We start from the raw sequence: 54,867 nt of genomic DNA on the forward strand, positions 1-54,867 counted from the left end.
CGCCCGGTTACATTCCGAACCCGGAAGCTAAGCCTTTCAGCGCCGATGGTACTGCAGGGGGGACCCTGTGGGAGAGTAGGACGCCGCCGAACAATGTTTAGCCTCGGTCCTGGGTATCGAAAGATACCCAGGACCGAGGCATTTTTGCGTTGGGCTCAGTCTTCAACCCGTCAGGCTGAAACCAACGATGCGCGTGCGAACCGTATGGCGATGGACAGGCCGCCTTCTGGGCGTGCACTGGTGGTGAGGGTGGCGTGGTGAGCTTGGGTGACGGCGTTGACGATGGCGAGGCCGAGACCGTAGCCGTCGCGGCGGCCGTTACGGTCGGGCGCTAGCTTCTGGAAGGGCTGAAAGAGGCGCTGGACCTGGTCGTTGGGGATGGCCGGTCCGCTGTTGGTGATCGTAAGGGTCACCTGCGTGCCGGAGGTCTGAGTGGTGATCTTTACGTGCCCGTCCGGGTGGTTGTGGCGGATGGCGTTGTCGATGAGGTTGGCGACGAGGCTTTCGATCAGCCTCGGGTCCCCTGCCGTCACTGCGGGCGTCAGGTGTTCGGCGAGGTCAATGCCTCTCTCCGTTGCCTGGCCGCGGCGGGAGGCGAGCACTCCTTCGACGATATGGGCGAGGTCGAGGGTGTCCCGGCGGGAGATTCCGCGCTCGCTGGTGGCGAGGACGAGCAGTGCCTTGACGAGCCGTTCTTGGTGTCCGCCGAGGGCGAGGGCTTCTTGGCAGGCAGAGCGCAGCGTGTCGGCGTCGGCGTCGGGGTCGGCGAGGGCGACTTCGAGGAGGGTGCGCAGGCCGGCGAGGGGGGTGCGCAGCTCGTGGGAGGCGTTGGCGACGAAGTGGCGTTGGGCGTCGAAGGAGGCTTGAAGGCGGGCGAACAGGTCGTCGAGGGTGTGGCCGAGCTCGGTCAGCTCATCCGCGGGCTCGCCGAGGTCGAGGCGCCGGTGGAGGTCGCCGGCGGAGATGATTTTGGCGGTGGCGGTGATGGCGCGCAGCGGGTGCAGGAACCGGCCGGCGACGAACCAGCCGAGAGCCAGGGCGACGGGAATCAGAATGACCAGGGCGACGGCGGATCCCGTGAGGAGTTGGGGCAGGCTGATCCCGTTCCCGGTTCCGGTGATCGCACCCGATGACGGGTGGTCTTTGGGCTTGGTCGACTGGACGCCGGCGAGCGGGACGGCGACGCATACGAGCACGAAGACCCCAGCGGCGTACACGCCTGCCGCGTAGGCGAGCGCGAGCCGCGTCTGCAAGGGTCTCCTGGCGAGCTGCTGGGGGGAGGTCATGACGATCCGATTCGGTAGCCGCCTTCGCGGATGGTCTCGATCACGGGCGGTTCACCGAGCTTGGCCCGCAACCGGTGCATGGTGTGCTTGACGGCGCTGCTGAACGGGTCGGCGGCCTCGTCCCAGACGCGTTCCAGCAACTCCTCGGCGGAGATGACCAGGCCGGGCGTGGCGAGCAGGCATTCGAGGAGGGCGAACTCCTTGGGGCTCAGCTCAAGGCGCCGGCCGGCCCGGAACGCGGTACGGCGGGCCGGATCGAGAGCGATGTCCCCGCAGGTCAGGGTGGGTGGTAGCGGCGGGGTGGCGCGGCGGGCCAGTGCACGGACGCGGGCGACCAGTTCGGCGAACGCGAACGGCTTGGGCAGGTAGTCGTCGGCGCCGAGGCTGAGCCCGTCGACACGGTCCTCGATCGTGTCGGAGGCAGTGAGCATCAGTACGCGGGTCTCGCAGCGGCCGTGGGCGAGTTGTCGGCAGATCTCGTCCCCGTGGACGCCGGGCAGGTCGCGGTCGAGGATCACCACCTCGTAGCGGGTGACGGCCAGGTGGTCGAGGGCGGCGGTTCCGTCCAGGACGACGTCGACGGCCATGCCCTCGCGACGCAGTCCGGTTCCGATGGAGCGGGCGAGGATTTCGAAGTCCTCGGCGACGAGGACCCTCACCGCCACTCACCGCAGGTCATCGCGCGAACAGCGCGAACAGGGCGGGCAGGGCGGGCAGGGCGGGCAGGGCGGGCAGGGCGGGCAGGGCGGCCGAACCGGCCGCCGGGTCGAGATGCCATGCGTCGACGATGCCAGATCCCCGGTTGCAGCCAGGTCGCAGCCGCTGCGACCGGGCCGGAACCGGGTGCCGCGTACAACCGTCGGCATGAGTCCATTTCGAACCATGAGCTCGCCGCAATGAGCGCCCCAGGGATCGTCGTCGCCGGACTGCGCAAGCGGTACGGGGCGACCCTGGCCCTCGACGGCATGTCCTTTACCGTCCGACCGGGGCTGGTGACCGGCTTCTTGGGGCCGAACGGGGCCGGGAAGTCCACCACCATGCGGGTGATCCTCGGCCTGGACGCGGTTGAGGCGGGCACCGCGCTCATCGAGGGGAAGCCCTACCACAGCCTTCGGCACCCGCTGAACCATGTCGGTTCTCTGCTGGACGCGGCGGCACTGCACCCCAGCCGCAGCGGGCGTAACCACCTGCTGTGGCTGGCGCATTCGCAGGGCCTGGCCGCGCGGCGGGTGGACCAGGTGATCGAGCAGGTCGGCCTGGTCTCGGCGGCCCGGCGCAAGGCCGGCGGCTACTCGCTCGGCATGCGGCAGCGGCTCGGGATCGCCGCGGCCCTGCTGGGCGACCCGCCGATCGTCATGCTCGATGAGCCGTTCAACGGCATGGACCCCGACGGCATCATCTGGATGCGCGGCTTCCTGCGGTCGCTGGCCGCTCAGGGCCGCGCCGTGCTGGTCTCCAGCCACCTGATGGGCGAGGTGCAGGACACGGCCGATCATCTCGTCGTGGTCGGGCGCGGCAAGGCCATCGCCGACGCAGGCGTGGCCGAGCTGATCGCGGCCGCGTCCGGGAACCGGGTGGGCCTGCGGACCACGGCCGGGACACACGCGATGACGGTGCTCAGGCATGCCGGCGCGACCGTGGCGGCCACCGGCCGCGACACCATCACGGTCTCCGGCCTGCCGGCGGACCGGATCGTGACTCTGCTCGGCGAGAGCGCGGTGCCGTTCTCCGAGGTATCGGCACACCGCGCCACCCTTGAGGACGTCTACCTGGAACTCACCCGTGACGCGGTCGAGTTCCGCGCCGCGACGCCCACGGAGGTCTCGCGGTGACCCCCACCGTTACGCCGTACCGGTCCGGCCTGCGGGTCGGGCGGGACGGCTTCGTCCAGTTGCTGCACGCGGAGTGGACCAAGTTCCGGACGGTCCTGGGCTGGGTGACCGGCGTGGCGGTGGCAGCACTGATGGTGGTGCTGTTCGCGTTGCTCGCCGGGGTCAGCAGCGATCAGAAGGGCTCACCGCCCGTTCCGATCGGACCGGGCGGTGAGCCGGTCACCGACAGCTTCTACTTCGTGCACCAGCCGCTGACGGGAAACGGCAGCATCACTGTCTCCGTTTCCGCGCTCAGGAGCAGCATTCCCAAGCGCCCCGGTGACCTGCGGCCCGGCATCGTGCCGTGGGCGAAGGCCGGGCTCATCATCAAGGAGAGCACCCGCCAGGGATCGCCCTACGCGGCGATCATGGTTACCGGAAGCCACGGCGTACGGATGCAGGACAGCTACGTCAACGACACGGTCGGCCTCCCCGGCCCTGTCCCCGCCGGGTCTGTCCGCTGGCTGCGGCTGGACCGCTCGGGCGATGCGGTCACCGGCTATGCCTCCGCCGACGGCACGCACTGGACCAGGGTGGGCATCGTGCACGTCAGCGGGCTCGGACCGACCGCGCAAGGCGGGCTGTTCGTCGCATCTCCGCCTTCCGTGGACGGCATGGGCACGCGCGGCAGTGTGTCCACGGCCGCCTTCGGGGATCTTCGTATCCAGGGGCGCTGGGCCGGTGGCAACTGGACAGGCGACCAGGTGGGGCCCGAATCCCCCAGCTTCTCCGGCTACCCGCGGAACACCTCGGGTTCGTTCACGGGAGCGGGATCTGATGGCAGCTTCACGGTGACCGGCGCCGGCGACATAGCGCCCGCCGTTCGCGACACTCTGCCAACCGGCGGCACCCTCGGAGAAATCCTCACCGGCACGTTCGCCGCGCTGATCGTGGTGATCGTCGTGGGGGCGCTGTTCATCACCACGGAATACCGGAAGAACCTGATCCACGTCACCCTGGCCGCCGGCCCGAGACGCAGCCGGGTGCTGGTGGCCAAGGCGATGGTGCTGGGGGGCGTCACCTTCGTCGCCGGGTTGGCGGGAGCGGTCGTCGCGGTTCCGCTCGGCGAGCGGCTCGCCCGGGCCAACGGCGTGTACATCTTCCCGCTGGCGTCTTCAACCGAACTACGGGTGGAGCTCGGGACCGCGGCGCTGCTCGCGACCGCCTCGATCCTGGCCCTCTCCGTCGGCACGATATTCCGGCACAGTGCCGGCGCGGTCACCACCGTCATCGTGGCCATCGTGCTGCCCTACATCCTGATCGCCATCCCGTTCATACCCGCGAGCGTGTCGGACTGGCTGGCCCGGGTGACCCCGGGCGCGGCCTTCGCCGTCCAGCAGACGCTTGTGCAGTATGACCAGGTCGCCAGCAATTACACGCCCTACAACGGCTATTACCCGCTGGCGCCGTGGGCCGGGTTCGCCGTCCTGGCCGGCTACGCGGCGGCAAGCCTGGCCGCGGCCGCCCTCCTTCTCCGCAGGAGGGACGCATGAGACCGGCCCTGCGCGCGGAATGGACGAAGATACGGACCGTCACCAGCCCTCTCTGGTTGCTGCTCGGAATGATCGCGGCGACCGTGGCCCTGAGCGCCGCCGCGACCTCGGTGGTGACCTGCGCGTCCGCCGACTGCGGTGATATGACAAAGCTCAGCCTCATCGGCGTCCAGCTGGGCCAGGCGCCGGTCGTCATCCTGGCCGTACTGGTCATCGCAGGCGAGTACGGCACGGGCATGATCCGCACCACCCTGGCGGCGATGCCGCATCGGGCCACCGTCCTCGCGGCCAAAGCCGTCGCCCTCACCGGGATCGTGGCCGCGGCCGGGACCATCGCGGTTCTCGGGGCGCTGGTGGCTGGTCGGCTCGTCCTGCCCGGCCATGCCTTCACGACCACCCGCGGCCACCCGCCCCTGTCCCTGACCGACGGGCCCACACTGCGAGCGGCCCTCGGGTCGATCCTCTACCTGACCCTCATCGCCCTGCTCAGCCTCGGCGTCGCCACCGTCGTGCGGGACTCCGCGACCAGTATCGGGATCGTCCTCGGCCTGCTCTACCTGGTGCCCGTCCTCTCTCAGATGATCGGCAATCCGCACTGGCAGCGCCTGCTCCAGCGGATCGGGCCGATGAGTGCCGGGCTCGCCATCCAGGCCACCACCGACGTCCGCAGCCTGCCCATCGGCCCTTGGGCCGGTCTGGGCGTCACCGCAGGGTGGGCCGCCGCGGCGCTCTTGGCCGGCGGCCTGCTGCTGCGCATGCGCGACACGTAGCACGTCGTCGACGACGACATGGCCGCGTACGTCCTCAGCCCTCAGCCCTCAGCCCTCAGCCGGTCAGGGTACGGTGCGGCCAGCGTGCGCGGGCCTGCTCCTGGGAGCGCATCAGCGCCAGGGTGGGCAGGCCCTGTGCCGCGCCCTGGGTCAGCAGGTCCGGCAGCTGGGGCAGCGGGGCCACGGCCGCGACATCGTCCAGGACGAGGGTGAGTGGTGGGTCGAGCCGACCGGAGGATGACCGTTCGGCCATGCGCCGGCCGTGCTCGACCACGTATGAGGCGAGTGCGGTCAACAGGGGCATCGCACCCGGATGGGTCCGCGGATCCTCAATGGATTCGCCCATCACATACAGCGTTCCCCCTTCGCCGATGAATGACTCCAACGCGAGGGTGTCGGAACGGCCAGGGTTGCAGGCGTCCCTGATGTGGATCGAGGACAGCGCGGCAAGCGCACGGGCCGTCAGTTCCTGGGCCATGTCCCGGCGTTCGGGGTGCGCGGTGAGCGTGGCCTCCAGCTCGCCTGCCGCGCCCCCGGCCGCCTTCGCATGGGTCCGCAGGATCCGTACCGGCTCATGCGCCGAGTTGCCCTGCGCCCAGCGGTGCACCTGGCGGAACGGGCGGCCGTCCACCGCGGCCGCGTGCAGCCAGCAGCGGAGCATGGTCTCCGCGGCCTCCGCCATGGGCCGGTCCACGGCGTGCAGGGGGCGTACGGGGGCGAGGAGCGCGGTGGCCCGGGCGGCCGCGGCATCGCGGGACTCACAGCCCGCCGCGGGGTTCCAGCGCAGCCGGGCCGGGGTGTCGAGGAGATGGGACGGGTCGAAGACATGGGTGGGGCCGAACTTCGCGCGCGCGTCCTTGGTCGTCGTCCACAGCGCGGCGTCGCTGGTGACGACCAGGACCGGGCCATCGGCATCCAGGACGGCCTGGGACGCGGCATCACCGCGCTGCGCGCCGTAGAGGACGCGGGAGTGCGTCACCTCGGCCCCGGGGAACACCGGGCCGCCGCGCGGGGTCGGCACCGGCTGAGCCGGTGCGGCTGTGGGCTCGGCGGGCGGCTCCGCGCCAGCGCAGGCCCATGCGTCTGCCCGCTGCTCGGCGATGTGGTGGGGTGCCGCGGTGCGGGCACCCGGCGGTCCGGTGACGGCCGTTGCCTGGTCGGTCTGCCAGTTGGTCTGTCGGTCGGTCTGTCGGTCGGTCTGCGGTTCGGTGGGGACGGGAGCCCCGGATGTCCGCTCGCCGGTGCCCGCTGCGGCGCTGTCGACGCCTCGCTGTGCGGCCTGGACCGTATCGGCGGCCTGGCCCGTATCAGCGGCATGGCCCGGGACTCGGCCGTGCGTGGCGTTCCAGGTCGGCGGGGAGGCTGGGGCACCCGTTTCGGGGCTGGGGGCGCCGTACGCGTACGCCGCGGCGCCCGTGGGCAGCGCGCCCGGCAGGCCGTGTTGCGGCGAGCCCGCCGCCGCTCCGAGGGCCGCGGCGTCCGGCCCCGGTCTTCCCTCCGCTGTTTCCACGGCGTGTCGCCCGGTGGGGGCGTCGTCGTGGGCGGGCCGCCGCTTTGCCGCGGCGGCCTCCTGCCGGTCCGCGCGGCGCTGGGCGCGTACGGCGCGGTAGCGGGTGAACGTGCCGATGACGAACACCGTCAGCACGATCAGCACCATCAGCTCGCTGATGAACAGGCCCCAGAACAGCCCGTATCCCGACAGCTGCTCCTTCGGCGTGTCGGGCCATGCCGCGGCGAGGTTGTGGGGTTCCTGGGCGAGCGCGCGCATGGCCAGGGGCGTACGGAGGAAGCGCACGCCGTCCGGCCAGGCGCCGTGGGCGAAGAGCCCGGCCAGCCCGGTCGCGGTCCACACCAGTCCCGTCAGCCCCAGCAGGAAGAGCATGGAGCCGATCAGCAGCCCGTCCGGGATGCCGCCCTGTGAGGCGGCCGGGGGTCTGCCCGGCTCTCCTGCCCCGCCGTGGCCGCCCTGACCTCCCTGACCTCCCTGGGCCCGCCCCGCCGCCATATCAGGCCACCGTCGACCCGTACGAGGGCCCGCCGTACGGGTCCGCCTCGGCGGCCTCGTGGGCGAGTTGCTGCTCCACCGCCATGGCGGCACGCTCCTCGGCCTCCGCTTCGGCTTCGGCCGCCAGCTGGACGGCCAGCGCGTCCTCCGTCATGGCGCGGTCGGTGTAGACGAGCGGCCGCTCGGCCTCGGTGATCAGGTGCTTGACGACCTGGACATTGCCGTTGACGTCCCAGACCGCGATGCCCGGCGACAGGGTCGGGATGATCTCGACCGCCCAGCGCGGCAGGCCCAGCACCCGTCCCGTGGCCCGGGCCTCGTCGGCCTTCTGGGCGTAGATGGTCCGGGTCGACGCCATTTTGAGTATCGCCGCGGCCTCGCGCGCCGCCGCGCCGTCGACCACGTCGGACAGGTGGTGGACGACGGCGACGAAGGACAGGCCGAGGCGGCGCCCGAACTTGAGCAGCCGCTGGAAGAGCTGCGCGACGAAGGGGGAGTTGATGATGTGCCAGGCCTCTTCGACGAGGAAGATGCGCTTCTTGCGGTCCGGCCGGATCCAGGTGTGCTCCAGCCATACGCCGACGATCGCCATGAGGATGGGCATGGCGATCGAGTTGCGGTCGATATGGGACAGGTCGAAGACGATGAGGGGCGCGCTCAGGTCGATGCCCGCCGTCGTCGGGCCATCGAACATGCCGCGCAGGTCGCCGTCCACGAGCCGGTCGAGCACCAGGGCGACGTCCAGGCCCCAGGCCCGTACGTCGTCTATGTCGACGTTCATGGCCTCCGCCGAGTCCGCCTCGGGGTGGCGCAGCTGCTCGACGATGTCGGTCAGCACCGGCTGGCGCTCGACGATGGTCTGGTTGACGTACGCGTGGGCGACCTTGAGGGCGAATCCGGAGCGCTCGTCGAGGCCGTGGCCCATCGCGACCTCGATGATCGTACGGAGCAGGGCGAGCTGCCCCGTCGTGGTGATCGAGGGGTCCAGGGGGTTGAGGCGGATACCGCCGTCCAGGGCGGCCATCGGGTCGAGCCGGATGGGGGTGATGCCCAGCTCCTCGGCGATCAGGTTCCACTCGCCGACGCCGTCCTCGCCCTGGGCGTCGAGCACCACGACCTGGCGGTCGCGGAACCGCAGCTGCCGCAGGACATAGGTCTTCTCCAGGGCCGACTTGCCGTTTCCGGACTCGCCGAGCACCAGCCAGTGCGGGGCGGGCAACTGCTGTCCGTACAGCTGGAACGGGTCGTAGATGTACCCCTTGCCGGAGTACACCTCGCGCCCGATGATCACGCCCGAGTCGCCCAGGCCCGGTGCGGCGGTGGGCAGATAGACGGCCTGTGCCTGCCCCGTGGACGTGCGGACCGGCATCCGGGTCGTCTCCACCTTCCCGAACAGGAAGCTGGTGAACGTCTCGGTGATGGCGCCAATCGGATCGGCCACGGCAGAGCCCCTATCGTCCCAGTCGTCTCTATCGCGCTATCGCACTCGAGCTACGCCACTCGCGCTATCGCTCTATCGCCGGATGCCGGTCGCGAACGGCAGTGTGTTCACAAAGGCACGGTGGTGCTCGCGGTCGCACCACTCGAGCTTCAGATAGCTCTTGCCCGCCGAGGCTCTGATGGTCCGCTTGTCGCGGGCGAGCGCCTCGGGGGAGCGGGAGGAGACGGTGATGTAGCCGACGAGGTTGACGCCCGCGGCGCCGCTCGCCAGATCCTCGCCGCGCTGGTCGAGCCGTCCATGCGCGGCGATATCGCGCGGGTCGACGGTGCGGTTCATCTTGGCGGCGCGGCTGGCCTCCGCCTCGTCGTTGGTCTTCTCCGTCAGCATCCGCTCGATCGCGATCTCGGTCGGCTCCAGGTCCATGCAGACGGCGACCGTACGGATGACATCGGGGGTGTGGACCAGGAGCGGGGCGAGGAAGTTGACCCCGACCGGGGTCATCGGCCACTCCTTCACCCAGGCCGTGGAGTGGCACCAGGGCTCGCGGGTGCTCGACTCGCGGGTCTTGGCTTGCAGGTACGTGGGCTCCATCGCGTCCAGCTCGGCCGGCCAGGCGTTCCGCTGGGTCATGGCCTGGATGTGGTCGATGGGGTGGTCCGGGTCGTACATGGAGTGGATCAGCGAGGCCAGCCGCCCCTGGCCGAGCGGCTGGCGCACCCGGATATCGGCCTCGGCGAGCCGGGCGCAGATATCGGTCAGCTCGCGCGCCATGACCACGGCCAGGCCCGCGTCCTTGTCGAGCTTGCGGCCGCCGGCGCTGTGGCGGGCGGCGCGCGCGATGGCCTGGGCCTCGGCCGCCAGATCGCGGGTGTAGTGCATACAGGCGACCAGGTAGGCGCGGTGCTGCTCGGAGGAGGTGGAGACCATCGACTGGAGCTGCTCGTAGGAGTCCTTGAGCCAGCCGGGGGCCTCGTCGTCGCCGCGCCGCTCCACGTCCTTGGCGTGGGCGTCGGGGTCGGCGGGGAGGGTGCGGGCCAGCATCTGGATGCGGGTCACAAAGCCGTCGCCGTTGGCCACATGCTTGAGCAGCGTGCCGAACCGGTCGACCAGCGCCTCCTGGTCCTCGCTGTCCCGCAGCCCGACGCCCGGGCCCTCGATCTCGATGGCGGCGGTGACGGTGCGGCGGTCGGCGTGCAGGAGCACCGCGATCTCGTCCGGCCCGAACGGGGCTGCCAGCCAGTTGATCCGGCCGATACCGGGCGGCGGGCCGACCTCGACCTCACGGCCGTCGAAGCGGGTGCCGGCCTCGGCGGCGGCGGAACGGTAGGTGGCGTTGTTGCGCACGGTGCGCTTGTAGGAGCGGTTGACCTCGAACCACTTGTAGAAGGTGCGGCCGTTGTACGGGACGTAGACGGCGGCCAGCGTGAGCGTCGGGAAGCCCACCAGGGCGCCGATGCGCAGCGTCAGCACTGGGACCAGCAGTCCGCACATCATCCCGATGAACGCACCCCCGATGATCAACGCGATCTCGCCGGTCTCGCGGTTCTTGCCGACAATCGCGCTGGGGCGGGGGCGCCCGATCAGATATGTGCGGCGAGGCGCGATGGGAGACTGGGCCTCGATCGTCACCGCCGGTCACCTCCGGGGTTGTTGCTGGATCCGCGGTTCTGTGCGCGGGCCGGGGAGGCGGCCCCGCCGCCCCCGCCCCCGCCGCTGCTGGGGCGTGCGGCGCCGCCCCCGCCGCCCCCGCCGCCTTGGCCACTGCCGCGGGAGCTGTGCGCGGCGACGCCGCCGGAGACCGGGTTGGCGGGCTTCGCCTGCGCGGGGCCGGTCGAGCCGCCCCCGCCGCCGTCGCCTCCGCGGGCGCTGTGGGTGTTGATGCCCTGCTTCACCAGGGCGGCCGGGGAGCTGATGATCGCGGCGGCCTGGCGGGACGCCGGGTCCGCGCTGGCGCTGCGGGCCTTGACGATCTCGTCGCCGAAGCCGGGCACGAAGCGGTAGATCATCGCGCTCGCGAAGATGGCGAGGATGATGATCGAGAGACCGGAGACGACGGCCGAGAAGGCATCAGGTCCCTTGTCGGACGTCGACAGCGCCCCGGCCAGGGCGAGCACTATCACCACCACCGGCTTGACGAGAATCACCGCGATCATGATCCCCGCCCAGCGCCGCACATGCCCCCACATGTTCTTGTCGACCAGGCCCGAGTAGACGGCGGTGCCCAGCAGCGCGCCGACGTAGAGAAGGGCGGCCCGGATGACGAGCTCGAGACAGAGCACGCCCGCGGCGAGGATGGTCACCAGCGATACGACGATGAGCATGATCGGCCCGCCGCCGATGTCCTCGTCCTTCTTCAGGGCCTGAGCGAACGAGCCGAAGAAGGTGTCATTGTCCGCGCCTGTGCCCGAGGCGATGGCCTGGGTGACGGCGTCGGTCGCCGTGACGACCGTATAGAGGATCAGCGGCGTGAAGGCGGAGGCCAGGACCGTCAGCCACAGGAAACCTATGGCCTCGGACAACGCCTCACCGAGCGGCACCCCGCGGATGGCGCGCTTGGCGACGGCGAGCAGCCAGAGGATGAGGGTGAGGACGGTCGAGGCGGCGAAGACGACGGCGTACTGGCGGAGGAATGCCTCATTGGTGAAGTCGACGGTCGCGGTCTCTTTGACCAGGTCGGAGAGTTTGCCGACGAGCCAGGAGGCGGCGTTGGCGCAGCCGCGGGCGAGGGAGGCGGCGGGGTCGAGGGGGGAGGTGGGGTCGGGCGGACCGCCGCTCGAGCCGCCGCTGCCTCCATTTTTTTCGCAGTTTTCCTTCATGGTGCCGTGGAGGAAACTGCAGTCCTCGGGGCTGCCCGAAGGACCCGGTGTTGGGCTGGGGGCGGCGGCGGCCCGTGTAGCAAGGATTACGGCAGCCGTCTGGACAGTTGCCAGGACACCGATGAGAGGGAGAGGACGGCGGTGCGGGCTAGCGGGCATAGGTAAACCCTCCATATTGCTCGACTGCCTTGGCGATCTCGTCGGCTGTAGAAGCGGTGCGGTCGCTGTTGACGGGCGCGGGACCGTTCTGCTGGGAGAAGCTCTCGGCCTTCCAGTCATTGCCCGCCCACCGCAGCTTGAGCGTCATGGTGAACCAGTCGTTGGTGACCGGGTTCGTCGAGCCTTCCCCTGCTGTGCCGAATACTCCCGTGCACCAAACGGCGACGGTTGCAGTCCCGGCCGTGTACTTCGTGATCTTGGTGCCAATAGGGGCGGTCCGAGAGACGTAGGTCATGCCGTCTGCGGCCTTGCCGTTTGCGTCGAGACCGATCTTTGCCAGTGAATTGACGGAGTAGGCTTTGTCGAGTTTGCCCTGGAGCGGCCCTGCCGCCGCGCTGGTGAAGGCCTGAGTCACGATCCCATGGCGTCGTTCCCGGTTGAGCATGTCAGCCGACCCCAGCGCCACCGCGTAATTCGCCGCCGCACTCTGCGCCCCCTGCTCCGTCTTCGCGAACCCCGACGCGATCCCCGTAGCCGCGTCCTTCCCCTCCACCGGTCGCTGCCCCGTCGGGGCTGTCGTCTGGCTCTTCGCGCTGGTGCCGGAGGAGTCGTGGTTGGTGTCGCTGTCCGAGGAGGTCTTGTCGCCGCCGCGGTTGGCGAAGGCGATGGCCGCGATGAGGAGCACGACGACGCCCACCACGGTGACCAGGTTGCGGCTGGGCTTGCCGGGGCGGGTGGTGCCTCGGCGGGGTGGGGCGAAGGGGTCGTCGTCGCCTTCGGGGAGGCGGGTGCGCGTCAGGTGGCCTCTGGGGGACACGCCGCCCGTACGGTTCGGGTCCTGGCCGTAGTCCCCGCCGTATCCGTCATCGCCGCCCAGACTCATCGCACCTACGCCCCTTCAAACGTGTCAACTGTGTCAACCCTGTCAACCGAGACAGCCCTGCCCCTATACGACGGTAGCGGCGCGGACTGACGCTGGGGCGTGGCGGTGTGAGTGGACATCAAGCTGACACGACCTCAAGGGGCGATGCGGGCATCAGGAAGCAGCCTCAGTGGGGGAGGTGGACCGGTGGGGGGCTCGGGGGCGGAGGCTTGGGGAACGGGGGTGCGCCGCGCGTGGGGGGTCGGCTGGGTGAGCGGGTGGTGCGCTAGACGGCCATGCCGTACACGATCGTGAAGACTGTGCCCAGTGAACCGATGATGAACACACCGGTCAGTCCGGCGACGATCAGACCCTTGCCCTGTTCGGCGCTGAAGGTGTCGCGCAGCGCGGTCGCGCCGATCCGCTGCTTGGCCGCGCCCCAGATGGCGATGCCGAAGCAGAGCAGCAGGGCTACGGCCATGACCACCTCGATCATGACGCGGGCCTCGCTGCCCAGGTCGCCGAACGGGCCCCAGTCTGGGGCGATTCCGCCGATGATGGTGTCGATGTCGCCCTTGTCGGCTGCTAGGAACATTTAGAACTCACCGCCCCTTGTGGGTAGTTGTGTGCCGCCGTGCGGCTGGCACATGCCAGGCTCTATCTTCGCTGACGATTCCGCTTCCGCATGTCGACTTGGCGGCATTTCTTGGCGGATCTCGTACGTGTTGTGGGCCACGATGGCCTGACTGGCGTACAAAAGCGTCAACCTAGGGTTCTCTGATCACTGTGTGTATCACGCACATGGGCGCTGGGCAACGATCAGTGGCGGGGGCCGGAGCTCGGCGAGCCCCGCGGCTCACTCCTCCGCTCACTCCTCCGCGAAGTCGTCGAACTCGCCGGCCTTGACCCCCTTGATGAACGCCTCCCACTTCGCCTGGGTCGTCACCACGATGTTGTCGGGGTCGTTGCTCTCGCGCATGTAGATCCGGCCATCAGGGCCCGCGGCCACCTCCAGGTAGGCCTCCTGCTCCCCGTCCTCCGGGGTCGCGGCCCGCTGCCAGTCGAGCTGTGTCATCGCATGGTCCTTAAAGGGGTGTGAGAAGGGAGTGTGAGAAAGGAGTGTGAGGTGCCCGGACGCGCCGGACTTTACGCGCTTCGCGTCCGCACGGGAGGCGGCCTGGGGGCGGGGTCGGCCACGCGGCGGAGCCGCATATAGACGCCTGTCGGGGGCAGGGGCGGGGCGCAGAGGCGGGGGGAGCCGGGGCATGCGGTGCGGCGGCCCCGCCGCGCCCGTATGGTTTCGGCTGGCGGGCGGCGGATTTTCGCCGTACGTGCGGAAACACGTTCGTATGACGGGTAGATGGGGGAGGATGGGCGGGTGCGTAAGGTCTGGCTGGGCGTCAGTGTCGGTCTCGGGGTCTCCTTCTCCTTCGTCGCGCTCCTCGTCGTCGGTACGTACATGGTTGCCGCGGACCTCGCGGGCGGTAACAGCGGTACGACGGTCGGGCTGGCCAGAGGTGCCGTCCCCGCCGCGTATCAGCCGCTGGTCCAGAAGTGGGGGAATCTGTGCCCCGCGATCAACCCGGCCCTGCTCGCCGCGCAGCTCTATCAGGAGAGTGGCTGGAACCCGAAGGCGGAGAGCCCGGCGAACGCCAAGGGGATCGCGCAGTTCATCCCGGGCACCTGGGCCAGCCATGGTGTGGACGGCGACAAGGACGGGGACCGGGACATCTGGGACCCGCAGGACGCGATCCCGTCGGCGGCCGCGTACGACTGCTCGCTCGCGAAGTATGTCGAGGACGTCCCGGGCGATCTGACGCACAACATGCTGGCCTCCTACAACGCGGGCGCGTACGCGGTGATCAAGTACTCCGGCGTGCCGCCCTACCGCGAGACCCAGAACTATGTGAAGACCATCACCACCCTGGCCAAGAGCTTCGCGGCGCCCGTCCAGAAGGTGCGGCCCTCGCAGCAGTCGGCCGCGGCGATCTACTTCGCGCAGAAGCAGCTCGGCAAGCCGTATCTATGGGGCGGTAACGGGACCCCGGAGGACGACGGGCGGTTCGACTGCTCCGGGCTGACGAAGGCGGCGTACAAGACCGTCGGCATCGACCTGCCGCGTGTCGCCAACGATCAGTGGAACGCCGGGCCGCACCCCAAGAGGGATGAGCTGCTCCCGGGCGACCTGGTCTTCTTCGCGTACGACCTCAACGATCCGAGATCCATCCACCACGTCGGGATCTACGTCGGGGGCGGGCAGATGATCAACGCCCCGTACACTGGGGCCGTGATCCGGTTCGACAAGATCGACACGCCGGACTACATCGGTGCGACGCGGGTGACCAAAGATGGCGCAAAAGCGTTGCCGACGGCGAACCCCGCATAAAGTCTCCGTGCTGAACTGCGACGATGGGTCACCCTTCGATAACGTCCTGGTGATCGTTGGGTAGACAGCGGAACGCCCCGCTCGATGTGGGCGTTTCCTGGAAGTGGATCGGCAGCGGACACCATCGGCATCGATCGCGTTCACCAACGGGGGCCGGCAGCCGCATGTAGCGACAGGCAAGAGATAAGGGGCCACGGCACATGGCTGGACTCGCACTGGACGGGTCGAACCCTGATGTCAGCCTGCTCTACGACATCAATGGACTCGCCAAGGACGCTCCCCACTGGTTCGACCGCGTCATGGAGTTCGTCGGCGAGTACGGGATCATCATCGGGCTGGTCCTGGTCCTGCTCGGCGCCTGGTGGAGCGTGCGCAAGCGGCCGCACGACGCGCCGTCCGCCGTCGCCGGGCTGATCTGGGCGCCGCTGGCCGCCGGTCTCGCGCTGCTCGCCAACATCCCGATCCGGGAGTTCGTGGAGCGGCCCCGGCCCTTCAAGGACCATCAGGGTCTTGACGTCCTGGTGGCGGGCAAGACCGACTTCTCGTTCGTCAGCGACCACGCGACGCTGACCATGGCGATCGCCGTCGGCGTGTTCATGGCCAGCCGGACCTATGGAGCGGCCGCGATCGGCCTCGCGCTGCTCGAAGGGTTCTGCCGCGTCTATATGGGCGTGCACTACCCGACGGACGTCATCGGCGGGTTCGCGCTCGGCACGGCGGTCGCGCTGCTGCTGGCCCCCCTCGCGATGATGCTGCTGACCCCGCTGACGACCGCCATCGCGGGCTCGCGAGCGGGCTGGCTGGTACGGGCGGGCACCGCCCCCGCGGCCGGGGAGGCCGCGGAGGAGGACGCGCCGGAGTTCCCCGGGTCCCGCTCCTCGGGCAGTGGCAGCGGCAGCGAGCGCCGCAACAAGGACCTGGCGGCCTGAGGAACCCGAGGGCTCCTTACAGTGCCTGCGGGAAGTTGAACAGCCGGTCCGGGTCGTATCGTTTCTTCAGCTTGGTCAGCCGGTCCGCCGCCGACCCGTAATACGCGGTACGCCAGTCCTTGAGGGACGCATCCGTGTAGTTCTGGTACGCCGCCCCCGACGCATGGCGCCGCATCGCCGTATGCACGCCGTCGAGCCAGGAGAGCTGTGCCGTCCCGGCCCCGCCGGCCGCCCAGGAGGCGCTGTACTGCGCCAGGAAGCGCGAGCGGCGGTGGACGAAGGCGGTGGCCGTGGGCGCGACGCGGTTGACGGCCCCGCCGAGCGCGGTGAGGGCGATGCTGACCGCGCCCCCGCCGCTCGTACGGCGCCCGTACGCCTCCACCTGGCCGAGCATCGCGCGCAGGCCCGCCTCGCTCAGCGAGCGGGCGTAGAAGTCGGAGCGCGCCGCGTATGTCTCGCGCTGGAGGACGCCGGACGAGCTGCGGCCCGGTGTGTCGCCCGGGAGGTGGCACTGGGTGGTGCCGGTGTCGGCGCATCCGGCGTACGCCCGCATCGCCTCCACATAGCCGCGGCGGCGCAGCAGGACTCTCGAGGCGGGGCCGGGCCCGCCCGGGCCGTCGGCGAGCCGGTCGACGGCGTTCTGCAACTCGCCGTAGGTGCCGAGCGAGAAGCAGCTGACCGAGACGGTCGGGGTGCGTCCGGGGGAGGCCTCCAGGTGGAGCGCCGACCAGATCTCGTCCGGCTGGTCCGGGCCCCACTTCTGCCAGGCCCGCAGCACCGTCGCGGCCTTGGACCACGGCCAGGTCATATAGCAGGTGACGCCGTCGGCGGCCCGGTGGGTGCGGAAGCGGAGTTCGGTGACGACGCCGAAGTTGCCGTTGCCGGCGCCGCGCAGGGCCCAGAACAGATCGGCCTCGCGGTCCTTGGACACCTGGAGGGTCCGGCCGTCGGCGGTGACGATGCTGGCGCCGGTGAGGTTGTCGGAGGTGAGTCCGTACGCCCGGGAGACGACGCCATGGCCGCCGCCGAGGGTCAGGCCGGAGATGCCCACGGTGGGGCAGGAGCCGCCGGGTACGGTCACGCCCGATGCGCCCAGGGTGGTGTAGATGTCGATGAGCTTGGCGCCTCCGCCGATCCGGGCCTCGCCGGAGGAGGTACGGATCGACTTGAGCGCGGAGACGTCGATGACGAGGCGGCCGTCGCCGCTGGACCAACCGGCGTAGCTGTGGCCGCCGTTGCGAATGGCGACCGGGGTGCCGTGGCGGCGGGCGAAGTCCAGGCACTCGGATATGTCCGAGGTGTTGGCTATATAAGCGACGGCGGCGGGCCGCAGCCGGTCGAAGCGGGTGTTGTAAAGCTGTCGGGCGGTGGTGTAGTCGGCGTCGCCGGGGCGTATCAGATCGCCCTGAAGACCCTTGCCCAGCGCGGTCCAGTCCGCGGCCCGCGGCTTGCCGTCGGTGCCGCCGGCGGAGGCCGAGGCGGAAGCGGAGGACGAACGGGCATCGGAGGCGGATGAAGCGGCGCGGGTGGACGGATCGCCGTCCCCTGCCGCCTGTCCCCCGTTCTTGTCGCACGCCGCGGCCCACGTTCCCGTGGTCCCCAGTGCCGTGCCCGCTGCCAGTAGTGTCCGCCGCTTCATGGCGGCCTCCCGTCCCACTTGACGCTGCTGCCCCACCAGTTGGCCGGGCGGTCGCGCGCAGGCCCGGTCCCCTACTCAGAGGGTGAGGCGGCGCATCCGGTTCCGTCGGCGTGGCCGGCCGCGTCGGTGCGGGCCTTGTCCCGCGAACGGCGGGCGGGGCCGCGCCAGCCGCAGGAGCAGCGGGCGCTGCAGAAGGAGCCCTTTTCCACGGTGGTGGTGCGGTGTTGGTCGGGATCCGAAACGCCAGAGTCGAGCACATGACCACGCTACCCGGCCGTGACGAGCCCTAGGGGCGAGTCGTTAAACGAACAAGTACCAAGGGCGTGGACGAGCGTGGCCAGGGGGTCGGCGGTCGATGGAAATCCAGCGGCGTACGGGCGGTGCCCGGACGAGGCGCATGGCGGCCGCTGTGGCGGGCACACTGCTGGCCGGGCTGATGGCGACCACGACCACGGCGACCCTGACCGGCTGTTCCTCCGAGACGGTCGCCGACGAGCGCCCCGGCGGCGAATCGCACGCCGCCGCGGTCGCCGCGCTGCACCGCGCCGCCGATGTGCTGGTCCGGTCGGGCAGTTCACGGGTCCGTACGACGATGGAGACGGCGACGGGCGGCACGCGCGTGTCGATTCGGGGCAGCGGCGCGTACGACTTCGTCAGGCGGATGGGGCGGCTGCGTCTGGTGCTGCCCAGGGACGCGATGGGGGCCGTCGAGCATGAGCCGATCACCGAACTGCTGGCCTCGGGTGCGCTGTTCATGCGGAACCGGGGCGCGGGCATTCCGCCGGACAAGTGGGTCCGGGTGGATACGACCGGTATCCCGGACGGGAATCTGGTCACCGGCGGGGCGACCGATCCGCTGGCCGCCGCCGAGCTGCTGCGCGGGGCGCGGGCCGTGAGCCTGGTGGGCGAGGAGGGGCTGGACGGGACGGTGGTGCGGCACTATCGCGGGACGACGGACATCGGGCGGGCCGCGCGGGTCGCGTCGCCGGGTGTACGCGGCCCGTTGGCGGCCGCCGCGCGGGGGTTCACCGAGCACGCGGTGCCTTTCGACGCCTATATCGACCGGCAGGGGCGGCTGCGCGAGGTACGGCACCAGTTCACGGTGACCAGCGGCGAGGTCGGCGGGCAGGACGGGCAGTCTGATCAAGATGGCCAGGGCAGTCAGGGTGGCCAGTCCGGTCAGGGCGGTCAGTCCGGGCAGGGCGATGGAACCGGAACCGGAGGCGGAACCGCGAGCGGAGGCGGGAGCGGCGCCGGGCAAGCGGGGCAGGGCGGCGTCGCCGCCCAGGGTGCGCCGGGCGATCGGAGCACCCCCGGCCCCCAGAGCGTACGGCGGAAGCTAGGGGTGGCCTCCACCATCGAGCTGTACGACTTCGGCGCACCGGCCGCCGTGACGCTCCCCAAATCATCGGATATTTACACAGGAAGGGTTGGATCCCCCCAGACCTAGCCAGCGCATGCCGTTCAGCCCCGTGAAATGGTCCATCCGTGCCATGCGCGGAGTGTGTACCGATCCCTACGCTGGGAAGCCGCTGCTCGGAAGTGCTCGCAGATGCTCGCAGGAGGAGGTGAAACACGTGGTTGCGCGTCGCGGCTCGTCAGGCCCGGACCCCGTGGCCCTCGTCGAGATCGATCTCTACGGTGAGTTGATGATCGCTGCGTCGAGCGCGGACGAGGAAAGGCTCAGTCCGGACCGTATCGACGAGGTGCTCCAGGTGGCGGAGGACCGATCAAATCCAGCCGAGGGCGAAGGCGAGGACGCCCGGCCGTAGCGCCGGAAGGCCGGGCGGGGGCGGCTGAGCGGCGGCGGTGCCGTCAGGTCCGCACGTCAGGTCCGCACGTCAGGTCCGCAGCAGACGGGCGATGGCGGCGGTGGCCTCGGCTACCTTGGCGTCGACCTCTTCGCCGCCCTTGACGGCGGCCGCCGCCACGCAGTGGCGCAGATGCTCCTCCAGGAGTTGCAGCGCGAAGGACTGGAGCGCCTTGGTGCTCGCCGAGACCTGGGTGAGTATGTCGATGCAGTAGACGTCCTCCTCGACCATCCGCTGCAGGCCCCGGATCTGGCCCTCGATCCGGCGCAGTCGCTTGAGGTGCTGGTCCTTCTGCTTGGCGTAGCCGTGGCCGGTGTGGTCGGCGACGGTGGCCTCCGTCCCGGCCTCCGTCTCGGCCTCGGGCGCCTGGCTCCGCTGCTCGCCCTCGGTGGGGGCGGTGTTGTCGGCTGCCGTGGTGGTCATGGCGCCCTCCCGTTGTTCGCAAATGTCCCGTATACCCCGGCTGGGTATATGGTACCGGGTCTGCCTGGTTGGACCGGGTCCCTGTGATAAGCACTCTGCCCTATGGGTCACACTGGGGAACGCCGGTTACCGTGGCCGGATGATGCACCTAGCATCAACGAGACAGACCCCGATGCATTCCGAGGATCCCCAGTGCGCTTTCGTCTGACCCCCAGGGAGACGAGCTTCTACGACATGTTCGCCGCCTCCGCGGACAACATCGTTACCGGCTCGAAACTCCTGATGGAACTGCTCGGGGCGGACTCCTCCGCTCGTACAGAGCTCGCCGAACGCATGCGGGCCGCGGAGCACGCGGGGGATGACGCGACACACGCGATCTTCCACCAGCTGAACTCCTCCTTCATCACGCCGTTCGACCGCGAGGACATCTACTCCCTCGCCTCCTCTCTCGACGACATCATGGACTTCATGGAGGAGGCCGTCGACCTGGTCGTCCTCTACCAGATAGAGGAGCTGCCCAAGGGGGTCGAGCAGCAGATCGAGGTACTGGCGCGGGCCGCGGAGCTGACCGCCGAGGCGATGCCGAACCTGCGCACCATGACGAACCTCACCGAGTACTGGATCGAGGTCAACCGTCTCGAGAACCAGGCGGACCAGATCCACCGCAAGCTGCTGGCGCACCTGTTCAACGGCAAGTACGACGCCATCGAGGTGCTCAAGCTCAAGCAGATCGTGGATGTGCTCGAGGAGGCGGCCGACGCCTTCGAGCATGTGGCCAATACGGTCGAGACCATCGCCGTCAAGGAGTCCTGAGCCTCGGCATGGACACCTTCGCGCTTGTCGTGACCATTGCGGTCGCGCTCTTCTTCACGTACACCAACGGCTTCCATGATTCGGCGAACGCCATCGCCACCTCCGTCTCGACCCGGGCGCTGACCCCGCGGGCGGCGCTCGCGATGGCCGCGGTGATGAATCTCGCGGGCGCCTTCCTGGGCAGCGGGGTCGCCAAGACCGTCAGCGAGGGCCTGATCGCCACCCCGACCGGCGCACAAGGCATGATGATCTTGTTCGCCGCGCTGGTGGGCGCGATCACCTGGAACATGGTGACCTGGTATTTCGGCCTTCCGTCCTCCTCCTCGCACGCCCTGTTCGGCGGTCTGGTGGGCGCGGCCCTCGCCGGGTCCAGCACCGTCCACTGGAGCGGGGTGGTGGAGAAGGTCGTCATCCCGATGTTCCTGTCGCCCGTCGTCGGACTGGTGCTGGGCTACTTCGTGATGGTGGCCATCCTGTGGATGTTCCGGAAGGCCAACCCGCACAAGGCAAAGCGCGGCTTCCGCATAGCCCAGACCGTCTCGGCGGCGGCCATGGCGCTCGGCCACGGTCTGCAGGACGCCCAGAAGACCATGGGCGTCGTGGTGATGGCCCTGGTCATCGCCGGTGTGGAGGACGAGGGCGACGCGATTCCGGTGTGGGTGAAGATCGCCTGCGCCGCGATGCTCTCGCTCGGTACGTACGCGGGCGGCTGGCGCATCATGCGCACACTGGGCCGCCGGATCATCGAGCTCGACCCGCCGCAGGGATTCGCGGCGGAGACCACGGCGGCCTCGGTCATGTACACCGCCTCGTTTATGTTCCAGGCGCCCATCTCGACGACCCATGTCATCACCTCGGCGATCATGGGCGTCGGCGCGACCAAGCGGGTGAACGCGGTGCGCTGGGGCGTGGCGAAGAACATCATCCTCGGCTGGTTCATCACCATGCCGGCGGCGGCCGGTGTTGCCGCGCTCAGCTACTGGATCGTCAACCTGGCCTTCGGCTGACGGCGGTACGTAGAGGTCATACACGCACACGGTACGCATACCAAAAGGCGGCGGGCCCGCCCCCGGGGTGATCGGGGGCGGGCCCTTCGTCCTGTGGTGGCACCGCCATGCAGCACCACAGGACGTTCCTCCTCCGCCGTCGGCACGCCGTCGGCACGCCGTCGGCGGGAGGCGGGTGCGTCAGCCGAAGCGGCCCGAGATGTAGTCCTCGGTCGCCTGGACGGACGGGTTGGAGAAGATCCGCTCGGTCTCGTCGATCTCGATGAGCTTGCCCGGCTGGCCGACGCCCGCCAGGTTGAAGAAGGCCGTGCGGTCCGAGACGCGCGCCGCCTGCTGCATGTTGTGCGTCACGATGACGATCGTGAAGCGCTCCTTGAGCTCACCGATCAGGTCCTCGATGGCGAGCGTGGAGATCGGGTCGAGCGCCGAGCACGGCTCGTCCATCAGCAGCACCTGCGGCTCGACCGCGATGGCGCGGGCGATGCACAGCCGCTGCTGCTGGCCGCCGGAGAGGCCGGCGCCCGGCTTGTTGAGCCGGTCCTTGACCTCGTTCCACAGGTTGGCGCCCTTGAGGGACTTCTCGACGATGCCCTCAAGCTCGCTCTTCTTGTACGAGCCGTTCAGCTTCAGCCCCGCCGCGACGTTCTCGAAGATCGACATCGTGGGGAAGGGGTTCGGGCGCTGGAAGACCATGCCGACCGTACGCCGGACGGAGACCGGGTCGACGCCCGTGCCGTACAGGTTCTCGTCGTCCAGCATCACCTTGCCCTCGACCCGGCCGCCGGGGGTGACCTCGTGCATCCGGTTCAGGGTGCGCAGGAAGGTGGACTTGCCGCAGCCGGACGGGCCGATGAAGGCCGTCACCGAGCGGGGCTCGACGGTCATCGAGATGTCCTCGATGGCCTTGTGGTTGCCGTAGTAGGCGGTCAGGCCGCTGACGTCGATGCGCTTGGCCATGTGAATCACTTCTCTTCTTCGTGGCGTGGCCTCAGCGGCCGGTCTTCGGTGCCTTCCAACGGGCTACACCGCGGGCGAGCAGGTTGAGGATCATGACGAAGGCGATCAGGACGAGCGCCGCCGCCCAGGCCCGGTTGTACGAGGCGTCATTACCGAGCTGCCACTGCTCGTACACGTAGTACGGGAGCGAGGACTGCGCGCCGTCGAAGGGGTTGTTGTTGATCCCCGTGGCGCCGAACACCAGCAGCATGATCGGGGCCGACTCACCGGCGATACGGGCGACCGCGAGCATCACACCGGTGATGATCCCGCCGATCGCGGTGGGCAGCACCACCTTGAGGATGGTGCGCCACTTGGGCACGCCCAGTGCGAGAGATGCCTCGCGCAGCTCGTTCGGGACGAGCTTGAGCATTTCCTCCGTCGAGCGGACGACGATCGGCATCATCAGGATGGCCAGGGCCATCGCGCCTGCGAAGCCGGAGTAGTCGAAGTCCAGGATGATGATCCAGAAGGTGAGGATGAACAGACCGGCGACGATCGAGGGGACACCGGTCATGACGTCCACGAAGAAGGTGACGGCCTTGGCGAGCCGGCCGCGCCCGTATTCCACCAGGTAGACGGCGGTCAGCAGGCCGATCGGGGCCGCGATGGCGGTGGCGATACCGACCTGCTCCAGCGTGCCGATGATCGCGTGGTACACACCGCCGCCGGGGAGGATCGTCTGCACGCCCTCCATGGAGTGGCCGAGGAAGTAGCCGTCGAGGACCTTGCGGCCCCGGTCGATGGTCTCCCAGATCAGCGAGACCAGCGGGACCACCGCGAGCAGGAAGCAGACCCAGATCAGGCTGGTGGCCAGCTTGTCCTTGGCCTGGCGGGACCCCTCGACCTTGGCGGTCAGGGCGAAGGAGATGAGCACGAACAGCAGCGCGGCGATCAGACCCCACTGGGTCCTGCTGCTCAGATCGCCGGCGACGCCGATGCCGCAGCCCAGGCCCACCGAGATCAGCGCCAGGCCGATCGGGGCCCACTTGGGCAGCCGGGGCTGCTTGAGGCCCGGCCGCGGGGCGTCGCCGGCCACCGCGCTCTTGTCGATGACTGCGTTACTCACAGCATCTCTCCGTTCACTTCTCCGCCCGCGCGGCGCAGAGGCGCGGCTTTCGCGGTCGTCTGCGGCCCGGCCGCCGTGCGTGCGTCGTTCACGCTGCGGCTCCCGAGTACTCCTTGCGGCGGGCGATGATCAGCCGCGCGGCGCCGTTCACCAGCAGGGTGATGACGAACAGCACCAGACCGGAGGCGATCAGCGCGTCACGCGCGGGGCCGTCGGCCTCCTTGAAGTGGCTGGCGATGTTCTGGGCGAAGGTGCCGCCGCCCGGGTCCAGCAGGCTGGTGTTGATCAGGTAGCTCGGGGACAGCACGGTGGCCACGGCCATCGTCTCGCCGAGCGCGCGGCCCAGGCCCAGCATGGAGGCGCTGATGATGCCGGAGCGGCCGAAGGGGAGGACAGACATCCGGATGACTTCCCAGCGGGTCGCGCCGAGGGCCAGTGCGGCCTCCTCGTGCATCTGCGGGACCTGGCGGAAGACCTCGCGGCTGACGCTGGTGACGATCGGGATGATCATGATCGCCAGCAGGATGCCCACGGTGAACAGGGAGCGGGGGGTGCCGTCGTTGTACTCGAAGATCTTGGTCCAGCCCAGGTAGTCGTCGAGCCACTTGTACAGGCCGGTCAGGTGCGGGACGAGGAAGAGCGCCCCCCACAGGCCGTAGACGATGCTGGGGACCGCCGCGAGCAGGTCGATGACGTAGGCGACCGGGGTGGCCAGTCGGCGCGGCGCGTAGTGCGAGATGAACAGCGCGATGCCGACCGCGACCGGGACCGCGATCAGCATCGCGATGATCGAGCTGACGATCGTGCCGTAGACGAGCACGGCGATACCGAAGACCATCGGGCGGCTGCTGGTGTTCCACTCGAAAGTGGTCAGGAAGTTGCCGTGGTCGTCAGAGATGGCGGAAACCGCTCGCACGGTGAGGAAGACCGCGATGGCGGCCATGATCACCAGCAGCAGGATTCCGGACCCTCGGGAGAGGCCGAGGAAGACTTTGTCGCCGATGCGGCCGGTGCCACGAGAGCTGGCCAGGGCAGGCGGTTCTGTGGGGGATGTAGGTTCTATGTCCGTTTTCATGGGTTCTCCGGTCTGAGGAGCCAGAGGGGTGTGGCTCCTTGCGCGGCGGTGCACCGGACGGTGCGGCCGGCTCCGTGATGTCGGAGCCGGCCGCACTCGGGTCAGGAGAGGCTCGCGACGCTCTCGCGGACCTTCGTGGCGATCTCGGCCGGCAGCGGGGCGTAGCCGAGCTCCTTCAGAGAAGCCTGGCCGTCCTCGCTCGCGACGTAGGTCAGGAACGACTTGGTGGCGGCAAGCGTGTCGGAGTTGTTGCCCTTGTCACAGGCGATCTCGTACGTCACCAGCGTAATCGGGTACGCGCCCTCTGCCTTGGTGTCGTAGGCCAGGTCGAGGGCGAGGTCCTTGCCGGTGCCCTTGATCTTGGCCTCGGAGATGGCCTTGGAGGCGTTGTCGACGGTGGCCTGGACCGGGGCGGAGGCGCCGGTGTTCAGGTCCACGGTCTTGATGCTGCTGGCGGTCGCGTACGACAGCTCGAAGTACGAGATCGCGCCGGAGACCTGCTTCACCTGCGAGGAGACACCGGCGGAGCCGTCCGCGGCCTGGCCGCCCTTGCCCTCCCAGGCCTTGCCCGGCTCGTGCGGCCACGCCGAGGGGGCGGCGGCCTTGAGGTACTTGGTGAAGTTGTCCGTGGTGCCGGAGTCGTCCGAGCGGTGGAACGCCTGGATCTTGAGGTTCGGCAGGTTGACGCCCTTGTTGAGCTTCTTGATGGCGTCGTCGTTCCAGTTCGTGATCTTCGAGTCGAAGATCTCGGCGAGGGTCTTGGCGTCCAGGGTCAGCTTGTCCACGCCGGGGACGTTGAAGCCGACCGCGATCGGGCCGCCGACCATCGGCAGGTTGATGCCCTGGCCGCCCTTGCACATCTTCTTGGAGGAGGCGACCTCTTCGGGCTTGAGCGCCGAGTCGGAGCCCGCGAAGGCGGTCTTGCCCTGCAGCCACTCCTGGATGCCCGCGCCGGAGCCGGTGGCCTTGTAGTTGAGCTTGACGTCCTTGCAGGCCGCGCCGTAGTTCTTGACCCACAGGTCCATGGCGTTCTTCTGGGCGGACGACCCGGACGCCAGCAGCTGGCCCTTGCCCTCGCACTTGATGTTGCTGGCGTCGGTCTTGGTGCCGCCACCGCCGCTCGAGGAACCGCTGTTGTCGTCGGAGCCGCAGGCGGTGAGCACCAGGACGCCGGAGACGGCAAGGGCACCGGCGGCGATGGCGCGAAGCCGGTTGTTGCGCTGAAGCTTCACTTTCGGGTTTTCCTTCCAGGAGCCGCCGGTGGGGACGGCGCACGAAGAGGTGGGGTACTGCGCGTTTCTGGTTCTGCTCAGCTGCGCGCCGGTCACGCCATGGGCGCGCGGCCAGCACGTTTGTAGGGCTGAAATTAGGCAGATCAGGTGAAGCAGCCGATGGGCGTGAGTGAACGGAGGGTGAACCTCGGCCGTCAGGGTGGTGGCCCAGGGAGGCCCTGATTCCGGTTGGGTGGGGGTTATGGCGGAGCCGATCGGCGCGTGACTCTGTCGGATTGCGGTACGGCATGTCACTATCCGTCCCTACGTACCGGTAAGTCAGCTCTGGCACGCGGGTTACGCGACGGCTCGTGGAGGTCCTCAGGTGATGGGGCAGCGGAAGGTGAAGCGGGGCGGCAGGGGAGGGGGCGCGGGCGTCGCCGCGGCGACCGCGTTCGTCTGTGCGGTGGGGATGTCGGCGGTACCGGAGCGGGCGCAGGCGGCGCCGCGTGATCCCACGCCCGGGGCCGGGACGGAGTCGGGGACCGGGTCGGAAGGGGCCGCGGGCAGCAGCCTGCAAGAGGTGCACAAGAAGGTGCAGACCCTCTACCGCAAGGCCGAGGCGGCCACGGACGCGTACAACCTGGCGCGCGAGAAACAGGCCCGCCAGGAGAAGCGGATCGTAAAGATCGCACAGTCCGTGGTGAAGGCGCAGAAGCGGATGACGGGGCTGCGGAAGCAGGCCGGGGCGGTGGCCCGGGCTCAGTACCGCAACGGCGGAATTCCGCCAGAGGCGCAGCTGCTCCTCGGCGACGACCCGGAGAGCTTTCTCGACAACGTCACCCTGGCGCGCAAGGGCCAGCAGGCGACCCGGGGCCTGATGAACCAGCTGGAGAAGACACAGGCCACGCTCGACCGCTATGCGAAGGACGCCACCCGGGAGTGGGAGCGGCTCGACTCCAGCCGCGCGAAGAAGGCCGCGGCCCGCAAGGAGATCCGGGCGAAGCTCGCCGGGGCCAAGCGGTTGGAGTCCCGGCTGAAGGCGAAGGAGCGGGAGCGGCTGCGCCAGCTGGAGGAGGAGCAGCAGCGCCGGGCGCAGACGACCTGGCTGGGCTCCGGGATACTGCGGAAGATCGGCGGAAAGGGCACCTCGCAGGGGGTGCGGGCGGTGGACTTCGCGACCGCCCAGCTCGGCAAGGACTATGTGTGGGGCGCGGAGGGCCCCGACACCTACGACTGTTCGGGGCTGACCCAGAAGGCGTGGGCCGCGGGCGGCCGCTCGATCCCGCGCACCTCGCAGGAGCAGTGGCGGCAGCTGCCGAAGGTGAGCGTCGAACGGATGCGGCCGGGGGACCTGATCATCTACTTCAAGGACGCGAGTCATGTGGGGATGTATGTAGGGGACGGCGCGATCATCCACGCGCCGCGCCCGGGGCGGCAGATCACGGTCGCCGGGGCCGGCTCGATGCCGATCCTCGGTGTCGTACGCCCGGACGGGGTTGAGGGCTGAGGGCCGGGCCCGAGGACCGCGGCCGGGGCCAGGGGCTGAGCCCAGGCCGGGAGCTGAGGGCTATTCGGTCATTTCGCCCGGCGTAGGCGTGATGTTTGTCATCCCACGGTCATCCCCCGGCGCGTCAAGTCCCCTAACGGCTTTGGCATATGACAAAAGTGGCTGTCCGAAGGTCATTCCGCTGGGGCCTGCCCTAGCGCTATGGTCGCCTCTCAGTGTCCGGCGCTGGGTCGTGTGAACGGCCGCCTGAGCGCCGCGCTCTCGGGGGGAGGGAAGGAATCGAGCGATGTCCGTACCCGCGACCGGGCAGCTGGAGGCGCCGGCCACCGAGGCCCTGCCTGCCGCGCCGCCCGACAACGGGCTCACCCTGCTGGTGATCGGGGAAGACCCCGCCGGCTCCTTCACCGTCCCCGAAATGCTGGACACCGAGGGCAACCGGGTCCGTATCCGTACGGCACGCAATCTCACCGAGGCCGAGCGGCTGCTCACCGATGACGTCCAGTGCATCCTGCTGGACCTGGCCCTGCCCGGCCCCTGCAAGAAGGCCGAGGACGAGCTCGACGCCCTGCACGCGGTGCTGCGGCTCGCACCCGCCCACGCGGTCCTGGTACTGACCGCCGTGGAGGACGGGGAGCGCGCCGCCGAGGCCGTACGGGTCGGCGCCCAGGACTTCCTCTTCCGCGACGAGCTGGACGGACGGCTGCTCAGCCGCGCCATCCGCTACGCCGTCGAGCGAAAACGCTCCGATCTCGCCCAGCGCCAGCTGACCGAGTCCCGGCTGCGCGCCCAGGAGAACGCCCGGCTGGAGCGCGGGCTGCTGCCCACCCCGCTGCTGCAGGGCTCGGGACTGCGCTTCGCCGCCCGCTACCGGCCCGGCCGCAGCCGCGCCCTGCTGGGCGGCGACTTCTACGACACGGTCCGCACCCCGGACGGCACCGTCCACGCGATGATCGGCGACGTCTCCGGACACGGCCCCGACGAGGCCGCCCTCGGCGTCGAGCTGCGCATCGCCTGGCGCGCCCTGACCTTCGCCGGGCTCTGTGGCGACCAGCTGCTCGGCACCCTGCAACAGGTCCTGGAGAACGAGCGCGCCGACGAAGAGATCTTCGCGACCCTGTGCACCGTCGACATCGCACCGGACGGGCGGCGGGCCGGGGTGTGCCTGGCCGGCCACCCCGCACCGCTGGCGATACGCGCCGGGCGCGCGCCCCGGCTGCTGCCGGCCGACGACAACGGCCCGGCGCTCGGCCTGCTGCCGGGCGCCCGCTGGCCGCGCCGGGAGATCGAGCTCGGCGGCTCCTGGAGCCTGATGATGTACACCGACGGGCTCATCGAGGGGCGCGTCGGGAAGGGCGTACAGCGGCTGGGCCAGGAGGGGATGGTCGACATCGTGGCCCGCGGGCTGACGGCGGGGCTGCGCGGCGAGGAACTGCTGGACAACACCGTCACCGAGGTGCGGGCGCTCAACGGCGGTGAGCTGACGGACGACCTGGCCGTGCTGCTCCTCGACCGGGGCTGACCCCCGGCGGGGCGGGGGCGCGCAGGCCGCCCGCCCGCGCCGCTTAGCGGCCGTTGAAGGGGCCGTACGGACCGTCGGAGCTGGAGCCGCGACCGCGCGGCCAGTTGCGGCCGCCACCCGAGACCTGCCGGAGCGCGGGCCGCACATCGACGAAGTACACGATGGTCGCGATGAGCCCGATGATCGGCAGGAAGTCGAAGATGCCCATGAAGAAGTTCACCGCGGCGGCGATGCCCAGGATGATCAGCCAGAAGGGCTTGTTCTGCTTGTCCGCGGCCCGGTAGGCGTCCTCGCGGCGGATCGCGGCGTCGATGAAGGCGCAGAGGCTGAACAGGAGCAGCCCCCAGGAGACCCAGTACATCAGTTGGTTGAAGCCTTGCACCAGCACGCCGTCCACCGCCTAGAAGATATGTATGGGAAGCGTTCCATCGGCCACCGTACCCGCTGCCAGGGCCGGGCACGCAGTGCGTACCCGGCCCTGGGTGTGCTCTTCGGGTAAACGCCCGTCCCTCAGCCCTGAGGCTTCGGCGGGGTCTTCTTCGCGGCGGGGGCGGGAGCCGGGGCCGGCTTGCGGGCCGGGGCCTTCTTGGCGGCGGGCGCCGGCTTGACCGCGGTCTTCGCCGTCGCGTCCTTGGCCGGCTCGGCCGCGACGGTGACCGGCCGCTCCTTGGGCGCGATGGCGTCGGCCGCCTCGTTCATCTCCTCGGCAGCCTCGCCGCGCCAGGTCTTGACGACCTCCTGGCCGTGCTCGGCCACCTCGTCGTACCGCTCCCGCGCCTTGACGGCCAGCTCGGCGGCGCGGCCCACGCCCTGGAGGGCCAGGTCCTGCGCCGTGTCGCGGAGCTTCTTCAGATCGGTGTCGAGCGTGCCCAGCAGCTCGGTGAGCTTCTCCTGGGCGTCCTTCGCCTGCTGGCTGACCCGGTCCTGAACGGCCTTCGGGTCGGTGTTCCGTACGGCTGCGAAGCGCTCGGGGGCCTCGGCGACGATCTTCTCGACCAGCGACGGGACCTCCTTGAGCTTCTGGGCGGCGAGGTCGGCCGTGCCCGCCACGAAGTACAGGGGGGTCGGGTCGGTGAGCGTCTTACGCACATCGTCGGTGATGGCCATGCTGATGGTCCTCCCGGATCAAATCGAGGGTTCGGCGTCGTCGTCGGCGCTGCCGGAGGGGGTGTCGCCTGCGGCGGGGTCGGCCTTGCCGGTGCCCGCGTACGTACCAGCGGGGGTGCCGGCGCCGGTGGGGGCGCCCGAGGGGGTGTCGCCCGCGGCGGGGTCGGGTGCGTTCTCCTTGCGGAACGACTCGTAGATCTGCAGCAGCACCTGCTTCTGCCGCTCGTTGATCAACGGATCGGCCAGTATCACACTGCGCGTCTCCGTCTCGTCCCGCTCCCGCTCATCGAGAATCCCGGCCTGCACATAAAGCGTCTCGGCGGATATCCGCAGCGCCTTCGCGAGCTGCTGCAGGATCTCCGCGCTCGGCTTGCGCAGCCCGCGCTCGATCTGGCTCAGATACGGATTGGACACCCCGGCAGCGTCGGCGAGCTGCCGCAGCGAGAGCTGCGCGCTGCGTCTCTGCTCGCGCAGAAACTCGCCGAGGGTGCCGACGTTCAGTGATGCCATGCCCCCATGCTGCCGTACCAGTGCTAACTATTGCAAGCATTTGCTTGCAGCCGTGTCTGGGATGGGGGGTGTTCCGGGCGGCTTCCACCGCCCGGAACACCCTGATGCCCGGATCGTCGGCGGGCTCATCTGGCGAGTTCGGCCGGTTCGTCCAGCCGCGTCAGCTTCCGCGGATTGCGCACCACATAGATCCGGGTGACCCGTCCGTCCTCCACCGCGAGGCTCACCGCGGCCGGCTCGCCGTCGAACTCGATCCGGCCCGCGGGTGCGCCGTTGAGCCATACGGTCGTCGTCTCGACCCTGGCCACCCGGTTCGCGCGCGCGAGCATCGGCGCCACCACGTCGGCCCCGTGGACGGGAGTCAGCACGGCGGGCACGAGCCCCCCACCGTCGGCGATCAGGACCACATCCGGCGCCATGATCTCCATCAGCTCCCGCAGCCGCCCGGTGCGCAGCGCGACCAGGAACCGCTCCACCACGGCCTGCTGCTCCGACCGGCTCACCCGCACCCGCGGCCGCCGGGCCGCCACGTGCTCGCGGGCCCGCCGCGCGATCTGCCGCACCGCGGCCGTGGACTTCCCGATGGCCTCGGCGATCTCGCCGTACGGCATCTCGAAGACCTCGCGGAGCACGAACACCGCCCGCTCCGCCGGCCCGAGCGTTTCCAGCACGGTCAGCATGGCGATCGAGACGCTTTCCGCGAGTTCGATGTCCTCGGCGACATCGGGGCTGGTCAGCAGCGGTTCCGGCAGCCATTCGCCGACGTAGTCCTCGCGGCTGCGGGAGAGCGTCCGCAGCCGGTTGAGCGCCTGCCGGGTGACGGTCCGGACGAGATACGCGCGCGGGTCACGCACCTGCGCACGGTCGACGTCGGCCCACCGCAGCCAGGACTCCTGCAGCACATCCTCCGCGTCGGCCGCCGATCCGAGCATTTCGTAGGCGACCGTGAACAGCAGGCCGCGATGGGTGACGAACGGGTCCTCGGTCATACCGTCGACGCCGCGCCGGTCTGCTCGGGCCGCTTGGCCAGCGGAATCTCGCACGCATCGGAGTATCCCTGCGAGGTGATCCCGTTCGCGGTGTTGTTCCGGGTCGACAGGTTGGCGAAGCCGATGAACGCGGTCAGCTCGACCAGCGCCGCCGCGCCGAGCTGGGCGAGCAGACTCGCCGACATCTCATCGGTGACGGTCGTCGGCGTGTTCGTCATGGCCTCGGCGTACTCCAGCACCTCCCGCTCCAGCGGGGTGAACACCTCCGACTCCCGCCAGCGCGGCACCTGGCTCGCCTTGGTCAGGTCCAGATTCGCGTTCAGCGCCGCGAAGTAGTTGATGTCGAGGCACCAGCTGCAGCCGACCTGTGCCGCGACGGCCATGTGCGCGAATGTCTTGAGGCTCGCGTCGGCCGCGTCCCACGCGCCCAGCTTGGCCGAGAACTCCAGGCTGGACATGGCGACGTCGGGGTTGTTGAAGCTCACCTCGACGGGCTCGGGCACGGCGCCGAGCTGCTTGATCAGGTTTTCCCTCAGCTCGGTGGGGAGCTCCGCCTTCGGAATGCGTAGCGCCATGGTGTCTCCTTATACAGGTGCCTGCTACGTGTGCTCGTTCGGCATGAAGACACCGCCGGGCCCGCGAGCGTGACACCCCCCGCCTACCGGATCTTGCTCAGCCACGCCTGGAGGGTCAGCAGCTCCGGGTACCGCTCGCGGAGCGCGCCGATATCGGCCTGGTAGCCCTTCTCATTGAGCCAGTCGAACATGTTTGCCGCCTGCTCGGCCGCGGCCCGCAGCTCGTCGGTCGGCTGCCGCTCGAACCGCGTCGGGACGCCGTCGACCTCGGTGAACACCTCGGCGATCCGCTCTACGGTCAGCTCGTCGCCGGCGATCTCGATCTTCTTGCCGATGAACTCGGCCGGCTTGTCGAACGCGTCCGCGGCGATCCGGCCGATATCGGCCAGCGCGATCATCTGCAGCGAGGTGTCCGCGTCCAGCGCGAGCGAACCGACCCGCTCCCCGTTCTGCGCGCCCGGCACCAGGTACGGCCAGTTCTCCATGAAGAACACCGGCCGCAGCACCGTCGCGGGTACGCCGAGGGCGTCGATGTACGCCTCGATCTCCGCCTTGGTCTCGAAGTGCGCGACACCGGACCCGCGCTCGGCGCCGCCGACGGAGCTGTAGACCAGGTGCGCGACTCCCGCGGCCTGGGCCGCGTCGGCGACGTTCCTGCCCTGCCGCACCTCGGCTGCGGGGCGAGGGTCGGCCATGTCGGAGGGCTGCACGCTGAAGACGCCGTACGCGCCCCGCGCCGCCGCGCGCAGCGACTGAGGGTCGTCCAGATCGCCGGTGACCAGGTGCGCGCCGAGCGCCTTGAGGTCCTTGGCCGCCTGTTTGCCCGGGTCGCGCACGATGGCGCGTACCGCCCAGCCGTTGTGGAGGAGGCTGCGGGCGACGGCGCCGCCTTGGCCGCCGGTCGCGCCCGTGACCAGGACTGCCTTCTTGTTCGGCACTGTGAGATCCCTTTGTTTTCCGGTCATTTCTGGGGTGCGGCCGAAACGCGGTCGCGTGCGTGGGCGGGCGCGGGAAGCTGCCCCGCGACGATCGCGGCGAGGGAGAGCCCGAACCCCACGAGTTGGATCAGGCCGAGCGTCTGGTCGAGTACGACGGCCCCGAGCACGGCGGCGACCAGCGGCGAGAGCAGGCCGAGCACCGCGACGGAGGTGACGGGCAGGGTGGTGATGCCCTGGAACCACAGGATGTAGGTGATCAGGCCGCCGACCAGCCCCAGCCAGAGATAGCCGAGGGCGGCGGTCGAGTCGATCGCGGGAGGCGGTCCCTCGACGAGGAAGGTGACCGGCACCAGGAACAGACCTCCCGCGGTGAGCTGCCAGCCGGCGAACGCGGTGGCACCGACCCCGGCGGGACGTCCCCAGCGCTTGGTGAGCGTCACCCCGAGCGCCATCGTGGCCGCGCCGGCGAGGCCCGCCACGATCCCGACGCCGTCGAGCGCCGCGTTCGGCCCGATCACCACCAGGCCGACGCCCACGACGCCCGTCACACCCCACAGGAGGCGCCAGACCGAAAGGCGCTCGCGGAGCACGGTGACCGCCAGGACGGCGACGATCAGCGGCTGGGCCGCCGCCAGCGTGGCGGCGACACCTCCCGGCAGGCGTTCGGCCGCGACGAACAGCAACGGGAGGAACAGCCCGATGTTCAGCACACCGAGCGCCGCGGCCTTTCCCCACCAGGCCCCGCGGGGCAGCGTCCGGGTGATCGCCAGCGCGATCAGCCCGGCGGGCAGCGCACGCAGGAGCCCCGCGAACAGGGGGTGCCCCGGGGGCAGAAGTTCGGTGGTGACGACGTAGGTGGTGCCCCAGACCGCGGGAGCGAGCGCCGTCAGGGCGGCGCGCCCGCCGGAAGCTCTCTGTGCTGCTGGACTTGTCATGCCCGCAGTCTCATGCCGTGGCCATCAATGAGTCCAAGACATGTTTTTCACTTCATCGATCTCGATACAAGATAGATCCATGGAGCTTCAGCAGATGCGGTACGTCATCGCCGTGGCCGAGACCAACAGCTTCACCCGGGCCGCCGAACGATGCCTGGTCGTCCAGTCCGCCCTCAGCCACCAAATCTCCCGTCTGGAGAAGGAGTTGGGCGCGCGGCTCTTCGAACGCACCAGCCGCCGGGTGCGGCTGACCCCGGCCGGAGCGGCGTTCCTCCCCGCCGCCCGCCAGTGTCTGGACGCCGCCGAGCGCGCGGCCGCCGAGGTGGCCGCGGCGGTCGGAGAGGTACGCGGACGGCTCGCCGTGGGCCTGATCCCCACCGTCGCCGCGGTCGATATCCCGGGCGCGCTGCGCGACTTCCGCCAGCGGTATCCACAGGTGCGCATCGGGCTGCGGGTGGGCGCGAGCGAAGACCTCGTCGAGCAGGTCAAACAGGGAGCCCTCGACGTGGCCTTCCTCGGGCTGCCGACCACATCGCGGCCTCAGGGCGTCGCCGCCCACGAACTCGCCCGTGACCGGCTCGTCGCCGTGGTCGCCCCCGACCATCCGCTCGCCGACGAGCCGGCGGTCGACCTTCGCAGGCTCTCTGCCGAGGTGTTCGTGGACCTTCCGGCCGGAACGGCCGGACGTGCCCAGTCCGACCAGGCCTTCTCGGCCGCCGGGCTCGGGCGCGACGTCGCCTTCGAAGTGACCACCGCGGAATTCATCGGCCGACTGGTCGAGCAGGGCCTGGCCATCGCCATGCTGCCCTCCGCGTATGTGCCCCAGCTCACCGGCGTCACCACCATCGAGGTCACCGACGCACCGGCCCGCGTCGAATACGTCATCTGGAGCTCCGTCGGCCGCCCACCCGCGGCCACCGCCTTCCTCGCCATCCTCGACATCCCGGAGGCGGAGGGTGTCGGAAGGCGGCTGTGAGTGGCCGTCATCCCGCTTTACGGGCCGGGAGTTGGGGCCCGAGCGGGGGGGGTCGGCCGAGGGTCACGTCCCCCGCAGGGCGGCTTCCAGGTGGTCGGCCCAGCGCAGCGCGGTGGCGGCCAGCTCTTCGGTGCGCGGGGCGAGGCGGACGCGCGGACCGACGACCTGGAGCGCGGCCACCACCTCGCCGCGGAAGTCGCGGACCGGGGCGGCGACCGAGTACAGACCGGGTTCGGCCTCCTCGTCGACGATCGAGTAGCCCCGCTCGCGGGTGGCGGCGAGCCGGTGGAGGAAGTCGTCGAGCCCGGTGGGGGTGTTCGGGCCGTGGCGTACGAAGTCGGTGCGGGCGAAGACGGCGGCGACTTCCTCGTCGTCGGCGTCGCTGAGCAGCGCCTGCCCGCAGTCGCTGCAGTACGCGGGGTAGGGGCGGCCGATCCACGAGCCGACCTGTTTGCTGCCCGGCGGGACGCGTTCGGCGATCGTCACGGTCGCGTCGCCGGCCAGGACGCCCAGATAGCAGCTCTCGCCGGTCTCGCCGACCATGCCCTCCAGCGCGGTCTGCCCGTCCGTACGCAGGCGGTGGGCGGTGAGCTCCTGGGTGTCGGCGTAGAGCCGCCAGTGCAGGGTGAGCGCCTGGGGCGACCCGTTGCGCGCGACGAAGTCCTCTTCGCGCATGGCGGCCAGGCCGCGGGACAGCTGGCTCCGGTCGCGGGCCAGGTCGCGGGCCAAGTCGGTGGCCGAGGTGCGGCGATGCCCTTCCGCCGTCCTGTGGGCGAGCGCCATCAGCACGTCCAGACCCTTGCCCACGCTCGATTCCATGACCCCTCAGCCGCGTCGCCCCGCCGTGCCGCGCGCCGTCCATACGGCGCGATCAGCTGTCGCGGACACCCTACTGCCGCCCTTTCGCGATACCGACCTCCCAAAGTTGTGCGTTATTTGCATCTTGTCATGCGGTAGATGCACGCATAGCATCTCGCGCATCGGCTTTCGCCCCGGTCGCCCGGGGACGTACGAGGCCGGGGATATACGAGAAGGGACAGCGACAGCCATGACGGCGACGATGACGTCCGCGGCCCAAGAGCGGGGGCCGTGCCGTACCGAACCGGCGATCCGGCGCCGGTCGGTGCGAGCGATCAAGGTGTACTGGCCCGTCTCGCAGCAGACCCTGGCCGCCCTGGCCGCGGGCGATGTCGAGGTGCTGCACCAGGACGAATCCCTGGCCGAGCTCTTCCGCGCCCTGGAGGCCTCCCCGGAGGTCGGGGACTTCGGCCTCTACACCGACGTCTTCGAGGTCGGCATCGGCGCCGAGGGGTTCACCGCGGCGCCCGGGTCCACCCCCACCCTCGGCGCGGTCGGCGCCCGCTCGCTGTCCCCCACCCTCACCTTCACCACCTATGTCGACGCCTCCGCCGCGGACGACGAGGTGTCCCGTGTTCTGACGCGCATCGTGGCCGCCCACCCCTGGGAGGTCCCGGTCGTCGAGCTCTCCGCACCCCTGGAGCTGGTCTCCCGCGCGTAAGCCCTGCGCGCGTAAGCCCTGTGGAGCTCTCCGCGCTCCCCGGCGGACCGCGGCGCGCTGACCCCGCACGCGCCGCGGCCGCCCAAGAGGTGGCATCACCCTCCGCCACGCCGTGTCGTCCCCGTCACCGCCACCCCTGAGGAAGTCATGTCATGACCACATCACTCCCGACCGAGAGCACGTCGGCTCCGGAAAGAGCGACCGACCACCCGCCCCAGGGAACGCTGCGCCGTTCCATGACCAGTCGCCACCTCGTGATGATCGCGATGGGCGGGGTCATCGGCTCCGGGCTGTTCCTCAGCTCCGGCTACACCATCTCCCAGGCCGGTCCGCTCGGCGCCGTCCTCTCCTATCTGGTCGGCGCGTTCGTCGTCTATCTCGTCATGACCTGCCTGGGCGAACTCGCCTGCGCCTACCCGGTCTCGGGTGCCTTCCATATCTACGCCTCGCGCTCGATCAACCCGGCCACCGGCTTCACCACCGCCTGGCTGTACTGGCTGACCTGGGCGGTCGCCCTGGGCTCGGAGTTCACCGCCTGCGGGCTGCTGATGCAGCGCTGGTTCCCCTCCGTCAGCGTCTGGGTGTGGTGCGTGGTCTGCGCCGCCGTGGTGTTCTCCGTCAACGCGATCTCCGCGCGCGTCTTCGGTGAGACCGAGTACTGGTTCTCCCTCATCAAGGTCGCCGCGGTCGTCGCCCTCATCATCCTCGGCGGCGCGGCCATCGGCGGCTTCCACCCGCTGGCCGACCACGGCCAGGCGTTCCCGCATCTGTTCCAGAACTTCAACACCCCCGACGGCCTGTTCCCCCACGGGCTGTCCGGCGTCATGGTCACCGTCCTCGCCGCGTTCTACGCCTTCTCCGGTTCCGAACTGATCGGCGTCGCCGCGGGCGAGACGGACGAACCGTCCAAGGCGGTCCCCAAGGCGCTGCGGGTGACGGTGGTCCGGCTGCTGGTCTTCTTCGCCGGGGCGATCACCGTGATCGCCGCGATGATCCCGTACGACAAGGTCGGCCTGGACGAGAGCCCCTTCGTGACCGTCTTCACGACCATCGGGATCCCCTACGCGGCCGATGTCATGAACTTCGTGATCATCACGGCGCTGCTGTCCGCCGGCAACAGCGGCCTCTACTCCTGCGCGCGGATGCTGTTCTCGCTCGCCGAGGAGGGCCAGGCCCCGCAGATGCTGCGGCGGCTGAACTCCCGCCAGATCCCGATGGCCGCGCTCGTGGTGAGCATGCTGGGCGGTATCGCGTCACTGCTGAGCAGCGTGGTCGCGGCCCAGACCGTCTATCTCGTCCTGGTGTCGATCGCCGGGTTCGCGGCGGTGGCGGTGTGGATGTCGATCGCGGCCTCGCAGTTCTTCCACCGCCGGGCCTTTCTGCGCGACGGCGGGGATGTGAGGGCGCTGCCCTACCGCACCCCGTTCTATCCGGTCGTGCCCGTCCTGGCGTTCGTGCTCTGCCTGGCCGCCCTGGTCGGCGTCGCCCTGGACCCCACCCAGGTCGCGGCCCTGTACTTCGGCATCCCCTTCGTCGCCGCCTGCTACCTCTACTACTACCTGCGGTACAGCCGCAGGCGGAGCGGGACGGCCTCATGACGCCGACGCCGACGCCGACGCCCAAGCCGACGCCGACGCCCAAGCCGACGTCCATGCCGACGCCGCCCACCTGTCTGCTGCTCGATCTGGACGGCACCCTCGTCGACTCCGCCCCCGGGGTCCTCGCGAGCATCCAGGCCGCGCTGCGCGAGGCCGGCACCCCGGCGCCGGACCCCGACACCCTGCGGACGTTCGTCGGCCCGCCGATGTACGAGTCCTTCCGCCACCGGCTCGGCCTCGACGAGCCCACCGCGCTACGGGCCCTCGCGGCGTACCGGGCGCACTACGCCGCGCACGGCGCCCTCGACAGCGCGCTGTACGACGGGGTCGCGGACGCGCTGAAGGCGCTGGCCGCCGCAGGCCTGCCGATGGGCGTGGCGACCTCCAAGGTCGAGGACCAGGCGCGGCGGGTCGTCGCCCACTACGGCTTGGACCCGTGGTTCGAGGCGGTGTGCGGCATCGACGACCGTACGGGCCGCGCCACCAAGCGCCAGGTGATCCGGGAGTGCCTGGCGCGACTGGCCCGGCGCGGCGTCGACGTATCGGCGCCGCTCATGGTCGGCGACCGGTCGTACGACATCACCAGCGCCGCCGCAGAGGGGATCCCGGCCGTCCATGTGCTGTGGGGTTACGGGGACCGGTCGGAGTCGGCCGGCGCGGTCGCGTCCGTCGCGGGGCCCGCGGAACTGACGGACCTGCTGGTCGCGGCCCCGCGACCATGGCCGTTGAACAGCCATCGACACAGAACCACTGACGCGAAAGAGAACCAGCAGATGAGCGACAGCAGCCCCCACCACACCACCACCGCCCCCGGCACCCCCTCTCCCACCACCCCCACCCTGTGGTCGGCCTACCGTGAGCTGATCGGGAGGGCGACGTACACGGACCTCACCCACGCCTTCCACCCCGGGCAGCCGCACTTCCCGGCGTTCCCGGACGAGCGGCGCGAGATGGTCTTCGACATGGACCGCGGGGACGGCTTCAACGTTCACCAGTACACGATCGTGGGCCAGTGGGGCACGCACGTCGACCCGCCCGTGCACTTCGTCGCCGGGGCGCGCACGCTGGACCACATCCCGGTGGCGGAGATGGTCCTGCCGCTGGTGGTGCTCGACATCAGCGAGCGGGTGGCGGCCGACCCGGACGCGACCCCGACCCTGGACGACGTGGCGGCCTGGGAGGCGCGCCACGGCGCCGTCCCCGCCGGATCGTTCGTGGCGCTGCGTACGGGCTGGAGCCGGCGCTGGCCGGACCGGGACGCGATGGCCAACAAGGACGCGGCGGGGGTCAGCCACGCCCCCGGCTGGTCCGCCGAGGTCCTGCGCCATCTGTTCGAGGAGGCGGGGGTCACCGCGATCGGCCATGAGCAGACCGACACCGACCCGGGGTCGGCCACCTCGGCGGGGGACTTCAGCCTGGAGCGGTATGTCCTCGCGCGTGACCGGTGGCAGATAGAGCTGATGGCCAACCTCGACCAGGTCCCGGAGTCGGGCGCGCTCATCGTCGCCACCTGGCCCAAGCCCCAGGGCGGCTCCGGGTTCCCGGCCCGCGTCTTCGCCCTGTGCCCGAACGACATGAATGACTGATCGCCGGCACGACTGGCGTACCGAGCCCCGGCGGACCCGAGTCCGCCGGGGTGTCGCCATGTGAAGAGCCTCGTGAAGAGCCATGCGAAGAGCCATGCGAAGAGCCATGCGAAGAGCCATGTGGAGAACGGATACCGCGATGGACCGACCGGCACTGGACGCGATCGACGAGAAGATCATCGCCGAACTCACCCGCAACGCCCGACTGTCGCACGCCGAGCTCGGGCAGCGGGTGCTGCTGTCGCGGAACGCCGTACGGCAGCGGATCGACCGGCTGGAGCGGCAGGGGCATATCCGCGGCTACACGCTGGTGCGCGGCGGCCACGAGGACGAGGACATCGCCTCGGCGCTGGTCCTGGTCTACCGCGAGGACCGGTTGCGCGGCGGCGAGGTGCTGGCGGCGCTCAAGCGCATCCCGGAGGTCGTCATCTGCGATGTGCTCAGCGGGGAGTTCGACCTGATGGTGCGGATCGAGGCCAGGTCCCTGGAACGCGTACAGGGCATCTGGGAGCAGATCGCCCAGATGCCCGGTGTACGCGATACGGTCACGGCGCTGACGCTCGCGCGCGTGGTCAGCCGCCCGCGAGGTTGACGCATACGACCTTCGGCTGCGTCATGTCCTCGTAGGCGAACCGCACGCCCTCGCGGCCCATGCTGCCGTACTTGAACCCGCCGAACGGCATGGCGTCGAACCGGTAGTCGGAGGAGTCGTTGACCATCACCCCGCCGGCTTCCAGCCGCCGGGCGGCCGCCATCGCCTGGTCCAGGCTTGCGGTGAAGACGCCCGCGTGGAGGCTGAAGTCGATCTCGTTGGCGCGCGCCACCGCCTCCTCGAAGGAGCCGACCGGCTGCAGCGCGACGAGCGGCGCGAACGCCTCCTGCTGCCACAGGGCGCTGTCGGCCGGGACGCCCTCCAGCACGGTGGGGCTGTAGAGGCTGCCGTCGAGGTCGTTGCCGCACAGCAGCACCGCGCCGCGCGCGATGGCCTCATCGGCCTTCGCCTTCGCGGCCCGGGCCGCCATGGGCGTGATCATCGGGCCGACGTCCGTGTGCTCATCGCGGGGGTCGCCGGTGCGCAGCGCCCTCGTCCTGGCGACGAAGGCCGTACGGAACTCCTCGTACACCTCCTGGGCGATCAGGATGCGCTGGGTGCCGATGCAGTTCTGGCCCGCGGCCCAGAACGCGCCGGACACACACGCCTTCACGGCGAGGTCGAGGTCCGCGTCGGCGAGGACGAGGACGGGCGCGTTGCCGCCGAGGTCCATGGCGAGCTTCTTCAGCCCGGCCTGGCGGGCGATGGCCTCCCCGGTCGCGAAGCCGCCGGTGAACGAGACCATGCGCACCTCGGGGGCGGCGACGATCGCGGCGCCGACGTCGGCGCCGCCGTTGACCACGGTGATCACCTCGTCCGGCAGCCCGGCCTCGACGAGGGTGTCGACCAGCCGCAGCGCGGACAGCGGGGTGAGGTCGGAGGGTTTCAGGATGACGGCGTTGCCGCCCGCGACGGCGGGGCCGAGCTTGTGGGCGACGAGGTTGAGCGGGTCGTTGTACGGGGTGATCGCGGCGATGATGCCCAGCGGCTCCCGGGTGAACCAGCCCTGGCGGTCCTCGGACCCCTCGTACGCGTCGAAGGGCACCACCTCGCCCGCGTTGCGGCGGGCCTCGGCGGCCGACAGGGCCAGGGTGTTGACCGCGCGGGCGGCCTCCTTGCGGGCCTGGGCGATGGTCTTGCCCGCCTCGGCCACGATCAACCGGGCGAAGGACTCGGCGCGTTCGTCGACCAGCCGGGCCGCGCGGTCCAGTACGGCGGCGCGGGCGGCCCGGGAGAGGGCCCTTGCGGTGGCGCGCCCGCGGCGGGCGCGGGCCATGATCTCGTCGACCGAATCCGCCGTCGTGGCGCAGACCGAGCCGATTACCTCGTCCGTGTACGGGTTGTGCACGGCGACGAAGCCCTGGCCGTCACGCGGGAGAGCGGCGAGGGTGGTGTCAGTCACGGAAGGCCTCCTGGAGGACGCGTCCAGCGGCGGGTGCGACGTGGCCAGTGCTGTGCCGCTGGTGGATGGCGATGATGTCCGACAGCAGCGCGTACGCCGTCTCGGTGCGCCCGGCGCCGGGGCCGGAGACGGTGACGGTGCCGAGCAGATCGGTGTGGAAGGCAACGGCGTTCACGGGGCCGCCGACCGAGGCCAGCGGGTGTTCGAGGGGCAGCGCGACCGGCGCCACGCGCGCGTCGACGCTGCCGTCCTCGCGGCGGGTCACCGAGCCGATCAGCTTCCACCGCAGCCCCCGGGCGGCGGCGTCGCGCATATCCGCCGGGGTGAGCCGCGAGATCCCCTCCCGGGCGACCTCGTCGCAGGACAGCGTGGCGCCCAGGACCTCATGGGCGAGGATCGCGACCTTCAGCTGTACGTCGAAGCCCTCGACGTCCGCTGTCGGGTCGGCCTCGGCGTAGCCCGCGTCCTGGGCTTCCTTGACGGCGTCGGTGAAGTCCACGCCCTCTTCGAGCCGGCCGAGGATGTAGTTCGAGGTGCCGTTCATGATGCCCTCGACACCGGTGACGCGGGCGCCCGCGAGCAGCCGGTCCGCGGTGCGCAGCACGGGCGTACCGCTGAGCACGGTGCCCTCGAATTCGAAGCTGACGCCGTGCTCGGCCGCGAGCCGCTTGAGCGCGCGGCCGTGCAGGGCGACCGGTCCCTTGTTGGTGGTGCATACGTGCTTGCCCGCCCGCAGCGCCCAGCGCACATGGGACAGCGCGGGCTCGCCGTCGGCCGGATTGGTGAACGTGGCCTCGGCGACGATATCGGCGGGCACCTCCCGGATCACCCACTCGTTGCGCGGATCGGCGCTGCCGCCCGCCATCCCGGAGAAGTCGAGCTCCCCCGGCGCCGCCGCGAGCAGCGGAGCGAGGTCGATGCCGTCGGTCCGCACCAGCGAACCGGCCCGCAGGTCGGTGATCGCGACCACACGCAGGGCGAAGCCCAGCTCCTCGGACAGTTCGTCGCCGCGCTCGGCGATCAGTTCGGCGAGCGCCCGGTTGACGCCACCGAAGCCGATCAGGGCGAGGTCGTACCGGGTCATCTGCTTCAACAGCGTCATCTGCGTCATCAGCGTCTCCTTCGCGTTGTGACCTCGCCCAGCGTCACCTCCGCGCTTGTCATCGTGGCCATGCCGAAGCGCTCGGCGGCGATGCCGATGTGCACCGTCCCGTGAGCGGTTGTCCTCCGGCCGCCGCGGATCGCGTTGGGATCGCGTTGGGATCACGTTGCTAAAGTGAGGCCGTGACAGCGAACCCGCCGAAGGCCCAGGCGGCGTCCTCGCTGCGTACCGGCCTCCAGATCATCAACGCGGTGCTGGAGCGGGAGACCTCCGGGCGCACCGGGTTCAATGTCGCCCGGCTCGCCCAGGAGATCGGCATCGACCCCAGCAAGGCCTCACGGATGACCCAGGAGCTGTGCGACCGGGGCTTTCTGGAGCGCCGTGAGGACTCCACCCTCCGCGTCGCCGCCGGGTTCCACGAACTGGCCCGGGCCCTGAACCACGGCCTGCCGGGCGCGTCCCGGCCGGTGCTGCGCCGCCTGGCCATCGCATACGGCGCCGGCGCCCGCCTCTCGGTGCGCGACGGCGTCCTCGTCCGGCTGCTGCGTTCGGAGGCGCGGGCGCCATGGCCGGCCAGGGCCGGTCTGGTCACCCCCTGCTGGTGCACCGGGGCCGGCCGCGCGCTGCTGCTGGACCACTCCGGGGATGAGATCGCGGCGCTGCTCGAGGGCTACGAACTGATCGGCGTCGGCGGGCCGGGCGCCGCACACTCCGCCGAGGAGCTGACCGCGGCCAACGACCGCGACCGGCCGGGCGGGATGGTTGCCGCGCACGAGGAGTTCGAGCACGGCATCACCGAGTACGCGGTGCCGGTCAGGGACGCCGAAGGCCGGATCTTCGCGGCGCTCGCGGTCCTCGGCAGACAGACGGACCTCAGGCCGCGGGAAGAGGCGATCCGCGCCGATCTGACCGCCGCGGCCGGCTCCCTCGGGCGGCTCGTCGACACGGGCGCGCCATAGCCGACGGGCAGCGTCGGACGGGCGTTGCCCTTGGCCTTGGCCTTGGCCTGCCCTTGACCTTGACCTTGCCCTTGCCCTTGCCCTTGCCGGCCCTGCCCTTGACCTTGACCTTGCCCTTGCCCTTGCCCTTGCCCTTGCCGGCCCTGCCCTTGCCCTTGACCTTGGCCTTGACTTTGGCCTTGACCTTGCCGTTGGGGGAGGCCTCAGCATCGGGGGGCCGGGGGAAGGTACCCGGGATGAGGAGGGGCGGACATGGGTCTGCTGACCATCGGGGCGTTCGCGAAGGCGTCCCGGCTGTCGCCGAAGGCGCTGCGGCTCTACGACGAGCTGGGACTGCTGGCCCCGGCCCGCGTCGACCCGGTGACGGGCTATCGGCTCTACGCGCCTGAGCAGCTTGAACGGGCCCGGCTGGTGGCCTGGTTGCGCCGTCTGGGCATGCCGCTGGCCCGTATCGGCGAGGTCTGCGACCTCTGCGAGTCGGACGCTGCCGCGGCGGCACGGGAGGTCCGGGCCTTCTGGGCCCGGACCGAGGCCGAGACCGCTGCCCGGCGGGACCTGGCCGCCTTCCTCATCGACCATCTGTCATGGAAGGACCCCGTCATGTCTCCGACGTCTTCGACCGCCGAGCCCTTGGACATCCGTTACGCCGCGCTGTCCGACACCGGCCTGGTCCGCGAGAGCAACCAGGACACCGCCTACGCCGGACCGCGCCTGTTCGCCGTCGCCGACGGCTTCGGCACGGGCGGGGCCCCGGCCGGGGAGGCCGCCGTCCAAGTGCTCAAACGCCTGGACGCCGAGGGCGTCGGTGCGGGCGTTCCGGCGGGCGACCTGCTCAACGCGCTGGAGGACGCCGTCGAGCGGGCGGGCCTGGCGGTGCGCGATATCGCCGGAGCCGACCCCGCGCCCCGTGATACGGGCACGACGCTCACCGCGATGCTGTGGACCGGCTCCCGGCTCGCCCTGGTGCACATCGGCGACTCCCGCGCCTATCTGCTGCGGGCCGGTGAACTCTTCCAGATCACCCACGACCACACCCTCGTCCAGTCGATGGTCGACGAAGGGCGCCTCAGCCCGGAGGAGGCCACCTCCCATCCACAGCGCTCGCTGCTGCTGCGGGCCCTGACAGGAGGGATGGGAGGTGCTGGAGGGGCGGCTGACATACGGCTGCACGACGCCCGGCCGGGGGACCGCTATCTGCTCTGCTCCGACGGGCTGTCCTCCGTCGTGCCGACCGAGGACGTACGCCACGTCGTCACCGCGGCCCGCGACCCCGAGCAGGCCGTGCGCGAGCTGATCGCCCTGGCCAACGGCGCGGGCGGCCCCGACAACGTCAGCTGTGTGGTCGCCGACGTGCTGGAGCCCGAGCCCGGCCGTCAGCCGTAAGGTCAGGCCGCCGCCCGGGCGCCGAGGGCGTTAAGGGCGGTGGCCACCGTGGCTTCCAGGGCCTGGGCGTCGGCTCCGGCGCGGGAGCGCAGGTTCACCCCGTACGCGAGCAGGGCCAGGACATCGGCGGCGGCGCCGGGGTCGGTGCCGGGGGCGAGCTGGCCCTGGGCCTCGGCGCCGGTGAGCGCCGTGTGCATGGCGTCCCGCAGCTGCTGGTGGTGGCGGTCCAGGAGGGCGTGTACGTCGGGGTCGGCGCTCTCGGCGCCCGCGTGCGCGTTGGCGACCATGCAGCCCCACCGCGCGTACTCTCCCGCACACCGCACCGCGATCAGCCCGCCGAAGAACTCGGCGATGGCGGGCAGACCGCGCCCGTCCTCGGCGAGGTTCCGGAACGCCGGCTGGGACCACTGCTCCACATAGCGGCGCAGCGCGGCCCGGTACAGCTCCTGCTTGCCGCCGAAAGTGGCGTACAGGCTGGAGCGGTTGAGCCCGGTCGCGGTCACCACGTCCTGGATCCCGGTCGCGGCCACGCCCTGCCGCCAGAACAGCCGCACCACTGTCGCCAGTGCCGTATCGGGGTCGAAGTGCTTGACGTCCGGCATGTTCGCCCGTCCTGCCGTGGTGATCCAGTCATCTTGAAATGGAAATTCCAAGATAGCGCGGCCCGGTCATGGACGTGGGGTCGCGCTCCCCGCTATCTTGAAACGACCATTCCAAGATTGATGTGAGGGAGGAACGGCAGCGATGAGTCTCAACGCCGAACTGCGCGCCTTCTACGAGGCCCGGTACCCGCAGATCCCCGCCGAGGCGCGGAAAGTCATGGAGCGGGCCGGTCAGGAGCTCGCCGACTCCGGGCAGGCCGCCGACGCCCTGTCCGTGGGGGACCGGGCGCCCCGCTTCGAACTGCCCTCGGCGACCGGACGGACGGTGACCTTGGACGGCCTGCTCGCCGACGGCCCGGTCGTCCTCACCTTCTACCGCGGCGCCTGGTGCCCGTACTGCAACATCGCCCTGCGGGCCCTCCAGAGCCACCACGCCGAGATCACCGCGCGGGGCGCGCGCCTGGTGGCCGTATCGCCGCAGGTCCCCGACGAGTCCCTGTCGCTGACCGAGAAGCACGAGCTGGCCTTCGACGTCCTCAGCGACCTCGGCTCCGACACCGCCAAGCAGTACGGGCTCGCCTTCGACCTGCCCGACGACCTCGCCGCCGTCTACGACACGTTCGGCTTCGACCTCCAGCGCGTCAACGGCGGCCATCCGCGCACCCTGCCGCTGCCCGCCACGTACGTCATCGACCGCGACCGGGTGATCCGGTGGGCCTTCGTCGACACCGACTACACGGCGCGCGCCGAACCGGCCGACATCCTCGCCGCCCTGGCCGCGCTGTAGGGACCATCAGCAGGTCGGTCCGAAAGACCGCGCAGCGCGGCGGCGACGGTGTCCCAGTCCGCGGGCACGGTCGGATGGGCGCGGGTGGCGGTGGTGCTGTCCTTGAAGCCGCTGGAGGTGGTGACGCACACCACGGGGCCCGAGGCGTCCCCTGGACGGGCGGGGTCCTCCCGGTGGGCGCGCAGCCCGGCCAGCCCGGCCGCGGAGGACAGCTCGACCCACAGGCCCTGGCCGGCGAGTTCGTCGCGGGCGGCGGCCATCTGCTCATCGGTGACGGTCAGCGCCGCGCCGCGGCTCTCGCGTACGGCCACCACCCCGCGGTAGCCGCCCACGGGGCAGGAGATCCCGTACGCCTCGGTCGGCCCGACCGGGACCTGGGCGGCGGGGCGGCCGGTGCGGATCGCGGTGGTCAGCGCGCCCGCGGCGGCGGGTTCGCATGCGTACAGCCGCGGGGTGCGGTCGGCCAGGCCGAGCAGGGTCAGCTCGTGGAAGCCCTTCCAGACGCCGAAGAGCAGTTCGCCGTAGCCGGTGGGCACGTACACCGCCTCGGGCGGCTCGCCGAGGTCCAGGAAGATCTCGTACGCGATGGTCTTGTAGCCCTCGGGGCCGAAGGGGTGGCCGGTGTGGGCGGTGCTGGTCAGGCTGGAGACCGGCTGATAGCCGAACTCCTCCACGATCCGCCGCGTCAGCGGTTTCCACGACTCGTGGGGCCCGGTGACCACCAGCGCCCCGTAGGCGCGTACGAAGGAGGCCACGGCGGGCGGGGCGGACGGGGAGGCGATCACGACGCACGGCAGCCCGGCGCGGGCCGCGTAGGCCGCCGCCGCGGCGCCGTGGTTGCCGGAGGAGGCCACCACGACGCCGCGCGCCCCGCTCGCCTTCGCGGCGCTGACGGCGACGCGGTTGAGCCGGTCCTTGTGGCTCCAGGTGGGGTTGCGCGACTCGTCCTTGATGTAGACGCCGTCGGGCAGTTGGACCAGGGGCGTGTTCCCCTCGCCAAGACCGGGGGCGGCCAGCGGCGGGAGCAGCGGGGCCCAGCGTTCGAGGCCGTGTACGGCGGGGCGGCCGAACAGGTCGGCGGGCACCCGGTCGTACGCGTAGTCGACCTCCAGCGGGTACGCGGCGGCGTCGGTGGAGGTGCGCGGGCAGCCGTTGATGAGCGGCGGCCACAGGGAGTAGTGGACCGCCGGATCCCCCAGGGACCGCTGACCGGTCGCGAGCGACTGCGACCGCGGCCGCGGCCGCAGCCCCTGCTCGGGTTCGGGGCGTGCGGCGTTGGGCCGTGGGGGACGGGATGTGGGCTGGCCTGACCGGGAGTTGGGGCGCTGCATGACCTGGATCATGCCAGGTCGGGCGTGGTCTGGAGCACGCCAGGTCGGGCGTGGTCAGCCCCGGTACGGGCGGGCGGTCCGGGCCTCGCGCAGTGCCCGCGCCCACCACGTCAGCTGGTCGAGCAGGGCCGTGGCGGCGGCCTCCGGGCCCTTGGGCTCCTTCAGTGTGCCGTCCGTGCCGAAGAGCCCCCCGGCGTTGTGGAAGCTCACCGTCTCGCGGACGGTGACCGCGTGCAGCTCGGCGAAGACGGGCCGCAGATGCTCGACCGCGCGCAGCCCGCCGGAGACCCCGCCGTACGAGACGAAGCCGACGGGTTTGGCCTGCCAGGGGGTGTAGTGCCAGTCGATGGCGTTCTTGAGGGAGGCCGGGTAGCTGTGGTTGTACTCGGGAGTGATCACGACGTACGCGTCGGCGGCCTCCAGCCGGGGCGTCACGGCCGCCAGGGCCTTGGCCTCCTCGGGGCCCGGACGGTGGCTGAGGCTGCTGGGCAGCGGGGTGTCGGCCAGGTCGATCACATCGGTCCGCAGGTCGGCGTGGAGCGCGGTGCGGCTGGTGAACCAGTCGGCGACCTTCGGGCCGAAGCGGCCCTCGCGGGTGCTGGCGACGATGACCGCGAGGCGGATGGGGGTGGTGGCGGCCGTGTCGGTGGCCGGAGAAGTACTCGGGGCGGTGGCTGTGTCGGTAACCATGGCCCCAGGCTCGGACTTAAACATTGGTTGAAGTCAAGCTAGTCTCGTTTCTTATGAGCCAGATGTCGTGGAAGACCCATGAACTCACGGTCGGTGACCTGTCCCAGCGCAGCGGCGTCCCCGCCTCCGCGCTGCGCTTCTACGAGCGCGAAGGGCTCATCCACAGCCGCCGCACCACCGGGAACCAGCGCCGCTACACCCGCGACACGCTGCGCCGGGTCGCCTTCGTACGCTCCTCGCAGCGCGTCGGCATCCCGCTGGCCAGGATCCGGGAGGTCCTCTCGCTCTTCGCCGAGGACCACGTCCTCACCAAGGAGGACTGGGCCCGGATCTCGGAGTGCTGGCGCGCGGACCTCAGCGAGCGGATCGAGCAACTGCTGACTCTGCGCGACAGCCTCACCGACTGCATCGGCTGCGGCTGTCTGTCGATCGACAAGTGCGCGCTGGTGAACCGGCACGACAGACTCGGCGAGCAGGGCCCGGGCGCGCGCCGACTGCTGAAGTCCTGCTCCGATGCGGACGGGCCCGGGACCTGCGGAACCGTCGATCAGGACGCGGTGGACGCGGTCAGCTCCGCCAACAAGGCCAGCGTGCGGGACTGTTCCTCGGGCGTGCCGACCGGGGAGGCGATGAGCTCGGTCGCCCCCGCGTCGACCAGCTCCCGCAGCGCCTGCTCGACGGTGGACTCGTCGCCCAGTACCGCGGTGTCCTGCGGGCCCGCCGAGCCGTCGCGGTCCAGTACGGCCCGGTAGTGCGGGATCTGGTCGACCTGGCTGAACTGCTCGGCCATCGTGGCGCGGCGGGCCTCCGGGTCCGCGGTGACGCCCACGGCCTTGAAGACGACGACGCGCGGCGCGGGCCGCCCCGCGCGGGTCGCCGCCCGGGTGATCGTGGGCACGATGTGGTCCGCCAGTGCGGCCCTGCCCGCCCAGACGGTGATGGTGCCGTCGGCCAGCTCGCCCGCCACCCTGAGCATCGCCGGGCCGAGCGCGCCGACCAGCAGCGCCGGCGGTTCGGCGCCGGGCGCGGTGACCGCGCCGGCGGCCTTGATGGCCTCGCCCTCGTGCGTCACGCTCTCGCCGCGCAGCAAGGGCACCAATACGGACAGGTATTCCCGCAGATGGCGGGCCGGCCGGTCGTAGGAGTGGCCGAACTGCCCCTCGACGATGTGCCGGTGGCTCACCCCGACGCCGAGCGTGAAGCGGTTGCCGGTGGCGGCCTGGGCGGTCAGCGCCTGGGCGGCGAGCGTCAGCGGGTGGCGCGGATACGTCGGGACGACGGAGGTGCCCAGCGCAAGACCGGGCACCTGGGGGCCGATGGCGGCGGCCGCGGTCAGGGCGTCCCAGGCGCCCATCTCGGGCAGCCAGGCGGTGCCGAGGCCGGACGCGGCGATGTCGCGCGCCTGCTCGACGACCGCGTCGAGCGGGGTGCCGAGGACGTTCAGGAGAAGTCCGATGCGCATGGGGTTCCCTTTCACCGTGTCGTAGCGGGGGCGGGGGCGGGGGCCGCGGGCTTCGCGCTCGTGGCGGGGCCGATGTCGAGTACGGCCTTGCCCGGTACGCGCCGCCCGAGCAGCGCGTCGGCCGCGTCCGTGACCCGCTCCCAGGAGCCGCGCCAGCCGATCTCCGGTGACAGTTCGCCGCGCGCCAGGAGGCCGACGAGCGCGGCGAGGTCCGGACCGGGGTGGGAGGGGTCCGCGAAGGAGTGCAGGGACTTGGCGGGGCCGAGCGAGAAGATGCCGTTCGGCGGGAACACGGCGGGCTGGTCGTGGGCGGCCCAGCCGATGCTCTGCAGATTGCCGCCGGGGGCGAGCAGGTTCCAGGCGGCCACGAGGTGGGGCCCGCCGACGTTCTCCAGGACCACGTCCACCGGCTGCTCGACCGGTTCCAGGCCGACCACGACCTCGTCCGCGCCGAGTTCCCTGAGCCCCGCGCCGCGCGCGGGCGAGCCCACCGAGGCGATGACGTACGCCCCGGCCCGCCGCGCCAGTTGGACGGCCATCCGCCCGACCCCGCCCGAGGCGCCGGTGATCAGCACCCGCTTGCCCAGGACGCTCCCGGCCGCGCGCAGTGTCCGCAGGGCGGTGATGCCGACCAGTGGGAGTGCGGCGGCGTCGGCCAGGCCGACGGAGTCGGGCAGTACGGCGAGGCTGTCGCTCGCGAAGGCCGCGCGCTCGCTCCACGCGCCCGGGCCGAAGGCGACTACGCGGCTGCCCGCCGCGGGCCCGGAGCCGTCGGCCGCCGCGCGCAGCACCACGCCCGCCGCGTCATAGCCCATGACGGAGCCGGGCGGCTGATGGGTGGCCCACCGGACCTCCCCGTAGTTCATCGATGCGTGCCGCACCTCGACCAGGGCCTCGCCGGGCCCGGGTTCGGGCTCCGGTACGTCAGCGAAGCGCAGGGACCCCGGCGCCTCGGGGTCGACGGTCAGCGCGCGCATGGTGGCCGCTGTGCCGCTGCTCATGGCTGCCTCCTCATGGCTGCCTCCTCAGGGCAGACGAGTGAACCGGACTGCCAGTCCGGTTGTGTTGTGGTGGATACTATGAGGACCAGCAGTCCGGTTACAACCGCCGACTGTCCGGATGCAGAGGAGGCGAGGCGCGTGAGCGAGGCCACGACAGAGCGGGGCGCCGCGCGGCGCGGCGAGCGCGCCGACGCCGCGCGCAATCGGCGCGCGATCCTGCGCGCCGCCGAGGAGTTGCTGACGGAGTGCGGCGCCGAGCATGTGTCCCTCGACCGGGTCGCGGCCGCCGCGGGCGTCGGCAAGGGCACCGTCTTCCGCCGCTTCGGCAGCCGTACCGGCCTGTTCCAGGCGCTGCTGGCCGACCGCGCGGCCCGGCTGCGGGAGGCGATCGACGAGGAGGCGGCGCCGCTGGGCACCGACGGTGCGCCGTGCGAGCGGCTGCTGGCCTTCCTCGACGCGCTGGCCGACCTCGCCGAGCGCCATCTGTCCCTGATCGCCGCGCATGAACGCGCCTGCGGCGACGACAAGTTCGACGACCCCACCTATCGCGGGTGGCACGCCCACGTCTCCGCGCTGGTCCGGGAACTCAGACCGGGCCTCGACGCCGAGTTCGTGGCCCATATGCTGCTCGCCGCGTTCGACGGCGAGCTGGTGCGGCGGCTGACGGCTGACGGGGACTGGACGCGGTTCCGTCAGTCGGTCAGGGACCTGGCCGACCTGCTGGTCGGCCAGGGGAAGTAACGGCGCGGGCGCGCGGCAGAGGGCCCGGCCGGAATCAGAAGATGTCCGGGCACCAGGGGCGGCGCGACGTACGCAGCAGGAGATCCGCCAGCGCCGCGGCGCCCTCGCGCTCCTCGGTGACCCGCCCCAGCGCGGCCAGCCGGACCGCGGACTCGTCACCCAGCCACAGCGTCCCCAACTCGGCGATGTCCATGGTCAGATCGGCGGACCGGGTGGTCGGCGCGCAGCTGGCGCCGTCGGGCCCGGCGTCCAGCAGATAGCGCCCGCCGGCCAGACCCGCGCGGTCGGACAGCTCCAGGACCAGCGAGCCGGCGACCGGGTACGTACGGGCCTCGAGCAGCGCGGGGACGTCCAGCGGCCGCAGCCACAGGAAGTCGGCGTACGTCATGACCTGGGCCGCCCGCGGGTCGCCCAGCAGCAGCGGCAGCGCGTCGTCCGGCGGGCGGTAACCGGTGGTGACGTGGGTGACCCAGTCGACGGAGAACAGGAAGTGCCACAGCGCGCGTTCGGCGGCCGGGGTGACCGCGAGCATCCCGAGCACCTTGGCGGTGTCGTGGGGGCGCTTGCCCTCCCACTTGTCGTCGCTGATGTAGGCGAGCAGACCGTCCACGGACCCGTCGGGGGAGCGGTAGACGACGTAGAACGGCTCAGTCCACTGGTGGAAGGGGAAGGTCAGCAGGCCAGTGTTCATCCGCCACCACAGCTCGCGGCGGTCGATCGCACCGTGCTGCCGGGCGCGCAGCCGATCGTGCAGCGCGGGGCCCAGCTCCCGTACCTCGGCGCCGTCCGCGAAGTCCACCCGGCCGCCGCACGCGGGCCCGGAGTAGCGCGCGTCGAGCCCGGCGCGGGCGACGTCCACCCGCCACAGGGCGGCCCAGGTGGCCGGGCCGAACCCGTACCGCCCGTAGATCGGGTACTCGGCGGCGATCAGCGACGCCACCAGCTCGCCGCGCTCCTTGGCCGCCCGCAGATCGCGGTCCACCATCCGGCTGAGCAGCCCCTGGCGGCGGTGGGTGGGCGAGACCGAGACGTTGCTGATGGCGTCGGCCGCCACCTCGGCCCCGCCGACCGCCGTCAGCCGCTGTGCGAAGCTGCGGTAGGTGGCCACACAACGGCCCCGGTCGAACGCCCCCTGCACCCGGTCCAGTTCCGCACCGATCTGCGCCCGCCGGATGTCGACCTCTTCCTTGCCCGCCTCCGGGGGCCGCAGAAAGCCGGTGTTGAGCGCGACGGACCAGTCGGTGAGGTCGGAGTCGTCGACCTTACGGATCTCTGGGGCCATGAACCCCACCGTAGGCGGCCGGCACGGCGGGGCGCACCTGGATATCGGGGCTACCTGGACATCAGCGCTACCTGGACATCAGGGCTTACGCGAGCAGGTCGTCCACGTGAGCCTCTCCTTCTCGGTACCTTCGGGTGATTTCCGCACCGCAGTCGTCCGCCGTGCGCTGGAGCTCCCGCCGCCGCCGCGAGATCTGCCGCTCGCAGCCGACGAGACGGGCCATCGCACCGGTCAACTCCTCGTCCGTACGCGCCTGGAGGTCGGACAGGCCGACCTCGGCCAGCGCCTCCTCGGCCAGCCGCCGGCACTCCACCCCCTGCGGAGTGCCGAGCGTCACATGCCGGGCGGAGGAGCGGTGCCCTGGCGGGCCGTCGACCAGGATCTCCGGCAGCAGGTCCACCAGCGCGGCCGGGGGCCGGGCCTCCTCGTCCGCCGCCCCCGGCGAGCCGGGGGCCGAACGGCGGTTCAGCTCGGCGTGGAGGATGTCGATCCGGCCCTGCAGCAGTCTGCGTACATAGCTCAGATCCGCCTCCTCGCTCTGGGCCGAGCGGCGCAGCGCCCGTAGCTCCGGCAGCCGCAGCCCGGCCGGCGAGTCGGCCTGCCGGCCGCCGCGCTGGCTCGGCGGCCTCGGCGGCTGCGCTCCGGGCAGCCCGGGCAGTCCCGGCTGCTGCAAGTCTGTCGGCTGGAATCCCGGCTGCTGCAGGGCCTCGGTGGCCGCCTGGAGCAGGTCGCCGTTCTCCGGGCGCGTCGATGCGGGCCCGGGCGGCTGCCCGGTGCCGGATGTGATCATGCGGTTTCCGTCCCCTCCATGCGGTGCTACGCGAGCTGATCGCGTTGTGCCCATTGCGCACCGCTTGCACGCATCGTGCCACTGTGTACGGTCCGTCCGCAGCGCGCTTCCACCCGATCGGCCCCGGAAGGAGGCAGGGCATGATGGACCGTATGCGTGCTGTGGTACAGAGGGTGAACGGGGCGAGCGTCGTCGTGGACGGCGAGACGGTCGGGGAGATCGTCGGCCAAGGGCTGTGCGTCCTGGTCGGGGTGACGCACGACGACACCCCCGAGAAGGCGGCGCAGCTGGCCCGCAAGCTGTGGTCCGTACGCATCCTGGAAGGCGAGAAGTCCTGCTCGGACCTGGCCGCTCCGCTGCTGGTCATCAGCCAGTTCACGCTGTACGGCGACGCCCGCAAGGGCCGCCGGCCCACCTGGAACGCGGCCGCGCCGGGCGAGGTCGCCGAGCCGCTGGTGGACGAGGTCGTGGCGCGGCTGCGGGAGCTGGGCGCGCACGTGGAGACGGGCCGGTTCGGGGCGGACATGAAGGTCACGCTCACGAACGACGGCCCGTTCACGGTGATCGTCGAGGTCTGAGACCCCGCCTACGACTTTCTCTACGGTTCGACGACGACCTCTTGTGCCGCGGCTGTCGTATCCACGATGAGCGCCGCGTCCACCGGCACGTTCCGCTTCACCAGCGCCAGGGCGATCGGCCCCAGCTCGTGATGGCGGGCCGAGGTCGTCACGAAGCCCAGCGTGCGTCCCGCCGCGCCCTCCGATGCGAGCCGTACGGGCGCGCCGTGGCCGGGCAACGTCACCTCGCTGCCGTCCAGATGGAGGAAGACCAGCCGCCGGGGCGGCTTGCCCAGGTTCTCCACCCGGGCGACGGTCTCCTGGCCGCGGTAGCAGCCCTTGTGGAGATGTACGGCGCTGCC

General features: G+C 70.8%; 55 protein-coding genes, 1 rRNA gene and 1 pseudogene (1 of these 57 only partly in view). 23 read left to right on the forward strand and 34 right to left on the reverse strand.

All coding sequences use genetic code 11. The features are described 5' to 3' along the window. Positions 1-92, forward strand: a 5S ribosomal RNA gene (gene rrf, locus ACH4U7_RS23545); the annotation flags it as partial. 78 nt (positions 93-170) lie between these two features. Here the strand turns inward: rrf and ACH4U7_RS23550 are convergent. Both ACH4U7_RS23550 and ACH4U7_RS23555 read right to left on the reverse strand, forming a co-directional pair. Beyond that, positions 171-1,253 carry a sensor histidine kinase gene (locus ACH4U7_RS23550; protein ID WP_398529832.1) on the reverse strand — a complete coding sequence of 361 codons (1,083 nt, stop codon included), beginning with the start codon at positions 1,251-1,253 and terminating at the stop codon, positions 171-173. Between the two features lie 29 nt (positions 1,254-1,282). Next, complete coding sequence (locus tag ACH4U7_RS23555) at positions 1,283-1,945, reverse strand: response regulator transcription factor (RefSeq protein ID WP_398530222.1); 663 nt, start codon at positions 1,943-1,945, stop codon at positions 1,283-1,285. A 237-nt stretch (positions 1,946-2,182) separates the two neighbouring features. Between ACH4U7_RS23555 and ACH4U7_RS23560 the strand changes: the two genes are divergently transcribed. Genes ACH4U7_RS23560 through ACH4U7_RS23570 form a run of 3 tightly spaced genes read left to right on the forward strand, consistent with a single transcriptional unit; the run spans position 2,183 to position 5,420 of the window. After that, on the forward strand, positions 2,183-3,118 hold the full coding sequence (locus tag ACH4U7_RS23560; RefSeq protein ID WP_398529833.1) for an ATP-binding cassette domain-containing protein: 936 nt from the start codon (positions 2,183-2,185) through the stop codon (positions 3,116-3,118). Next, positions 3,115-4,650, forward strand: coding sequence for an ABC transporter permease subunit (locus ACH4U7_RS23565; protein ID WP_398529834.1), 1,536 nt, complete (start codon positions 3,115-3,117; stop codon positions 4,648-4,650). Before ACH4U7_RS23560 ends, ACH4U7_RS23565 begins: the two co-directional genes overlap by 4 nt. Further along, positions 4,647-5,420: an ABC transporter permease gene (locus tag ACH4U7_RS23570; RefSeq protein ID WP_398529835.1), complete on the forward strand. Its 774-nt coding sequence runs from the start codon at positions 4,647-4,649 to the stop codon at positions 5,418-5,420. The genes ACH4U7_RS23565 and ACH4U7_RS23570 overlap by 4 nt, the downstream gene beginning before the upstream one ends. Before the next feature lie 55 nt (positions 5,421-5,475). Here ACH4U7_RS23570 and ACH4U7_RS23575 read toward each other — a convergent pair whose 3' ends face one another. The 7 genes from ACH4U7_RS23575 to ACH4U7_RS23605 form a co-directional block, all read right to left on the reverse strand. Continuing rightward, a complete protein-coding gene (locus ACH4U7_RS23575) occupies positions 5,476-7,425 on the reverse strand; it encodes a hypothetical protein (RefSeq protein WP_398529836.1) in 1,950 nt (649 codons plus the stop codon). Position 7,426: 1 nt separating this feature from the next. Then, positions 7,427-8,866: an ATP-binding protein gene (locus ACH4U7_RS23580; RefSeq protein WP_398529837.1), complete on the reverse strand. Its 1,440-nt coding sequence runs from the start codon at positions 8,864-8,866 to the stop codon at positions 7,427-7,429. Between the two features lie 72 nt (positions 8,867-8,938). Beyond that, entirely contained in the window at positions 8,939-10,489 is a 1,551-nt protein-coding gene (locus tag ACH4U7_RS23585) for an SCO6880 family protein (RefSeq protein ID WP_398530223.1), read from the reverse strand. A gap of 2 nt (positions 10,490-10,491) precedes the next feature. After that, the gene (locus ACH4U7_RS23590) at positions 10,492-11,841 is read right to left on the reverse strand and encodes a hypothetical protein (protein WP_398529838.1); all 1,350 of its coding nucleotides are present in this window, start codon (positions 11,839-11,841) and stop codon (positions 10,492-10,494) included. Beyond that, positions 11,831-12,724, reverse strand: a complete 894-nt coding sequence (locus tag ACH4U7_RS23595; protein ID WP_398529839.1) for a hypothetical protein — start codon at positions 12,722-12,724, stop codon at positions 11,831-11,833. The genes ACH4U7_RS23590 and ACH4U7_RS23595 overlap by 11 nt, the downstream gene beginning before the upstream one ends. Before the next feature lie 265 nt (positions 12,725-12,989). Beyond that, positions 12,990-13,298, reverse strand: coding sequence for a hypothetical protein (locus ACH4U7_RS23600; protein WP_089512523.1), 309 nt, complete (start codon positions 13,296-13,298; stop codon positions 12,990-12,992). A gap of 273 nt (positions 13,299-13,571) precedes the next feature. Beyond that, entirely contained in the window at positions 13,572-13,778 is a 207-nt protein-coding gene (locus ACH4U7_RS23605) for a DUF397 domain-containing protein (RefSeq protein WP_319700945.1), read from the reverse strand. A 285-nt stretch (positions 13,779-14,063) separates the two neighbouring features. On the opposite strand from ACH4U7_RS23605, the gene ACH4U7_RS23610 reads away from it, so the two are divergent. Then, entirely contained in the window at positions 14,064-15,089 is a 1,026-nt protein-coding gene (locus tag ACH4U7_RS23610; protein ID WP_398529840.1) for an NlpC/P60 family protein, read from the forward strand. A 200-nt stretch (positions 15,090-15,289) separates the two neighbouring features. After that, positions 15,290-16,018, forward strand: coding sequence for a phosphatase PAP2 family protein (locus ACH4U7_RS23615; protein WP_398529841.1), 729 nt, complete (start codon positions 15,290-15,292; stop codon positions 16,016-16,018). Between the two features lie 16 nt (positions 16,019-16,034). Here ACH4U7_RS23615 and ACH4U7_RS23620 read toward each other — a convergent pair whose 3' ends face one another. Further along, on the reverse strand, positions 16,035-17,657 hold the full coding sequence (locus ACH4U7_RS23620) for an FAD-binding oxidoreductase (protein ID WP_398529842.1): 1,623 nt from the start codon (positions 17,655-17,657) through the stop codon (positions 16,035-16,037). A gap of 71 nt (positions 17,658-17,728) precedes the next feature. Next, positions 17,729-17,914: a hypothetical protein gene (locus ACH4U7_RS23625; RefSeq protein ID WP_398529843.1), complete on the reverse strand. Its 186-nt coding sequence runs from the start codon at positions 17,912-17,914 to the stop codon at positions 17,729-17,731. Between the two features lie 140 nt (positions 17,915-18,054). On the opposite strand from ACH4U7_RS23625, the gene ACH4U7_RS23630 reads away from it, so the two are divergent. After that, positions 18,055-19,107, forward strand: a complete 1,053-nt coding sequence (locus ACH4U7_RS23630) for a hypothetical protein (RefSeq protein WP_398529844.1) — start codon at positions 18,055-18,057, stop codon at positions 19,105-19,107. 118 nt (positions 19,108-19,225) lie between these two features. Continuing rightward, positions 19,226-19,429: a hypothetical protein gene (locus tag ACH4U7_RS23635; RefSeq protein ID WP_398529845.1), complete on the forward strand. Its 204-nt coding sequence runs from the start codon at positions 19,226-19,228 to the stop codon at positions 19,427-19,429. A 69-nt stretch (positions 19,430-19,498) separates the two neighbouring features. On the opposite strand, the gene ACH4U7_RS23640 is transcribed toward ACH4U7_RS23635, so the two are convergent. Continuing rightward, complete coding sequence (locus tag ACH4U7_RS23640) at positions 19,499-19,891, reverse strand: metal-sensitive transcriptional regulator (RefSeq protein ID WP_398529846.1); 393 nt, start codon at positions 19,889-19,891, stop codon at positions 19,499-19,501. A gap of 192 nt (positions 19,892-20,083) precedes the next feature. Between ACH4U7_RS23640 and ACH4U7_RS23645 the strand changes: the two genes are divergently transcribed. Beyond that, positions 20,084-20,704: a DUF47 domain-containing protein gene (locus ACH4U7_RS23645; protein WP_014177687.1), complete on the forward strand. Its 621-nt coding sequence runs from the start codon at positions 20,084-20,086 to the stop codon at positions 20,702-20,704. Positions 20,705-20,712: 8 nt separating this feature from the next. Beyond that, complete coding sequence (locus ACH4U7_RS23650) at positions 20,713-21,711, forward strand: anion permease (RefSeq protein WP_398529847.1); 999 nt, start codon at positions 20,713-20,715, stop codon at positions 21,709-21,711. Between the two features lie 180 nt (positions 21,712-21,891). Here the strand turns inward: ACH4U7_RS23650 and pstB are convergent, their stop codons facing one another. From pstB to pstS, 4 genes are all read right to left on the reverse strand, one after another. Continuing rightward, a complete protein-coding gene (gene pstB, locus ACH4U7_RS23655) occupies positions 21,892-22,668 on the reverse strand; it encodes a phosphate ABC transporter ATP-binding protein PstB (protein ID WP_358707464.1) in 777 nt (258 codons plus the stop codon). Positions 22,669-22,699: 31 nt separating this feature from the next. Further along, on the reverse strand, positions 22,700-23,776 hold the full coding sequence (gene pstA, locus ACH4U7_RS23660; RefSeq protein WP_398529848.1) for a phosphate ABC transporter permease PstA: 1,077 nt from the start codon (positions 23,774-23,776) through the stop codon (positions 22,700-22,702). An 88-nt stretch (positions 23,777-23,864) separates the two neighbouring features. Next, entirely contained in the window at positions 23,865-24,851 is a 987-nt protein-coding gene (gene pstC / locus ACH4U7_RS23665) for a phosphate ABC transporter permease subunit PstC (protein ID WP_398529849.1), read from the reverse strand. 101 nt (positions 24,852-24,952) lie between these two features. Further along, a complete protein-coding gene (gene pstS, locus ACH4U7_RS23670) occupies positions 24,953-26,083 on the reverse strand; it encodes a phosphate ABC transporter substrate-binding protein PstS (protein WP_398529850.1) in 1,131 nt (376 codons plus the stop codon). A gap of 367 nt (positions 26,084-26,450) precedes the next feature. Between pstS and ACH4U7_RS23675 the strand changes: the two genes are divergently transcribed. Both ACH4U7_RS23675 and ACH4U7_RS23680 read left to right on the forward strand, forming a co-directional pair. Next, complete coding sequence (locus ACH4U7_RS23675; protein ID WP_398529851.1) at positions 26,451-27,572, forward strand: NlpC/P60 family protein; 1,122 nt, start codon at positions 26,451-26,453, stop codon at positions 27,570-27,572. Positions 27,573-27,858: 286 nt separating this feature from the next. After that, on the forward strand, positions 27,859-29,091 hold the full coding sequence (locus ACH4U7_RS23680) for a PP2C family protein-serine/threonine phosphatase (protein WP_398529852.1): 1,233 nt from the start codon (positions 27,859-27,861) through the stop codon (positions 29,089-29,091). Positions 29,092-29,134: 43 nt separating this feature from the next. On the opposite strand, the gene ACH4U7_RS23685 is transcribed toward ACH4U7_RS23680, so the two are convergent. The 7 genes from ACH4U7_RS23685 to ACH4U7_RS23715 form a co-directional block, all read right to left on the reverse strand. Continuing rightward, positions 29,135-29,452, reverse strand: coding sequence for a DUF2516 family protein (locus ACH4U7_RS23685; RefSeq protein WP_089512543.1), 318 nt, complete (start codon positions 29,450-29,452; stop codon positions 29,135-29,137). A 149-nt stretch (positions 29,453-29,601) separates the two neighbouring features. Further along, the gene (locus ACH4U7_RS23690) at positions 29,602-30,198 is read right to left on the reverse strand and encodes a hypothetical protein (protein WP_398529853.1); all 597 of its coding nucleotides are present in this window, start codon (positions 30,196-30,198) and stop codon (positions 29,602-29,604) included. A gap of 18 nt (positions 30,199-30,216) precedes the next feature. Next, positions 30,217-30,708 carry a helix-turn-helix domain-containing protein gene (locus ACH4U7_RS23695; RefSeq protein ID WP_398529854.1) on the reverse strand — a complete coding sequence of 164 codons (492 nt, stop codon included), beginning with the start codon at positions 30,706-30,708 and terminating at the stop codon, positions 30,217-30,219. 125 nt (positions 30,709-30,833) lie between these two features. Then, positions 30,834-31,697, reverse strand: coding sequence for an RNA polymerase sigma-70 factor (locus ACH4U7_RS23700; RefSeq protein WP_398529855.1), 864 nt, complete (start codon positions 31,695-31,697; stop codon positions 30,834-30,836). After that, positions 31,694-32,272, reverse strand: a complete 579-nt coding sequence (locus ACH4U7_RS23705) for a carboxymuconolactone decarboxylase family protein (protein ID WP_398529856.1) — start codon at positions 32,270-32,272, stop codon at positions 31,694-31,696. The genes ACH4U7_RS23700 and ACH4U7_RS23705 overlap by 4 nt, the downstream gene beginning before the upstream one ends. A gap of 83 nt (positions 32,273-32,355) precedes the next feature. Further along, positions 32,356-33,210: an NmrA/HSCARG family protein gene (locus ACH4U7_RS23710; RefSeq protein ID WP_398529857.1), complete on the reverse strand. Its 855-nt coding sequence runs from the start codon at positions 33,208-33,210 to the stop codon at positions 32,356-32,358. A gap of 23 nt (positions 33,211-33,233) precedes the next feature. Continuing rightward, positions 33,234-34,145 carry an EamA family transporter gene (locus tag ACH4U7_RS23715; RefSeq protein ID WP_398529858.1) on the reverse strand — a complete coding sequence of 304 codons (912 nt, stop codon included), beginning with the start codon at positions 34,143-34,145 and terminating at the stop codon, positions 33,234-33,236. Between the two features lie 79 nt (positions 34,146-34,224). Between ACH4U7_RS23715 and ACH4U7_RS23720 the strand changes: the two genes are divergently transcribed. Continuing rightward, positions 34,225-35,121: a LysR family transcriptional regulator gene (locus ACH4U7_RS23720; RefSeq protein WP_398529859.1), complete on the forward strand. Its 897-nt coding sequence runs from the start codon at positions 34,225-34,227 to the stop codon at positions 35,119-35,121. A gap of 63 nt (positions 35,122-35,184) precedes the next feature. On the opposite strand, the gene ACH4U7_RS23725 is transcribed toward ACH4U7_RS23720, so the two are convergent. Continuing rightward, on the reverse strand, positions 35,185-35,940 hold the full coding sequence (locus tag ACH4U7_RS23725; RefSeq protein WP_398529860.1) for an IclR family transcriptional regulator: 756 nt from the start codon (positions 35,938-35,940) through the stop codon (positions 35,185-35,187). 229 nt (positions 35,941-36,169) lie between these two features. Between ACH4U7_RS23725 and ACH4U7_RS23730 the strand changes: the two genes are divergently transcribed. The 4 genes from ACH4U7_RS23730 (at position 36,170) to ACH4U7_RS23745 (ending at position 40,416) form a co-directional block, all read left to right on the forward strand. Beyond that, positions 36,170-36,640 (forward strand): hypothetical protein, encoded by a 471-nt coding sequence (locus tag ACH4U7_RS23730; protein ID WP_398529861.1) that lies wholly within the window; start codon positions 36,170-36,172, stop codon positions 36,638-36,640. 152 nt (positions 36,641-36,792) lie between these two features. Beyond that, the gene (locus tag ACH4U7_RS23735; RefSeq protein WP_398529862.1) at positions 36,793-38,238 is read left to right on the forward strand and encodes an amino acid permease; all 1,446 of its coding nucleotides are present in this window, start codon (positions 36,793-36,795) and stop codon (positions 38,236-38,238) included. Next, positions 38,235-39,824, forward strand: a complete 1,590-nt coding sequence (locus ACH4U7_RS23740) for a cyclase family protein (protein ID WP_398529863.1) — start codon at positions 38,235-38,237, stop codon at positions 39,822-39,824. Before ACH4U7_RS23735 ends, ACH4U7_RS23740 begins: the two co-directional genes overlap by 4 nt. Before the next feature lie 139 nt (positions 39,825-39,963). Then, positions 39,964-40,416, forward strand: a complete 453-nt coding sequence (locus ACH4U7_RS23745) for an Lrp/AsnC family transcriptional regulator (RefSeq protein WP_014177666.1) — start codon at positions 39,964-39,966, stop codon at positions 40,414-40,416. Here ACH4U7_RS23745 and ACH4U7_RS23750 read toward each other — a convergent pair. Both ACH4U7_RS23750 and ACH4U7_RS23755 read right to left on the reverse strand, forming a co-directional pair. After that, positions 40,397-41,818 (reverse strand): aldehyde dehydrogenase family protein, encoded by a 1,422-nt coding sequence (locus ACH4U7_RS23750; protein WP_398529864.1) that lies wholly within the window; start codon positions 41,816-41,818, stop codon positions 40,397-40,399. The two genes, ACH4U7_RS23745 and ACH4U7_RS23750, sit on opposite strands and share 20 nt — an antisense overlap. Further along, positions 41,811-42,929, reverse strand: a complete 1,119-nt coding sequence (locus ACH4U7_RS23755; protein ID WP_398529865.1) for a homoserine dehydrogenase — start codon at positions 42,927-42,929, stop codon at positions 41,811-41,813. The genes ACH4U7_RS23750 and ACH4U7_RS23755 overlap by 8 nt, the downstream gene beginning before the upstream one ends. A 173-nt stretch (positions 42,930-43,102) precedes the next feature. Here ACH4U7_RS23755 and ACH4U7_RS23760 point away from each other — a divergent pair, with 173 nt between their 5' ends. Further along, the gene (locus ACH4U7_RS23760) at positions 43,103-43,879 is read left to right on the forward strand and encodes an IclR family transcriptional regulator (protein ID WP_398529866.1); all 777 of its coding nucleotides are present in this window, start codon (positions 43,103-43,105) and stop codon (positions 43,877-43,879) included. Between the two features lie 252 nt (positions 43,880-44,131). Next, positions 44,132-45,262: a MerR family transcriptional regulator gene (locus ACH4U7_RS23765; RefSeq protein WP_398529867.1), complete on the forward strand. Its 1,131-nt coding sequence runs from the start codon at positions 44,132-44,134 to the stop codon at positions 45,260-45,262. Between the two features lie 2 nt (positions 45,263-45,264). Here the strand turns inward: ACH4U7_RS23765 and ACH4U7_RS23770 are convergent, their stop codons facing one another. Continuing rightward, on the reverse strand, positions 45,265-45,864 hold the full coding sequence (locus ACH4U7_RS23770; protein WP_398529868.1) for a TetR/AcrR family transcriptional regulator: 600 nt from the start codon (positions 45,862-45,864) through the stop codon (positions 45,265-45,267). Between the two features lie 142 nt (positions 45,865-46,006). On the opposite strand from ACH4U7_RS23770, the gene ACH4U7_RS23775 reads away from it, so the two are divergent. Beyond that, on the forward strand, positions 46,007-46,651 hold the full coding sequence (locus ACH4U7_RS23775; protein WP_398529869.1) for a peroxiredoxin-like family protein: 645 nt from the start codon (positions 46,007-46,009) through the stop codon (positions 46,649-46,651). Here ACH4U7_RS23775 and ACH4U7_RS23780 read toward each other — a convergent pair. Both ACH4U7_RS23780 and ACH4U7_RS23785 read right to left on the reverse strand, forming a co-directional pair. Continuing rightward, on the reverse strand, positions 46,597-47,982 hold the full coding sequence (locus ACH4U7_RS23780; protein ID WP_398529870.1) for a pyridoxal-phosphate dependent enzyme: 1,386 nt from the start codon (positions 47,980-47,982) through the stop codon (positions 46,597-46,599). The two genes, ACH4U7_RS23775 and ACH4U7_RS23780, sit on opposite strands and share 55 nt — an antisense overlap. 54 nt (positions 47,983-48,036) lie before the next feature. Next, entirely contained in the window at positions 48,037-48,672 is a 636-nt protein-coding gene (locus tag ACH4U7_RS23785; RefSeq protein ID WP_398529871.1) for an NADPH-dependent FMN reductase, read from the reverse strand. Positions 48,673-48,734: 62 nt separating this feature from the next. Here ACH4U7_RS23785 and soxR point away from each other — a divergent pair. Beyond that, a pseudogene (soxR, locus tag ACH4U7_RS23790) lies at positions 48,735-49,112 on the forward strand (redox-sensitive transcriptional activator SoxR); the annotation flags it as partial. Positions 49,113-49,219: 107 nt separating this feature from the next. On the opposite strand, the gene ACH4U7_RS23795 reads toward soxR, so the two are convergent. Together ACH4U7_RS23795 and ACH4U7_RS23800 are read right to left on the reverse strand one after the other, a co-directional pair. Then, positions 49,220-50,134, reverse strand: coding sequence for a TIGR03564 family F420-dependent LLM class oxidoreductase (locus ACH4U7_RS23795; protein WP_398529872.1), 915 nt, complete (start codon positions 50,132-50,134; stop codon positions 49,220-49,222). A gap of 11 nt (positions 50,135-50,145) precedes the next feature. Next, positions 50,146-51,135, reverse strand: a complete 990-nt coding sequence (locus tag ACH4U7_RS23800; RefSeq protein ID WP_398529873.1) for a zinc-binding dehydrogenase — start codon at positions 51,133-51,135, stop codon at positions 50,146-50,148. A 138-nt stretch (positions 51,136-51,273) separates the two neighbouring features. Between ACH4U7_RS23800 and ACH4U7_RS23805 the strand changes: the two genes are divergently transcribed. After that, positions 51,274-51,876, forward strand: a complete 603-nt coding sequence (locus ACH4U7_RS23805; protein ID WP_398529874.1) for a TetR/AcrR family transcriptional regulator — start codon at positions 51,274-51,276, stop codon at positions 51,874-51,876. Positions 51,877-51,910: 34 nt separating this feature from the next. Here the strand turns inward: ACH4U7_RS23805 and ACH4U7_RS23810 are convergent, their stop codons facing one another. Beyond that, on the reverse strand, positions 51,911-53,158 hold the full coding sequence (locus tag ACH4U7_RS23810) for a GNAT family N-acetyltransferase (RefSeq protein WP_398529875.1): 1,248 nt from the start codon (positions 53,156-53,158) through the stop codon (positions 51,911-51,913). A gap of 85 nt (positions 53,159-53,243) precedes the next feature. Continuing rightward, on the reverse strand, positions 53,244-53,948 hold the full coding sequence (locus tag ACH4U7_RS23815; protein WP_398529876.1) for an ABC transporter substrate-binding protein: 705 nt from the start codon (positions 53,946-53,948) through the stop codon (positions 53,244-53,246). A gap of 152 nt (positions 53,949-54,100) precedes the next feature. On the opposite strand from ACH4U7_RS23815, the gene dtd reads away from it, so the two are divergent. Next, positions 54,101-54,526 carry a D-aminoacyl-tRNA deacylase gene (dtd, locus tag ACH4U7_RS23820; RefSeq protein WP_014177653.1) on the forward strand — a complete coding sequence of 142 codons (426 nt, stop codon included), beginning with the start codon at positions 54,101-54,103 and terminating at the stop codon, positions 54,524-54,526. Positions 54,527-54,546: 20 nt separating this feature from the next. On the opposite strand, the gene ACH4U7_RS23825 is transcribed toward dtd, so the two are convergent. Beyond that, on the reverse strand, positions 54,547-54,867 hold the final stretch of the coding sequence (locus tag ACH4U7_RS23825) for a YgfZ/GcvT domain-containing protein (RefSeq protein ID WP_385627944.1). It continues 645 nt past the right edge of the window; 321 of the gene's 966 nt are visible here — the last part of the coding sequence; its start codon lies beyond the right edge, outside the window; the stop codon is at positions 54,547-54,549.

It is taken from the genome of Streptomyces sp. NPDC020845, assembly GCF_044334165.1.
Taxonomy (GTDB): domain Bacteria; phylum Actinomycetota; class Actinomycetes; order Streptomycetales; family Streptomycetaceae; genus Streptomyces.

Coding starts and splice junctions, on each gene's coding strand:
- ACH4U7_RS23560 (WP_398529833.1), top strand. CDS start 2,183: ATGAGCGCCCCAGGGATCGTCGTCGCCGGACTGCGCAAGCGGTACGGG.
- ACH4U7_RS23570 (WP_398529835.1), top strand. CDS start 4,647: ATGAGACCGGCCCTGCGCGCGGAATGGACGAAGATACGGACCGTCACC.
- ACH4U7_RS23575 (WP_398529836.1), bottom strand. CDS start 7,425: ATGGCGGCGGGGCGGGCCCAGGGAGGTCAGGGAGGTCAGGGCGGCCAC.
- ACH4U7_RS23590 (WP_398529838.1), bottom strand. CDS start 11,841: ATGCCCGCTAGCCCGCACCGCCGTCCTCTCCCTCTCATCGGTGTCCTG.
- ACH4U7_RS23595 (WP_398529839.1), bottom strand. CDS start 12,724: ATGAGTCTGGGCGGCGATGACGGATACGGCGGGGACTACGGCCAGGAC.
- ACH4U7_RS23600 (WP_089512523.1), bottom strand. CDS start 13,298: ATGTTCCTAGCAGCCGACAAGGGCGACATCGACACCATCATCGGCGGA.
- ACH4U7_RS23605 (WP_319700945.1), bottom strand. CDS start 13,778: ATGACACAGCTCGACTGGCAGCGGGCCGCGACCCCGGAGGACGGGGAG.
- ACH4U7_RS23610 (WP_398529840.1), top strand. CDS start 14,064: ATGGGGGAGGATGGGCGGGTGCGTAAGGTCTGGCTGGGCGTCAGTGTC.
- ACH4U7_RS23615 (WP_398529841.1), top strand. CDS start 15,290: ATGGCTGGACTCGCACTGGACGGGTCGAACCCTGATGTCAGCCTGCTC.
- ACH4U7_RS23620 (WP_398529842.1), bottom strand. CDS start 17,657: ATGAAGCGGCGGACACTACTGGCAGCGGGCACGGCACTGGGGACCACG.
- ACH4U7_RS23630 (WP_398529844.1), top strand. CDS start 18,055: ATGGCGGCCGCTGTGGCGGGCACACTGCTGGCCGGGCTGATGGCGACC.
- ACH4U7_RS23640 (WP_398529846.1), bottom strand. CDS start 19,891: ATGACCACCACGGCAGCCGACAACACCGCCCCCACCGAGGGCGAGCAG.
- ACH4U7_RS23650 (WP_398529847.1), top strand. CDS start 20,713: ATGGACACCTTCGCGCTTGTCGTGACCATTGCGGTCGCGCTCTTCTTC.
- pstB (WP_358707464.1), bottom strand. CDS start 22,668: ATGGCCAAGCGCATCGACGTCAGCGGCCTGACCGCCTACTACGGCAAC.
- pstC (WP_398529849.1), bottom strand. CDS start 24,851: ATGAAAACGGACATAGAACCTACATCCCCCACAGAACCGCCTGCCCTG.
- ACH4U7_RS23675 (WP_398529851.1), top strand. CDS start 26,451: ATGGGGCAGCGGAAGGTGAAGCGGGGCGGCAGGGGAGGGGGCGCGGGC.
- ACH4U7_RS23680 (WP_398529852.1), top strand. CDS start 27,859: ATGTCCGTACCCGCGACCGGGCAGCTGGAGGCGCCGGCCACCGAGGCC.
- ACH4U7_RS23685 (WP_089512543.1), bottom strand. CDS start 29,452: ATGTACTGGGTCTCCTGGGGGCTGCTCCTGTTCAGCCTCTGCGCCTTC.
- ACH4U7_RS23690 (WP_398529853.1), bottom strand. CDS start 30,198: ATGGCCATCACCGACGATGTGCGTAAGACGCTCACCGACCCGACCCCC.
- ACH4U7_RS23695 (WP_398529854.1), bottom strand. CDS start 30,708: ATGGCATCACTGAACGTCGGCACCCTCGGCGAGTTTCTGCGCGAGCAG.
- ACH4U7_RS23700 (WP_398529855.1), bottom strand. CDS start 31,697: ATGACCGAGGACCCGTTCGTCACCCATCGCGGCCTGCTGTTCACGGTC.
- ACH4U7_RS23705 (WP_398529856.1), bottom strand. CDS start 32,272: ATGGCGCTACGCATTCCGAAGGCGGAGCTCCCCACCGAGCTGAGGGAA.
- ACH4U7_RS23715 (WP_398529858.1), bottom strand. CDS start 34,145: ATGACAAGTCCAGCAGCACAGAGAGCTTCCGGCGGGCGCGCCGCCCTG.
- ACH4U7_RS23720 (WP_398529859.1), top strand. CDS start 34,225: ATGGAGCTTCAGCAGATGCGGTACGTCATCGCCGTGGCCGAGACCAAC.
- ACH4U7_RS23725 (WP_398529860.1), bottom strand. CDS start 35,940: ATGGAATCGAGCGTGGGCAAGGGTCTGGACGTGCTGATGGCGCTCGCC.
- ACH4U7_RS23730 (WP_398529861.1), top strand. CDS start 36,170: ATGACGGCGACGATGACGTCCGCGGCCCAAGAGCGGGGGCCGTGCCGT.
- ACH4U7_RS23735 (WP_398529862.1), top strand. CDS start 36,793: ATGACCACATCACTCCCGACCGAGAGCACGTCGGCTCCGGAAAGAGCG.
- ACH4U7_RS23740 (WP_398529863.1), top strand. CDS start 38,235: ATGACGCCGACGCCGACGCCGACGCCCAAGCCGACGCCGACGCCCAAG.
- ACH4U7_RS23745 (WP_014177666.1), top strand. CDS start 39,964: ATGGACCGACCGGCACTGGACGCGATCGACGAGAAGATCATCGCCGAA.
- ACH4U7_RS23755 (WP_398529865.1), bottom strand. CDS start 42,929: ATGACGCAGATGACGCTGTTGAAGCAGATGACCCGGTACGACCTCGCC.
- ACH4U7_RS23765 (WP_398529867.1), top strand. CDS start 44,132: ATGGGTCTGCTGACCATCGGGGCGTTCGCGAAGGCGTCCCGGCTGTCG.
- ACH4U7_RS23770 (WP_398529868.1), bottom strand. CDS start 45,864: ATGCCGGACGTCAAGCACTTCGACCCCGATACGGCACTGGCGACAGTG.
- ACH4U7_RS23775 (WP_398529869.1), top strand. CDS start 46,007: ATGAGTCTCAACGCCGAACTGCGCGCCTTCTACGAGGCCCGGTACCCG.
- ACH4U7_RS23780 (WP_398529870.1), bottom strand. CDS start 47,982: ATGCAGCGCCCCAACTCCCGGTCAGGCCAGCCCACATCCCGTCCCCCA.
- ACH4U7_RS23785 (WP_398529871.1), bottom strand. CDS start 48,672: ATGGTTACCGACACAGCCACCGCCCCGAGTACTTCTCCGGCCACCGAC.
- ACH4U7_RS23795 (WP_398529872.1), bottom strand. CDS start 50,134: ATGCGCATCGGACTTCTCCTGAACGTCCTCGGCACCCCGCTCGACGCG.
- ACH4U7_RS23800 (WP_398529873.1), bottom strand. CDS start 51,135: ATGAGCAGCGGCACAGCGGCCACCATGCGCGCGCTGACCGTCGACCCC.
- ACH4U7_RS23810 (WP_398529875.1), bottom strand. CDS start 53,158: ATGGCCCCAGAGATCCGTAAGGTCGACGACTCCGACCTCACCGACTGG.
- ACH4U7_RS23815 (WP_398529876.1), bottom strand. CDS start 53,948: ATGATCACATCCGGCACCGGGCAGCCGCCCGGGCCCGCATCGACGCGC.
- dtd (WP_014177653.1), top strand. CDS start 54,101: ATGCGTGCTGTGGTACAGAGGGTGAACGGGGCGAGCGTCGTCGTGGAC.